Genomic DNA, 57671 nt, shown 5'->3' with positions numbered 1-57671 from the left:
CACCGCCGACGGACCGACAAGGCGGCGCGCCTGATGCGACGGCATCGCCGACCGGGCACCGAAGGCGCGGGCCTCATACGAGGCACCTGCCACGACGCCGCGGCCGCCGGTACCGCCGACCAGCACCGGCCGACCCCGAAGGGTCGGCCGGGTGAGCTGCTCACAGGACGCGAAGAACGCATCCATGTCCACGTGCAGGACCCACCGGTCCTGCCCCTCACCCACGAGGGAGTCCGATCAGACCCGAGACAGCGTCATCCTGACGCCCTCGGCGAGCTCGATCGGATCCCCGTCGGCCGAATCCAGGGCGTCGACCACCGCGAAGTCGGTGGCCAGCACCTCGCCCGCGATGAGCTGCGCGTGGCGGTCGGCCCACTCGCGTCGCTCTGCCGGGACCGCCATGCGCACCCGGATACGGTCGGAGATGTCGAGGCCCGCCGCACGGCGCGCCTCCTGCAGTTCGCGGATGCGGTCCTTGGCCCACCCCTCTGCCTCCAGCTCCTCCGTCACCGTGAGGTCCAGGACCACCAGGCCCGCGCCCCCGGGGAGCGCGGCGGTGGACTCGGGGTCGGCGGCCACGAGGCGGTGCTCGAACTCGCCCTCCTCCAGCGGGACACCGCCGGCCGTCACCACGCCGTCGACCTCCGTCCAGTCGCCGGTCTTGGCGGCCTTGATACAGGCCTGGACCTGCTTGCCCAGGCGGGGGCCGGCGGCGCGCGCGTTGACCGCGAGCTCCATCCGACCATGTGCGGCGACATCGCTGGTGAGGACGACGTTCTTGACGTTGACCTCATCAGCGATGATCCCGGTGAACGGCTGCAACCGCTCGGCGTCCGGCATGGCCACGGTGAGAGTGTCGAGCGGCAGTCGCACGCGCAGCTGCTTGGCCTTGCGCACCGAGGACACGGTCGAACACACCGCCCGCACGGCCTCCATCGCCTCGACCAGACCCGGGTCGCGGGGCAGCGAGTCCGCGGCCGGCCAGTCCACCAGGTGTACGGACTCCTCGCCCGTCAGCCCGGTCCAGATCACCTCGGACATCAGCGGCAGCAGCGGGGCCGCCAGACGCATGGTGGTCTCGAGCACCGTGTAGAGCGTGTCGAACGCGTCGCGCGAATCCTGACCGCTGGACTCGCCCGCCCAGAAGCGCGAGCGAGAGCGTCGCACGTACCAGTTGGTCAGGGCGTCGGCGAAGAGGCGCAGCTCGTCGCAGGCCGCCGCGATGTCGGTGATGTCCAGGGCCTCGGTCATGGCGTCGCGCGTCGACGCCAGCCGGGACAGGATGTACCGGTCCAACACATGCTGGGAATCGGTCCGCCAGGTCGCGCGCTCGGAGGCGTACAGCTGGAAGAAGCTGTACGAGTTCCACAGCGGCAGCATCGCCTGGCGCACGCCCTCACGGATGCCCTGCTCGGTCACCACCAGATTGCCACCGCGCAGGATCGGCGAGCTCATGAGGAACCAGCGCATGGCGTCGGAGCCGTCCCGCGAGAACACCTCGTTGACGTCCGGGTAGTTGCCCTTGGACTTGCTCATCTTGAGCCCGTCGTTGCCCAGGACGATGCCGTGGGCGGCGACGTGGGTGAACGCGGGGCGGTCGAACAGCGCCGTGGCCAGGACGTGCATGGTGTAGAACCAGCCGCGGGTCTGGCCGTTGTACTCGACGATGAAGTCGCCCGGGAAGTGGGTCTCGAACCACTCCTTGTTCTCGAACGGGTAGTGGACCTGCGCGAACGGCATGGAGCCGGACTCGAACCAGCAGTCGAATACGTCCGCCACGCGGCGCATCGTGGACCTGCCGGTCGGGTCGTCCGGGTTCGGCCGGGTCAGGTTGTCGATGTACGGGCGGTGCAGGTCGGTCGGTCGCACGCCGAAGTCCCGCTCGAGCTCGTCGAGGGAGCCGTAGACGTCCACGCGCGGGTACGCCGGGTCGTCGGACTCCCACACCGGGATGGGCGCGCCCCAGTAGCGGTTGCGGTTGATGTTCCAGTCTCGGGCGCCCTCGAGCCACTTGCCGAACTGCCCGTCGCGCACGTGCTCGGGCATCCAGGTGATCTGCTCGCGGTTGAGCTCGACCATGCGGTCGCGGAACGCGGTCACCCGGACGAACCACGCGGGCAGCGCCATGTAGATGAGCGGTTGTCCGGAGCGCCACGAGTGCGGGTAGGAGTGCTCGATTGTCTCGTGGCGGATCAGACGGCCGGCGGCCCGCAGGTCGCGCGAGATGGGCGCGTTGGCGTCGAAGACCAGCTGCCCCGCGTACGGCGGCACCTCGGAGGTGAACTTGCCGTCCGGGCCGACGGGGATCACCAGTTCGATCCCGGCGGCACTACAGGTCTCCATGTCCTCCTCACCGAACGCGGGGGCCTGGTGGACGATGCCGGTGCCGGACTCGGTGGTCACGTAATCGGCGGCCAGGACCACGTGGGAGTTCGGGTGCCCGGCGAAGAAGTCGAACGGCGGGGTGTACCGCAGGCCCACGAGTTCGGAGCCCTTGACGGTGGCCACGACCTCGGCGTCCTCACCGAACTCGGCCGCGTAGACAGCACGCCGGGCCTCCGCCAGGACGAAGGTGCGGCCGGCGAACTCACCGGTGGCCACGCGGACCACCGAATAGTCGATGTCCGGGTGCACGGCGGCCGCGAGGTTCGACGGCAGGGTCCACGGGGTGGTGGTCCACACCAGCGCCTCGGCGCCGTGGAACGGGCTGTCCTGCGGGGCCTCGAGCGGCAGACCGACGGTGACGGCCGGGTCCTGGCGCATCTTGTAGGCGTCGTCCAGACGGGTCTCCTGGTTGGACAGCGGCGTCTGCTCGTACCAGGAGTACGGCAGCACGCGGAAGCCCTTGTAGATCAGCCCCTTGTCGTACAGCTGCTTGAACGCCCACAGCACGGACTCGGTGAAGTCGATGTCGAGGGTCTTGTAGTCGTTCTCGAAGTCCACCCAACGGGCCTGACGGTGGACGTACTCCTCCCATTCGTCGGTGTACTGCAGCACCGACTTCTTGCACGCGGCGTTGAACTCGGCCAGACCCATGTCGAGGATCTGCGACTTCTCCGTGATGCCCAGCTGCTTCTCCGCCTCGAGCTCTGCGGGCAGGCCGTGGCAGTCCCAACCGAAGCGGCGGTCGACCTTGTAGCCACGCATGGTGCGGTAGCGCGGGACGACGTCCTTGACGTACCCGGTGAGCAGGTGGCCGTAATGGGGCAGGCCGTTGGCGAACGGGGGCCCGTCGTAGAAGACGTACTCCTCGGCGTCCGCACGGTTGCGGATGGACTCGCGGAAGGTGTCCCGGTCGTCCCAGCGGGCAAGGACCGTCTCTTCGAGCGCGGGGAACGACGGCGACTTCGCCATGCCGCCGCCGGTCAGGTCAAGGATCGGGTACGCGCTACCGGTGACGGCGGTTCCGGGGCTCTCGGCATCCGGGGTCGCGGATTCGGTACTCATCTGGGCGGGACTCCTCGCGTACGGGGCCCGCACGAGTTCGCATCCGTGGGGCCGTCAGACCTGCGCTCGGGGACGATCCGGGTGCGACCAGCGCACCCGTCCGCGGTACCACCCCGTTTGACGACGACGACGCGACGCCCACTCGTGGGTCAGGCTGTGACGGGCCTTCCCGTTCGGTTCTACTGAGCCGTCCCGGAACAGGATCGGCCGTTCTTCCGAGCGCTCCCCGGTGATGGCCGGATCAGTGCGCGTCCGGATCGAGGCCGGATAGTTCCAGATCCTACCCGTCGGCGTTGGTGTCCGCCTCTTCCGCGTCAGCGGTCGGCGCTTCATCACGACCGCCGCGGCCACGGATCAGGTCGACCAGCAGGAGGAGCAGACCGATCCCACCGACCGCGATGCATGCCCACGCCCACCCGATGTTGCCGGTGGCGACCGCCGCGACGAGGAATGCGAACCCGAGGATCGTCAGTCCGAGTGCGGCGACGAGCATCGTTCCTCCTGGTGCATTGTGGAGCGGGTGTCGGTGGCGGGGACGACGACACCTACCGGCGGTCGTCCACTGCCCTCGAATATACGTCGACCCCCGCACCCTGGGCAGGGGCGGGGGCCGAGGCCTCAGATCACCGGCCTATCAGCGCGGTGCCCGGATTCCTACTTGCTGTCCTTGTCGGACGCGGAGCTGACGTCACCGGGCGTTGCCGGGGCGGCGGAACCGCTCTTACCCAGCTCATTGAGCTGGTTCTCGAGGTAGCTGGTGAGCCGGCTGCGGTAGTCCTTCTCGAAGGTGCGGAGCTGGTCGATCCGACCCTCGAGCACGCCGCGCTGCTGGTTGATCGTGGCCATGATCTCGGTGTGCTTGCGCTCGGCGTCGGCCTGCAGGGCGTCGGCCTTGGCCTGCGCCTCCTTGACCTGCTGCTCGGAGCGGGCCTGGGCGTCCTTGACGATCCCGTCGGACTTGTTCTTGGCCTCGCCGAGGATGCGGTCGGCCTCCTTGCGGGCGTCACGGACCATCTTCTCGGAGTCGGACTTGGCGCTGCCGACCAGCCGATCCGACTCGCCGCGGGCCTTGGACATGAGCCCGTCGGACTCCTTCTTGGCCTCGCCGGTGAGACGATCGGCCATCTCCTGCGCCATGGCCAGCACGCGGGCGGCACGCAGGTGGGTGTCGGAGTTGGCCGCGCCCTCGTCTTCCGATCTGCCGAGCGACGGGGTGGCCGCGGCCGGCGTCGCAGCAGGCGTGGGCGCGGGGGCAGCCGGCGCGGCCGGGGCCGCAGCCTGCGGGGCGCTCGGGGCGCCGGAGTCAGCGGAACCCTTGTCGCTCTTGTCGCCGGACTTGCGGGCCTTCTCGAGGTCCTTGCTCAGCTCGTCGACCCGATGACGGAGATCCTCATTCTCCCCCACGAGTTCCGCGAGCTCCTTCTCGACCAGGTCGAGGAACTGGTCGACCTCGTCCTCGTTATAGCCGCGCTTACCGATCGGCGGCTTGGAGAACGCGACGTTGTGCACATCGGCTGGAGTCAACGGCATGGGATACCCCTCGTGGTCGTCTCGGGTGCCGGTCCGGCGTTTTCGCACCGGACCCACGACATCATTACTACCTTAACGCGTGCCAATCTAGTCACAATCAGCCCGCGCGTCACCATGACCCCGCAGAGACTCAGGCGACGCTGAACATCAGGTACCGCAGGATCACCTGGATCACGATGATGATCACGAACAGTACGAGCACGGAGAGATCCAGCGAGATCTGCCCCAGCCGGACCGGCTTGATCACCTTCCGCAACGCCTTGACCGGCGGATCCGTGAGGGTGAACAGCCACTCCAACATCACGGCGACGAACCCCTTCGGACTCCAGCTACGGGAGAACGAGGCGATCATCTCGACGACGATCCGGGCCAGCAGCAGATACCAGAAGACCTGGGTGGCGATATAGAGGACCAGCAGGATTTCACGCACGACTCAACCCTACTGTCACCTCGTGGGAACGCGTCGGCCGGCGTCGGTCAGCGACGGAATGCACCGTTGACGGCGTCACGGACCTCGGCCTCGGTGAGGTCCATGCCGGCCGGCTGCAGCAGGAAGGTGCGCTCGCGATCGGCGACCTTCTCCATGCGGCCGTCCAGACCGAAGACGAGCCCGGCGGCGAAGTCGACCATGCGGCGCGCGTCACCGGAGGCCATCGTGGACAGGTCCAGGACCACGGCGCGACCGGCGCGGAAGTGATCACCCAGGCTCTTCCCGTCACCGAAGCCACGGGGACGCTCGACCACGGTCTCGGGCACGGTGACCAGCCCGTCCTCGATGAAGTCCTCCTCGGGGGCGAGGGCGACCGCTCCGCGGGTGGCGGGCACACCGCGCATCGAGGCGCGGGCGCCGGCCTCGGCGGCGTGGTAGCGCCGGGGCCGCGGCGCGACCTCGTCTGCCATGGCCCTGCGGGGGGCGGCGGCCCGATCGTCGATCGGGTCCAACTCCTCGAGGCGGGCACGCGGTGCAGGCTCCTCGGCGTACCGATCCGCGGCGTAGCCGTAATCGTCCCGGCGATCGCGTCCGATCGCGTCCAGGTCATCCATCTCGTGCATCGCGCGAGAGGCCCGGGGGTCGTGGTGCACGGGGCGGTCGTAGTCGTCCAGGTACTCGTCCTCGTACGCCGCGACGGGCGCCATTCCGAAGTACTCCTTGAACCGGGCGATTGCGCTCATCTTCCGGGACCTTCCTGGTAACGGGGTCGTCGCGGGCTAGGCGTCGTGGGAGACGCCTCCCACGAGGTTGGATCTCAAACTACTGGGCGGGGGCCGAGGATCGCCGTTCCGACACGCACGCAGGTCGATCCCGCGGCTATCGCGGCCTCGATGTCTCCGGACATGCCGGCCGAGAACCCGATCGCCCCGGGGTGCGCACGTCGCAGGCCTTCCGCGACCTCCGCGGCATCGGCGAAGTGCGCGGCCGCATCCCCCTCGAGTGGGGGCACCACCATCAGTCCGGAGAGGGTGAGGTGCGCGAGTCCGGCCACGTGGTCGGCGAGCGCGGGCAGGTCCTCTCGCGAGACCCCGCCGCGCGAGGTGTCGCCGTCGAGGCTGAGCTGGAGGAGGACGGGCAGCGGGAGCACGTCGTCACGCTCGTCGGCCAGTCGGGCCCGGCCGCGGTCGAGGCCGCCTGCGACCTTCGCCGAGTGCACGGAGTGGACCCGGTCGGCCCACCCGGCGACCGCGGTCGCCTTGTTGGACTGGATGTTGCCCACCATGTTCCACCGCACCGAGGAAGCGAGCCCGGCGTCGGCCGCCGCGAGGTCGGCGACCTTGGCGGCCGCCTCCTGGACCCGGTTCTCCCCCACGTCGCGCACGCCGAGCCGCGCGAGACGGATCACGTCGTCGACGGGATGGAACTTGGTGACGACGACGAGGTCGACCTCGTCCGTCCGGCCGGCAGCCGCCAGGGCGGCGTCGAGTCGTTCGCGGGTGGCGGCCAGTCGGCTCGCCAGTTCTTCTGTCCGGGGGTCAGTCACGACCACCTACCGATACGCCGACGCAGTGCTGCATGGCCCGTAACCTATCGGAATTACCGTCGGCCCGGCCAGACACGGCGGCCCGGCCAGACACCGCTGCCCGAAGCGGTCGCGATCCTGCAGGCGTCGTCGACACCTAGTCGCGCCAGATGACGGAGGCCTGTCGTCCGGTCCGGCCCTGCCGGCGATAGGAGAACAGGGACTCGTCGGCGATCGTGCACCGCGGATCGGAGTCGACCCTGCTCACGCCGAGTCCGGCGAGCTGCCGGGTGATACCCGCCCGGAGGTCGACCCCGGCGGTGCCGCCGACGGTACGGGTCCGACTGCCGGGCAACGCCGCCTCGACCTCGTCGGCGAGTTCGTCCGGGAGTTCGTAGTGCTCCCCCGCCGCGGCGGGGCCGAGCAGGACAGTGATTCGCTCGGCGCGGGCACCGAGGGAGGTCATGGCCCCGATGAGCGCGGGCACGATCCCACCGACGGCACCGACCCGTCCGGCGTGGACCGCACCGATCACACCGGCCTCGGAGTCCGCGGCCAGCACGGGCACGCAGTCCGCGGTGAGCACGGCCAGGGCCAGACCCGGCTTGTCGGTCACCAGACCGTCGGTGGCGGGGACGGGCCCGCCGGTCGCCCGGGTGACGCGGGCGATGCGGGTGCCGTGGACCTGATCCATCCACACGACATCGGAGGCGGGCAGACCGAGGCGGCGTGCGAGCCGCGCCCGGTTCGCCGCGACCGCCGCGGGGGCGTCGCCGACGTGGTCGCCCAGATTGAACGAGTCGAAATCACCGGTGGACGCGCCGCCACGACGGTCGGTGACCACCCGGCGGACGCGTCCGGTGCTGTGAGATGCCACTATCGGCCTCAGTGCCGCATGAACGGCGGGACGTCGATGTCGTCGTCCTCGTCACGGCGGCGGGACGACGGTGCGGGCGAGGACGAGGCCCCGGCCGAGCCGGCGGACGCCGGGTACGACGGCTCCTCGCGACGGCCGCCACCGAGGGGCGTCGAGCCGAGCTCGGAGGCTCCGCCGATGTCCCCGGAGGCCCCGGGTACCGCATCCTCGTCGTCGAGATGGTGACGTCCGCGGCGCGGCTGGGCACCGCCCGCGGTGATCGGACGCGATCCGCCCTCGAACCCGGCGGCGATGACGGTCACGCGGACCTCGTCTCCCAGCGAGTCGTCCACGACGGTGCCGAAGATGATGTTGGCGTCCGGGTGTGCCTCCTCCTGCACGAGCGAGGCGGCCTCGTTGATCTCGAACAGTCCCAGGTCACTGCCGCCAGCGATGGACATGAGCACGCCCTTGGCGCCCTCCATCGTGGTCTCGAGAAGCGGCGAGTTGATCGCGGCCTCCGCGGCCTTGAACGCGCGACCCTCCCCCCGTGACGAGCCGATTCCCATGAGGGCACTGCCGGCGCCGGACATGACGCCCTTGACGTCGGCGAAGTCGACGTTGATCACGCCCGGGGTGGTGATGAGGTCGGTGATGCCCTGGACACCGTTGAGCAGGACCTCGTCGGCGGTCTTGAACGCCTCCATCATCGACACCCCCGCATCGCCCAGCTGGAGGAGACGGTCGTTCGGGATCACGATGAGCGTGTCGCAGGCCTCGCGCAGCTGATCGATGCCGGAGTCGGCCTGGCCGCCGCGACGCTTGCCCTCGAAGGAGAACGGGCGGGTGACCACACCCACGGTGAGCGCGCCGAGCTTGCGCGCGATCGCCGCCACCACGGGCGCGCCACCCGTGCCGGTGCCGCCACCCTCGCCGGCGGTGACGAAGACCATGTCGGCCCCCTTGAGGACCTCTTCGATCTCGTCCTTGTGGTCCTCTGCGGCCTTACGGCCGACCTCCGGGTCGGCGCCGGCACCGAGCCCGCGGGTGAGCTCACGGCCCACGTCGAGCTTGACGTCGGCGTCCGACATGAGCAGGGCCTGCGCATCGGTGTTCACCGCGATGAACTCGACGCCCTTGAGCCCCTCGTCGATCATGCGGTTGACCGCGTTGACGCCACCGCCGCCGATTCCGACGACCTTGATGACTGCGAGGTAGTTATGCGGTGAGCTCATCGAGGCCCGGCCTTCCTTTGGGGGTGTCGTGCTCGGTTGCGTGCTGTCTCGACGAAAGTTCTGTGAACCTGAAGTCTCACCCTCTAGTTGAGGGTTAAACTTGCTGGTCAGAGGCCTTTTCCGCCGTCGGATCACACGGTAGGGGCAGCAGCCCCGTGCGTCCACGAAGCGCGCGGGCGTGTCGTGTCGACCGGTACGTGAAGGGGTCGTCCGGCCGGCTAGCGGGAGGTCGGCAGCGCCGGATTGGAGACGTTCCAGGTCTCGCCGGGCTGCTCGAGCACCATCTGCAGGGCGATCGCCTTCTCCTGGTCGCGGCCCGCCGCGCCCCATTCGACGATCCGGCCGTCCCCGAGCGTCAGGACGATCGAGGCCGGGGTGTCCACCTCGACCGCGGTGATCTCCTGTCCGGCCGTGCCCCGGACCGCGTCGAACACGGTCGCCAGGTCACGCACGATCCCCGGCAGGTTGCTCTGCGCCTCCTCGCCCACGGTCAGCAGCGGCGTTCCCGGCGGCGCCTCCCCCTCACCGAAGTCGATGCCCTGGGCGTCCACCAGATGCTGTGCGCCGTCGACGTCCACCACCACCAGGGCGGTCCGCTCGACCAGTTCGATCCGTAGGGCCGACGGGTAGTCGCGCGTCACCGTCACCTGGTCGACCCGGGGGATCCCCGCGACCCGGCGGGCCACCGCGTGGGTGTCCACCTGTAGCAGCGGGGTCCCGGGGGCCACCGCGGCACGCTCCACGACGACCTCCCCGGGGATGGTCTGCGGTCCGTTGACGTTGACCTCGCGCACCGCGAACACCGGGAGGAAGTACATGGCGATGTACGCGATGAGAATGACGACCAGGGCCACACCGAGCCCGATGTAGATGCGGTTGGTCCGGCGACGTCGACGCCGCAGCCTGGCGCGGACGGCCGGATCGGAGTGCCGGACACGCTCGTCGGACTCGCGAACGGCGGCCGCGTCCCGGTGGCGGTCGGGGTCGTCGGTCAGCGGGCCCTCCCGTCCGGGATCAGGCCGGTCGACGGGGTCGTCGGTCACCGTCCGGTCCCCCTCACGACCCCTGCCCGGCGCCGGCGACGATGCGCGGGCCGAGCGTGGTGATGTCGCCGGCGCCGAGTGTGAACACCACATCGTCCGGGGCCAGCAGGCCGGTGACGGTGGACAGGGCCTCGTCGAGGTCGGCGGCCCTGTGCACGGGCGCGGTGACGTGACGGGTGATGAGCCCCGCGTCGACGCCGGGCTCGGGCTGCTCCCGGGCGCCGTAGACCTCGAGCACGACCACCTCGTCCGCCAGCGACAGCGCCCGGCCGAACTCCTCCGCGAAGATCCGCGTCCGCGAGTACAGGTGGGGCTGGAACACGGCCACGAGGCGTCCGCCGTCTGTCTCGACGATCTCGCGTGCCGCGCCGAGAACCGCGGTCACCTCGGTGGGATGGTGCGCGTAGTCGTCGAAGACGCGCGCCCGGCCGCCGTCCACCCGCGCCTCGCCCTTGGGCTCGAACCGGCGCCCCACTCCCCCGAATCCGGACAGCCCCGCCAGGAAGCCCTCGAGGTCGAATCGGTCGTGACCCGTCACCTCACGTGCGGCCAGCAGTGCGGCGAGTGCGTTGAGCGCCATGTGCTCGCCCGGCGTACCCACGTGCAGTTCGCCCCGGACCTCACCGTCGAGGGTGAGCCCGGCGCGGGCGCCGGTCGAGTCGACCGTGACCGTGTCGAGCGCGGCGGCGACGGGGAGGCCGGTGGCCGGGCCGGTGGTGGTGCGGTATCCCAGTACGCGCACGCCGGCCGCGGCGGCGCGGCGGGCGCGCTCGGCCGCGCCCTCGTCGTCGAGGCACACCACGAGCGCACCTGACGCGGGGATGCGGGCGAGGAAGGTGTCGAACACCTCGAAGTAGGCCTCGGCGGTCCCGAAGTGGTCGAGGTGGTCGGGTTCGGCGTTGGTGAGGATCACCACGTCGGGGTCGTAATGCACCAACGAACCGTCGGACTCGTCGGCCTCGGCGACGAACACCGGGTCCGCGCCGCCCCGGGCGTTGGTACCGAACTGCAGGACCGTTCCGCCCACGGCGAAGGACGGATCCGATCCGGCCGCGGCCATCCCCGCGATGAGCATCGAGGTGGTCGAGGTCTTACCGTGGGTCCCGCACACCATGATCGACCGGCCCGAGCGCGCCAGCTGCCCGAGCACCTGGGAGCGGGTCACCACGGGGATGCCGGCCGCACGGGCCGCGACGAGTTCGGGGTTGTCCGCGGGGATCGCGGCCTTGGAGACCACCACGATCTCGGGGGCCTGCCCCAGCGCGCCGAGCGCGTCACGGTGGTGGCCGACGCGGACCACCGCGCCCCGATCCCCGAGCGAGCGCAGCTCGACCGAGTCGCGCGCATCGCTGCCCGACACCGCCACTCCGTGGTCGAGCAGGATGCGGGCGACGGCGGACATGCCGGCGCCGCCGATCCCGATCATGTGCACGCGGTTCAGGACCGCGGGGACCGCGGCGTGGGCGGCGGGGATGTCGGTCACCGGGCGGCCTTTCCGGCGGCGTCGAGCGCGGCCCGGGCCACGACCTCCGCCGCGTTTCGGGAGCCGCCGCTGACGGCGGCCACGGACATCGCGTCGAGCCGGTCGCGGTCGAGTACGAGCGGCAACACCGTCGCCCGCAGGTAGTCGGGGCTCAGGTCGGTGTCGTCGACCATCAGGGAGCCACCGCCGGCGACGAGGTCCCGCGCGTTCAGCGCCTGCTCGCCGTTGCCGTGGGGCAGCGGGACGAACACGGCGGGCAGCCCGACGGCCGAGACCTCGGCCACGGTGATCGCGCCGGAGCGGCACAGGATGAGGTCGGCGGCGGCGTACGCGAGGTCCATGCGGTCCAGGTACGGCACCGTCACGTACGGCGCGCCGGCTCCGGTCACGGTCGGTGCGTCGTCGACGTTCTTCGGGCCCACCGCGTGGAGCACGCCGACGCCGGCGGCGGAGAACTCCTCCGCGACCGCGGACATCGCCGTGTTGAGCGAGCGGGCGCCCTGGGAACCGCCGACCACCAGCAGGGTCGGTGCGTCCGGGTCGAGGCCGAAGGCCTGACGCGCCTCGGCGCGCAGCTCCCGACGGGCGAGATTCGCGACCGACTGTCTGACGGGGTTACCGACCACCCGGGCATCGAGCCCCGAGTCGGTCACGGCCGCGAGCGTCGCCTCGGCGTACCGGGCGCCGAGCTTGTTGGCGATCCCGGCGCGGGCGTTGGCCTCGTGCACGACGATCGGCACCCGCCGGCCGCGACCGGCGAGCGGCCCGGCGGCGAGGTAGACCGGCACGCAGGCGTAGCCGCCGAATCCCACTACGACGTCGGCCTCGGTCCGGCGCAGCATCGCGCGCGCGCCGCGGACGGCCCTGAAGAGCCGCCCGGGCAGCCGGAACAGGTCGCCGTTGACGCGCCGCGGGAGCGGGACCGGGTCCACGAGTTCGAGGGGCACGCCGCGCTGGGGGACGATCTCGGTCTCCAGCCCGCGAGGGGTGCCGACCGCGGTGACACGGGCGGCGGGGTCCAGGACGGTGACGGCCTCGCCCACCGCGAGGGCGGGTTCGATGTGGCCGGCGGTCCCGCCGCCGACCACCAGGACCGAGGGCCCGCGTGTCGTACTCGTATTCATCGCTCCCTACCGCGGTGGATCGGACTTGGTCTGGGGGTCCCCGGGGTCGGCCGGGCGCCGGGGTCGGTGGCACGTCGCGGCTGGCGACGCTCCTCGTCGCGACCGCGCACGGGGCGCGCGTTGCGGCCGGTCATGGCGGTAGCGCCGCGCCGACGGTCGCGGGCGGCGTCGCCGGGGATCGGCATCGTCTCGTACGCCGGCGCCCGCGGCGCGCCGCGGGGTGGCCTGGGCACCGGGGCCGGCTCCGCCACGCGACGGCCGCCCCCGCTCCTGCGCGGCGCCGGGCCGCCGGGCCCGGAGGCCGGCCGGCGGGTCACCGGCTCGCCGTAGCGGCGGGCGCCCTCGCTGGAACGACCGGGGGCCGCCGAGGCGGGTACCGGACGCTCCGGGGTGTAGGGCTGCGGGTCTGGAAGAGAGAATCGACGACGACGGCGACGCTGCGGCGACGAGAGGATCGCGGAGATCGCCTCCGGCTCGTGCCGTGCACAGTTGGCCAGCAGACCGAGTGAGGTCAGGGTGACGACCGCCGAGGTGCCGCCGTTGGAGATGAGCGGCAGCTGCAGGCCGGTCACGGGCAGCAGGCCCACCACGTAGCCGATGTTGATGAACGCCTGCAGGACGATCGTCGCCGTGATGGTGCCTGCGAGCAGCCGACGGAACGGGTCGACCGACCGCATCGCGATCCGCATTCCGGCCCAGCCGAGCGTGAGGTACAGGGAGACCACGACCGCCGCGCCGAACCAGCCGAGCTCCTCGCCGATGATCGCGAAGATGAAGTCGTTCGTCGCCTCGGGCAGGTAGAACCACTTCGCACTGGACTGCCCCAACCCCACGCCGAACAGTCCGCCGTCGGCGAGGGAGAGCATGCCCTGATACGACTGGTAGGCCGCGCCCTGGGGGTTGGAGAAGTCGCCCCGGAGGGTGTCGATGTAGGTGCGGATCCGCTCGAAGCGGTAGGCGAACGTCACTGCGGACACCGCGAACAGGACGACGCCCAGTGCGATGACCAACAAGAAGTGTCGCGACGGGTACCCGGAGAACCACAGGACGCACAGGAACGCGACGGTCACCGCGGTCGCCATGCCCAGGTCTGGAGCCGCCAGCACCAGACCGGCCACCACCACGAAGCCGACCACCGCCGGGAACAGCAGGTCCAGCCAGTACCCCGTCCGGATGCGCTTGGCGACCACCGAGGACGCCCAGATGATGAACGCGAACTTGGCGATCTCGGCGGGCTGGATGGAGAAGAACCCCAGGTTGATCCAACCGCGCGAGCCGTTGATCTCGGACCCGATGCCCGGGATGAGTACCGCCACGAGCAGGCCGATCGAGACCAGCAGCATCGGCGTCCCCAACCTGCGTAACAGGTCGAAGCGCATCCGCAGCGCCGCCGCGAACCCGACCGAGCCGATGACCACAAACATCGCCTGCCGCAGGAAGATGTCGAACGGGGTGCCGCCGCCGGAGAAGGCGAGCACGTTCGAGCTGGACAGCACCATGCCGAGCCCGATCACGGTGAGCAGTGCCGTGACCACCATGACCACGTGGTACGAGGTCAGCGGAGCACGGTTGATCGCCACCAGCGGCGCGGCGATGCGGCCGAGCAGGTCAGGACGGGCCTCACGGTCATCGACGTCGCCGGTGGGCCTGTCGGCGGCGCGGTCGGCGTCGGTGCCGGGGCGTCGCCCACGGCGAGCGGGGTTCTCCAGTGCCATGCCCTACCTCCCGGCCACGCGGCCCACGGCGAGGACGAAGCTGCGCCCGCGGTGGCCGTAGTCGGTGAACATGTCCATCGACGCGGCTGCGGGGGCGAGCAACACCGTGTCGCCACCTGTGGCCATCCGTGCGGCCTCCGCGACCGCGCGGTCCATCGTCTGCTGCGGCTCGTCGGGAACCGCGACGACGCCATCGTCCCCTGATTCCAGCTGCACGACGGGCACGTCGGGCGCGTGTCGGGCCAATGCCTCCGCGATCCGGCCGCGATCACGGCCGATCAGCACGACACCGCGCAGCACATGCGCGACCTCGGCCACGAGCGGATCGACGTCGGCGCCCTTGAGCAGGCCACCGGCGATCCACACCCGCCGCCCGCCCGCGAGCAGCGACGTGCGCGCCGCGTGGGGGTTGGTGGCCTTCGAGTCGTCCACGTAGTGCACGCCGTCGATCGTCTCGACCGGCGCCGCGCGGTGGGCGCCCACCTCGAACGCACGCAGGGCCGCGGCGACATGCTCCGGACGCGCCCCCACGGACAGCGCCACCGCCGAGGCGGCGAGCGCGTCGAGTACGCCCGCGGGGCCCGCCGGGGACACGTCGGCGGCCGGTAGGAGCGGGACGGGGTCGACGGTCTCGTCGTCGTCACCCCGGTGTGTCCCGAGACATGCGGTGAGGATCCCGTCCGTCACGCCCAGTTCGCCCGGCGCCGGTGCGCCCAGGCGCACCCCGATGTGCGTTGCCGCGGGCGCGTCGGCGAGCAGACGCGCGGCGATCTCGTCGTCGGCGCCGGCGATCGCCACGCGACCGGTGAGGACCTGCGCCTTGGCCGCGGCGTAGGCCGCCATCGACCCGTGCCAGTCCAGATGGTCCTCGGCCACGTTGAGCACCACGCCCACGTCCGGGCGGCAACTCGGCGCCCAGTGGAGTTGGAAGCTCGACAGCTCGGCGGCGAGCACGGCCACACGCGGTTCGGCGAGCAGCACGTCGGTCACCGGCAGGCCGATGTTCCCGCACGCGCGGGCGGCCATCCCTGCCTCGAGGCAGATCGCCTCGAGCATCGCGGTGGTGGTGGTCTTGCCGTTGGTTCCGGTCACGGCGAGCCACGTGCGGCGCGGGCCGAACAGCTCCGCGGCGTCGGCACGCCACGCCAGCTCCACGTCTCCCCACACCGGCACCCCCGACTCGGCGGCGGCGACCAACAACGGGGAATCCGGACGCCACCCGGGGCTGGTCACGACCAGCTCCACGGGGCTCCGCCCGTCGCCGACGGCGAGCAGCTCGGCGGCGCGGTCGAGGTCGACCCCCGCGCACGTCACGCCCTCGGGCAGCGCCGCGCGAAGGCGCTCGATCGCCTCGGGCCGTGAATCGGCGACCACCGGGTCGGCACCCAGGGCGTCGAGGATCCGCACCGCACCGGGTCCGGACACACCGGCGCCCAGCACCAGCACCCGGGCGCCGGTCAGCGCGCGCACATCGATCTCGGCCACGGCCGTCATCTCCCCGACACCCCTCACACCGACGCCGCGAGCCAGTCGCCGTAGAACAGTGCGATCGCCAGGCCGCACGAGATCGCGACCAGGAGCCAGAACCGGATGGTCACCGTGGTCTCGGCCCATCCCCCGTTCTCGAAGTGGTGGTGGATGGGGGTCATGCGGAACGGTCGGCGCCCCGTGGTCCGGAACGCGATCACCTGGATGAGGACGGAGACGAACTCGATGACGAACACCGCGCCCACCACGACCATGAGCAGCTCGGTGCGCGAGACCACCGAGACGCCGGCGACGATGCCACCGAGGAACATCGACCCGGTGTCGCCCATGAAGATCTTGGCCGGGGCCGCGTTCCACCACAGGAAGCCGAGGCAGGCGCCGAGCGCCGCCGAACACACCACGGCGATGTCGAGGGGGTCACGGACCTGGTAACAGCCCGACAGGTCCACGCCCTCCGCGGTGGAGAAGCAGGAGTATCGGAATTGCCAGAAACTGAACACGACGTAGGTGCCCATGACCATGGCCATCGAGCCCGCCGCCAGACCGTCCAGGCCGTCGGTGAAGTTGACCGCGTTGGACCAGCCGTAGACGAGGACGACGATGAAGACCAGGAACACGACGAACGGGAAAGTGACCGCGACGAAGTCCCGCACATAGCTCAGGGACTGGCTGGCCGGGGTGAGCCCGTCGGCGTTCCGGAACTGCAGCACGAGGATGCCGAACGCGACCGCGGCCAGGACCTGACCCGCCGTCTTGGACAGGATGCCCAGGCCCTTGTTCTGGCGCTTGAACACCTTGAGGCCGTCGTCGATCATCCCGACGACGGCCAGTGCGGTGGCGAGTCCGAGGATCAGCAGGCCGGAGGCGGTGAAGCCGCCGCCACCCACCGTCACCTGGCCGACGATGCCGGCCACGATGTACCCGAGCCACACCGCGGTCAGGATCGCTAGACCGCCCATGTTCGGCGTCCCGCGCTTGCTCATGTGGGACTTCGGGCCCTCGAGCCGGATCTCCTGGCCGTACCCGTGGCGGCGGAAGTAGATGATGAGCAGCGGAGTGAGGAAGATACTCACGACGAACGCCATGACGCCGGCGACCATGATCTGTGTCACTGCTGGTTCTCCTCACCACGCGCCGCGAGCACATGCTCGGCGACACCCCACAAACCGACGGCCGACGAGGCCTTGACCAACACGATGTCCCCCGGGGCCAGGCGTTCGTCCAGGATCGCCGATGCCTCCTCGGCGGTGGCGACGTGGTCCGCCTCCGAACCCCACGAGCCCTCCTGCACCGCGCCCTGGAACATTGCCCGCTGCGGGCGGCCATGGCCGACGACGACGAGCTGGGACACATCGAGCCGGACCAGGAACCGGCCCACCAGATCGTGCTCGATCACCGAGTCGTCGCCGAGTTCCGCCATCTCACCCAGAACGGCCCAGGTACGGCGGTGGCCGCCGCCCGAGCGGGCCATCACGGCCAGGGACTTCAGCGCGGCCCGCATCGAGTCGGGGTTGGCGTTGTACGAATCGTTGATGACCGTGACGCCGTCAGCGGTCACCCGGACGTCCATCCGGCGTTCCGAGGCGGCCTCGGCGGTCCCGAGTGCGGCGGCGACCCGGTCGACACCCATCCCGCAGGCCAGGCCGACGGCGGCCGCGGACAGCGCGTTGCCGACCTGGTGTTCGCCGTGCACCCGGAGTGCGACGTCGGCCTCACCCTGCGGGGTGATCAGCCGGAAGGACGCGCGGGCCTCGTCGTCGAGGGACACCCGCTCGGCGCGCACGTCCGCCGACGACCCGAGGCCCACCCGGACGACGTCCGCGGACGTGCGGGACGCCATCGCGGAGACACGCTCGTCGTCGTCGTTCAGTACGGCGACACCACCGTCGGCGGCGGACGGGAGCGCCTCGACGAGCTCCCCCTTGGTCGCCGCGATGACGTCGCGCGAGCCGAACTCCCCCAGGTGGGCCGTTCCCACGTTGAGCACGACCCCCACCCGCGGCGGGGCGATGGCCGCGAGCTCGGTGATGTTGCCCGGGGCCCGGGCGCTGAGCTCGAGGACCAGGAAGTCGGTCGACTCGTCCGCACGCAGCGCGGTCCACGGGTGGCCGATCTCGTTGTTGAACGAGCCGGGCGGGGCGACCACGGTGCCCGCCGCCGTGAGCACGGCCCCGATGAGGTCCTTGGTGCTGGTCTTGCCGGACGAGCCGGTCACCCCGACCACGGTGAGACCGTGCTCGGCGACCAGCCGCTCGACGCTGGCGCGGGCCAGCGAACCGAGCGCCGCCAGCACCGCCGCCCCGGAGCCGTCGGTGTCGGCGGCCAGCGCCATGGCGTTGGTCTCACGCCGATTGACCTGCGGCACCACGATCTGTGGTCCCCCCGCACCGTCGACCTCTCTGGCCACCAGCGCCGCGGCCGCCCCCGATCGCAGGGCGCGCGCGACGAAATCGTGGCCGTCGACCCGCTCGCCGGGAAGGGCCAGGAACAGCCCGCCCTCTGCGACGCGCCTGGAGTCGAACTCGACGGTTCCGGTGACGGCAGTGGACGGGGCACCTCCGACCAATCGACCACCGACGATCTCGGTGATCTCACCGAGGGTGAGGTCGATCATGACGTGCTGTCCTCCGTCTCGCCCTCATGGGCGGTGTATCCAAGGCGTCTGACGAGTTCCTCCGCCGCCCGGGCGCGGTCGTCGAACGGGTACACGGTCCCGTTGATCTCCTGGCCCGTCTCGTGGCCCTTGCCGGCGATCACCACGATGTCTCCCGTGCGGGCCCAGTCGATCGCCGTCCCGATGGCGGCGCCGCGGTCGCCGATCTCCCGCACCAGCGTGTGTTCCCCGGCGGCGGATTCGGCGCCCGCCCGGACGGCGGCCCGGATCGACGCCGGGTCCTCGGTGCGCGGATTGTCATCGGTGACCACCACCAGGTCGGCGATGTCCGCTGCCGCCGCGCCCATCAGCTCGCGCTTTCCGGCGTCGCGGTCGCCTCCCGCACCGAGCACCACAGCGATCCGCCCCGTGGTCTGGGCGCGGACGGATTTGAGGACGGCGGCCACCGCCCCGGGCTTGTGGGCGTAGTCCACGAGGACGCGGAAGTCCTGCCCGCGGACCACCGGCTCGAGGCGGCCGGGGACCCGGACCTGCGTCAGCCCGACCGCCGCGGTCCGCACATCGACACCGAGCGCGTCGACGATCGCGAGCGCGACCAGTGCGTTGGCCACGTTGAAGCGCCCGAGGATCGGGAGCTCCACCTCCGTGGTGAACCCGCCCGGTCCGTGGACGGTGAACGTCTGGGTGCCGTACTCGGTGGTGACGGACTCCCCGGCCGTCCAGTCCGCGTCCGCCCCCGGCTCGGCCGAGACCGTCACGGCATCCGGGCGCATCTCCTTGAGACGGCGCCCCCAGTCGTCGTCGATCACCACGACCGCCTTCACGGCCGGCTTGACGGCGGAGCCGGGGTCCGCGGCTGCGTCGAAAAGCCGGCACTTGGCCCGGAAGTAGTCCTCCATATCCGGATGGAAATCGAGGTGGTCCTGCGAGAGGTTGAGGAACGCGCCGACCTCGAATCGGGTCCCGTCGACGCGGCCGAGACGCAGTGCGTGGCTCGAGACCTCGGCAGCCACCGCGCGGGCCCCCTCGGCGCGCATCCGGGAGAGCAGTGCCTGGAACTCAGGCGCCTCCGGGGTGGTAAGGCGGCTCGGGAGCACCCGATCGGCCACCCGGCTGCCGGTGGTCCCGATGAGTCCGGCGACGGCCCCGCTGCCCAGCAGCGCGGCCTCCACGAGATAGGAGGTCGTGGTCTTGCCGGAGGTGCCGGTGATCCCCACGACGTCGAGCTCGGCCGACGGGTCTCCGGCCACCAGTGCGGAGGCGGCGCCCAGCACCGAGCGGGGCTCGGGGTGGACGAGCACCGGCAGCTGCCCCGCGACGGCCGACAGGATCGCGATGCCCTCCGGGTCGGTCAGGATCGCGGAGGCCCCCGCTTCGATGGCGGTGGCACCGAACGAGGCGCCATGGACCCGGGCGCCGGGCAGTGCCGCGAACAGGACCCCGGGCCCCGCATCCTGGGCCCGGATGGCGGCGCCGACCAGGTCGACGTCGGCACCGTCCCTGTCGCCGAGTACCGCGGCATCCACCGCGTCGGCCAACTGTGCGGCTGTGATCATCGCCTGTTCTCGCCTTGCCTTCCTTGCTCGCGCCCTCCCGTGAACTCGCTACACGCTACCCTGCCGCGCTGCGGTCACTGCGCCTGCAGGATCAGTTCGCGGGCAGGCGCGGACGGCGGGATATTGTCCCTGTTGACCAGCCACGAGGCGATGTCGTGGAACAACGGTGCGGCGGAGGCGCCGAGTGCCCCACGCTGCGGCGCGTCGAGCATGATCGCGATCACATACTCGGGGTCGTCGGCCGGCAGGATCCCCGCGAAGGTGATCCAGTACCGCGAGTTGGAGTAGCAGGAGCAACCGGGATCGATCTGCTGGGCGGTTCCGGTCTTGCCACTGATCTGATAGCCGGCGAGAGCGGCCTGCGGGCCCGTGCCGGCCTGAGCACCCGGACCCGACTGGACGACCGCGCGGAACATGTCCCGCACGGTGCGGGCCGTCTCCTCGCTCACCACCCGCACCCCCTCGGGGCGCTCGGTCTGCACAGCGGCACCGTCGGGGCCGACCTGCTCTGCCACGATCCGGGGCGGGACCCGCACGCCGTCGTTGGCGATGGCCTGGTAGATTCCCGCCATCTGCAGGGTGGTCATGGACAGGCCCTGGCCGATCGGGAGGTTGGCGAACGTGCCGCCCTGCCAGTTCTGCAGGTCCGGCACGAGCCCCTCTGACTCTCCGGCGAGCGCGATCCCCGTCCGCTGGCCGAGCCCGAACTTCTCCAGGTACTCGGAGAACGGCTGCTTGCCCACCCGCTGGGCGAGCATCAGCGTACCGACGTTGGAGGACTTACCGAAGATCCCGGTGGTTGTATATGGGGTCGGGCCGTGCTCCCACGCGTCGGCGACCGTGACGCCCTCCATGCTGATGCTGCCGTCGACGGAGTGGACCTCGTCGGGGTCGGTCAGGCCGGCCTCGATCGCCGCGGCGGCGGTGATGATCTTCTGGACCGAGCCGGGTTCGAACGGCGAGGTGATCGCCGGGTTGCCGAGGTCGGCCCCGCGCTCGAGTTCGGTCCCGATCCCCACGGCCGGGTTGAAGGTGTTGTCGTTGGCCATCGCCCGGACCTCACCGGTGTGGGCGTCCAGGACGACGGCGGAGGCGTTCTCGGCGCCGGACGAGTCCTTGGCGGACTGGATGGCCTTCTGCACGTGCCACTGGAGGTCAGCATCGAGGGTGAGTCGGACGGTGTCGCCGTCCCGGGGTTCGGAGACGTTGCGCAGCGTGCCCGGGATGACCGTGTTGTCCTGGGCCCGGTCGAACGTCTGGCGCCCGTCCTCGCCGTCGAGGGCGTCGTTGAAATACGCCTCGATCCCCTGCAGTCCGATGAGCTTGCCCTCGTCGCTCTTCGTCGTGGCCCCCACGACGTTGGCACCGAGCGAGCCGCCCGGGTACTCACGGATGTCCACGCGCTCGGCGCCGATCATCGGGAACTTCTTGGTGATCTCGTTGGCCTGCGTGACGTCCACATTGCGGACCAGGTAGGTGAAGCCGCCGCCCGAATCGAGCTTGGCCTCGATCTCGTCCCGGTCGACGGAGTCACCGAGGACCTTCTCGAACTCGTCGGCGATGTCGTCGACCAGCTCGTCCCAGCCGGGCTTGGTGCTGTCGAGCTTGCGCCGCTCCTCGGCGTTGGCCTCCTCCACCTTCGGCTGGATGGACAGATCGCGTGCCTCGCGGGTGAAGGCGATCGGGTCGCCGCTGACATCCACGATCGAGCCGCGGGTGGCAGGCAGCACCTGGTGCACCTGCCGCTGGCTCTCCGCGCGGGCGGCCAGTTCCGTGCCGCCGATCGTCTGCACCCACAGCAACTTGACCAGGGCGACCACCATGATGATGGCGAACAGCGTCCGCATGAACGTGAACCGCCCATCGGTGGAGGCGGTGGTGCGGATCCGTCCGGACCGGTTCGGTGGCCGCCCGGTTCCCGGCGGCACGCCGCGCGGGGCGCCTGAGGGGCCCCCTCGGCCCGTTCCCGGGGTGCGTCGGTCGGTCATCGAGAGGCCTTTCGGGTTCTGTCGGTCAGAAGGGCTGTCCGGGCACGGGGGCCAGGGTGGCGACGTCGCCGGTGGTCGGCGCGGGCGCGGGGGCATCCGGTTGTGGCGCGGGCTCCGCCGGTGCGGCGGGGGCCTGCGGGACGGGGTCGGCCACGGGTGCCGGAGCCGGTGCCGCGAGCGGCGCCGGCGGGCCGGACATCGGCGGGTACGGGACGGGCGAGACCCCTCGGGGTGCACGGTCCTGGGGGGCCTGGGCGGGTGGTGCGTCGAAGCCGTCGCGTTCCGACGTCTTCGGCGGCTCGGACGCTACCGGAGCAGGTTGGAGGGGCTTGATCGGCGCGCCGAGCTTCGCCTCGGGCTCACCGACGATCTGGATGACCCCGTCCGACCCCCTGGTGAGGATCGGCGCGCTCGCGACCCCGACCATGCCGAGCTTCTCTGCACGTTGCGCCAGAACCTCCGCCGACCGGGCACGCTCGTTGGAGGCCTGGAGCGACTCCATCCGTTCGACCAGTTCGACGTTGGCGTCACGGGCGTTCTTGAGGTCGTAGGTGTCCTGGGTGGTCTGCGCGGACAGGAGGAGGGTGCCTCCGACGCCGGCGCCGATGACGAGGAGGAGTACGACGACGAAGGGCACTCTCGCGGCGAGTTCAGCTGCGCTGAGCCGTTCAGCGGGGACGACGACGGTGCGTCGACCGCGGACCGAGCGGGTGACCGGCTTGCGCCGCAGACCGACTGCGCGCCTCGCCGGTGCCGGTCCGTCGAGCTCAGGTCCAGCGGGTGCCGGGGCCGCGGTCCGGGTATCGGCTCCGGCCGTGTCGATGGTGCTCGTCATGGGATTCTCCCGTCGATTCGCCGGACGCATCGCACTCGGACCGAGGCCGAACGCGGGTTGTGATCGATTTCCGTCGGTGACGCCTTCTCCGCTCCACGGGTGACGGCTGCGAACTCCGGGCCGTGGCCCGGCAGCTCGACCGGAAGCCCTGCCGGGGTCCGGGACGCGGTCCGCGTGGACAGTTCGCGCTTGACGATCTTGTCCTCCAGCGAGTGGTAGGCCATGAACACGGCACGGCCTCCCCCGCGGAGGAGGTCGAGATACCCGGGTACGGCGTTCTCCACCGCCTCCAGCTCGGCGTTGACCTCGATCCGCAGCGCCTGGAAGACGCGCTTGCCCGGGTGTCCGCCGGTCCGACGCGCCCCCTGCGGGATGGTGTCGTAGAGCAACTCCACGAGCTCGGAACTGGTGCGTAGAGGGTCGGTGTCGCGACGGCGGACGATCGCGGCGGCGATCTGACGTGCGAAGCGCTCTTCGCCGTAGACGCGGAAGATCCGCGCCAGGTCGTCACGCGGATAGTCGGCCAGGATGTCGGCCGCGGTGGGCCCCGTCGTGGGATCCATCCTCATGTCGAGCGGCGCATCGACGGAGTATGCGAAGCCGCGGTCCGCCACGTCGAGCTGCATCGATGAGACCCCGAAGTCCAGCAGGATGCCGTCGATCACCGGACCGGCGTCATCCCTGGAATCTGCCGGGAGTGCGGCCAGCACCGCGTCGAAGTCGTCGAAACGAGCGTGCACCGGTGTGAACCGGTCACGGAAGGCGGTGAGCCGGCGGGTGGCCATGTCGAGCGCGGCCGGGTCGCGGTCGACCCCGAGCACCCGAAGGGTCTCGAACTCCGCGAGGAGATGGGAGGTGTGTCCGCCGAGCCCGAGCGTGCCGTCCACGATCACGGGGCGGCGCTCCTCGGTGGTGGCGGCGTCGACGACGGGACGGAAGAGCTCGATGGTCCGCGCGAGGAAGACGGGAACGTGCCCTGAGCGCGCGTCGTCGCGGTCGGCATCGGGCTCTGTTGCCATCTCGCCTCCTCGCATCCGGAATGGGTGTGCGCTCCGGTTGTGGTGGAGCCCCCTGGTCCCCGTCCGGTACCCACCTGGCGTTGGGGAAGTACGTCAGGGTGGTGCCGGGCAGGGGCCGGGGGGCTCCGTCCGTCGTGCGGTCGTTCCTCTTCTCGTGCCCTCTCCCCCGGATCAGAATTCGATCCCGAGGGAGGTGCCCTCCATCTCGGAGAACACGGGCAGGTTCTCTTCGCTGTAGCGGTCCCACGCGTCAGCGTCCCAGACCTCGAGACGCTCCCCGAGACCGTTGACGACGCAGTCTTTTCCGAGACCCGCGTACTTCCGCTGACTCGCCGGGATGGAGATCCGCCCCTGCGAGTCCAACTGCTGAACTTCCGCGCCGCTCACCAGGAGCCGGAAGAACGCCATGTGCCTCTCACTGAGGTTGGCGGTCGGCCGGACCTTTCTGACCAGTGCGTCGAACTCGTCTTCCGGGAAAACCGACAGCGTGTTGGTGAACCACCCACACACGACCACCCCGTCCGCCAGACCAGGCCTGAATCTGGCAGGGATCGTCAGTCGCCCCTTGTCGTCGAGCTTGGGACGGTGGGTCCCGTACCCGACAAAGGCTCGTTCGCGTCCGGAGTCGACGGGATCGGTGTCGGTCACCCGCCACCTCCTGGGGTTCAGGCCCTTCGATCTCCTTGCGTGCCCCACTGTACCCCACAATGCCCCACAAACAAGGCCTGAGCCCCACTTCGCCCCACTGGCGTGCGTAACCGCAGTTCACAACGCTAATTTTCTCGAAGCCCGTCTGCGGCGCCCGGCTGCGATCACGGCGACCGCAGCCAGAATCACGCTCCAGGAGTGACGAATGGGACTGGAGCGACAATAAGGGCCTGTCGGGACATCAAGCGTGGGAGGAAGTGGGGAGGCGGGGCGGGCGCCCCGGAACCCCAGGTCAGGGCCCTTTCCTGGACTCTCGGTACCCGGGCCCCCGGTTGACACAAAATGGCGTGCATCGCCGCACGCCGGGGTGATGTCATCCGACCCGGCCGGCGACTGCTAGGGCCCACTCCGCCAGCTCACCCCGCCTGCTTGGTGCGGCCACAACTGCGGGGCCACTCCTCCCGGCACCGCGGTGACCTGCGGAATCAGCAGGAGAACACGCGCGCGTGATGCGCTACTTCTGTGCCCTCTCAACACGTACGCCGGGATGCGAGATGAAGCGGGTATCCGCCAGGTGGGGCTCGGTGGGGGGCGGCCACGACCCGGGGCAGACTCCGCCTGGTGGGGATGAGTGGGGCAATCGTCGGCCGAGTGGGGACGCATGGGGCGTTCCCCGGCCGAGTGGGGATGAGTGGGGCGACCCCGGCCGAGTGGGGACGCGTGGGGCGCAACCTCCGCTGCGGGCCGGGATCGGCATCCTCCTGCGCCGCCGCAACGGTCAGTAGCGGGGTTCGGCAACAGAAAGGAGGGGCGAGCGCGACTGCGCTCACCCCTCCCTGGAAGGTATTCCGGCGGCTATGGGCCCTGCTCGAAGCGACGGCGGAAACGGTCCTCCATGCGAGTGGAGTACGACCGGCCGTCTCCCCCGCCGGAGGACGAAGCCCGGCCGCCACCCGGCATGCGGGGGCCGCCGGCCTTCTTCGGACCGGCGGCAGTCGGCCCCGGCCTGGAACGAAGCGCGAGAACCCCCGCGGCGAACATCACGAGAAAACCGACGAGGCTGAGGACCGGGAAGCCTCCGGGCTTGAAATCGAGTGCCAGACCGCCGACGAGGAGGGCCACACCGAGGATGCCGAGTCCCACGACGAGTCCGGTGGGACGACGAACGCCGGTCGCGCCGGTCTTGCGAACGGACGACGCGAACTTCGGGTCGTCGGCGTAGAGCGCGCTCTCAATCTCTTTGAGCATGCGCTGCTCGTGCTCGGACAGGGGCACTTCGACCTCCTTCATGTGCTCGCGTAGACGAGCGCGGCCGGCTAAGTCGGTACGTACCGACCGGTTCGGGAATCAGCCGGTCAAGGCTCTCCCCATCATACGAGGGCAACGCCGTGCTGACCACTGGGATTCCCGGGAAGCACCGGAATCCCCCCGGCCAGCGCACTCGACCGATCAGGCAGCAGGACCGAGAACCCCCAGCCGCTGGTCCACCAGATCAAGAAAGCGGCCGACCGCCCACAGGAAATCATCGGCCATCCGGGGCTGCACAGTCCGAGGTAGTCCGTCCTCGACGGCGGCCGCCAGCGACGAGTATCCCCCGAACGCGGCCGCCCACTCACTCATCTCGGGCACTTCGACGGCGAGCCTGTGCCAGACGTCGGACGGGCCACGCTTCCTCGCGCCGGGGATGAGTAGCGCACCTGCGGCGGAGCGCGCGGCGCGGTACGCCTCCAGAAACCGGTCCTCGGGCGTGACGGCGGATATCGCCCGGCCACGATGCGACTCGGCTCGTTCGGCCCTCCCCAGAGACACCCGGGTGCAGCCTGCGCCGGCGACCCTCAATCCGGTGACCTTCTCCATGCCCACTGCACCACCCATCTCTGCCGTCTCTCCGCTTATGTCCGCACGCTATCGCCGGGGTACGACACAACCCGGGGCGCGCGACGCACGCTCGTGGTGAGATGGAGCGGATGGATACGGTGATCACCCGGCTCGACGCGGCCGACTTCAGAGATCGACTTCCCGAGGCGCTCGGGGTCTACGTCGACGCGATGGGCTACCCACCCCAGGTGATCCGCTCGCGGGCTGCGGCGTGGTTGGAGCACAGTCGCCGCGACGGCTGGTCCGGCGTGGCCGCGTTCGAAACCCCCAGGCGGCGGCTGCTCGGGCCGTCGCGGGGGCCGCTGATCGCCATCTGTTACGGCTACCGTGGCGCCCCCGGCCAATGGTGGTACGAGCAGGTCTCACGGGGTCTCCGGGGGCGGGACGGCTCACTGCCGGAGGACTACGTGGAACTGACCGAGCTTCACGTCGCACCCTCCCACCAGGGCAGAGGAATCGGCACGGCCCTTCTACGGGAGTTCCTCTCCGACCGCCCCGAGAGCACGGTCCTGCTGTCGACCCCCGAGGTCGAGGATGAGAGCAACGGGGCATGGAGGCTGTACCGCTCACTGGGGTTCGGTGACGTGCTGAGGTCATACCGCTTCGACGGCGACGCCCGGCCGTTCGCGGTGCTCTCCCGTCCCCTCCCTCTGCCCGAGCAGGAGGACTGAGTTGTCCACCGGTCATGACGTGGTGGTGATCGGTTCCGGCCACAACGGACTGGTCTGCGCCGCCTACCTCGCCGCTGCCGGTCTCGATGTCCACGTGGTGGAGAAGGACACGGTGATCGGTGGCGCGACGTCGACCGTCGAGCGCTACCCGGGTCATCTCACCGATCGCGGCTCGTCGGCGCATCTGATGATCCGCCACACGAGCATCCCCGAGGAGCTCGATCTCGCCTCGCACGGCCTGCACTACGTCGACTGCGATCCCTGGGGCTTCGCGCCGGCGCCGCCCGGGACGGACGAACCGCCGATCGTCTTCCACCGCGACCTCGACGCGACCTGCGCGAGCATCACCGAAGCCTGCGGAACGGCTGACGCACAGGCGTACCGCGCGTTCGTCAGTCGGTGGGAGGTGCTGGCCGGGCGGATGATGAAGGGCTTCGCGGTGCGACCGAGTGCTGCGGGCCTGGGTTCGGCGTTCCTCGGAGTGGAGGACTTCCGGGATCCCTTCGGGGCTGTCCAGACATTCCTGTCGTCGGGGGACGCGCTCCTCGACGCCACTTTCACCTCGGAGCGGCTGAAGGCCGCTCTCTCGTGGTTCGGGGCGCAGTCCGGTCCCCCGATGTCGCATCCGGCCACGGCCCCGATGATCGGGTTCGCCGCACTGATGCACACGATCCCACCGGGCCGGGCGATTGGTGGCTCCGGAGCCCTGGCCGATGCCCTCGCCTCGGTGATCCGCACGAATGGCGGCGCCATCACCGCCGGCGCCGGCGCAGCCGCGATCCGCCGGTCCGGACGCGGATGGCGCGTGGAGACCGAGGGGGGCCTCACGCTCTCCTGCTCCACCGTCGTGTCGGCCTGCCACGTCCACACCACGCTCGACCTCCTCACTGACGTGCTCCCGGCCTCGACGCTGGACGCCTGGCGGAGGCGGATCCGCCCCGGGTTCGGGCTGGGCATGGTCGTCAGGCTCGGCACCACCGACCTGCCGCGGTACCCCGGTGTCCCCGTCGAATCGAGCGCTCGCGGCCTCCAGTTCCTGGTGACGGATCGTCGCCACCTGGACCGTCGCCACGGTGTCGCCGCGGCCGGCGGGCTGGACGCGGACCCCGCGGTCCTCGCGATGAGTTTCAGCTCGCTCGATCCGTCACTCGCCCCCGAGGGCCGACACGAACTGACGTTGTGGTCGCAGTGGCACCCCCGCCACCTCGCGGACGGCCGGTCCTGGGCGGCGGCCGGCCCGGACGAAGCCGACCGGATCATCGCGGCTGCGGACCGGTTCGCGCCCGGGCTGGCCGACTCGGTCGTCCACCGCCACGTCCAGACCCCCGAGGATCTCGAACGCGAACTGGGCTTGATCGGCGGAAACGTGATGCACGTCGAGATGTCGCTGGATCAGATGTTGCCCATGCGTCCCCATCCGGACCTGCGCGGCTACGCGGTACCGGGGGCTGACGGCGTCTTCCTGGCGGGTGCATCGACCCATCCCGGTGGCGGTGTCATCGGGACCAGCGGCCGGACGGTCGCTCGGCTTGTCGGTCGGCGACTCGGCACGTCGACACGCCGCCGCCGCGGGGCACGGGCAGAATGACGGACGTGACCGAACCTCATCCGACCGCTACCGCACACGCCGCCGGTGGACGTAGCTCCCTGGCCCGGCGGCTGGCCGGTGTCACGGCACTGGTCACGATGCTGTTCGTCCTCACCGGATGCCTCCAGCTCAACGCGCAGATGAGCGTCCGGAAGGATGACACGGTCTCCGGCCGGATACTCATCGCCGCCGATCAGCCCGCGCAGGCCGCCGCACTGGAGCGACTGGGCACGCCGTCCGGTCTCGAGCAGAAGGTCCGGATCACCCCGTACTCGGCGGACGGATTCACCGGCAGGGAGATCTACTTCACCCAGTTGACCTTCGCCGAGATGGACACCCTCTCGCTCGCGGTGGACATCGAAGGGGCGCGCCCCTATTCCATGAGCTTCCGCCGCAGCGGTGACACCGTATCGTTCAGCGGCTCCGTGGACCTGTCGGGGCTCCCCGCCGATCGTGCGGAGTCCGCCACCACACGGGTCGATCTGACCTTCCCCAACCGCATCAGCGAGACGAACGGGACGATCGGGACCGGGAACTCCGTCAGCTGGACGCCGGCGCCGGGGTCCATCACACGGATGCAGGCGTCATCCTCCTACCCGGACCCCGCCGCGCGCGGATTCGCCGTGTGGATGATCGTCGGCATCGGCGCGGCGCTTCTGGTGTCGATCGGCACGGTGCTCGCCGCCCGCACCTCGAGGGCTCGCACGGACCGGCTGTCGCGCTGACCACTGCCTACGGGACGACAACAGCGCCGCGCCGGTCCGACCGGCGCGGCGCTCCTGTGGATGCGGGTGTCGGGGGTCAGGCGGTGCCGATCGAGGCGCCCACCGCGGGCACCATCGACAGGTTGGCCAGGACCTCGTGCGTGGCCCGCGAGAAGTTCAGGGTGTTGAAGTGCAGGCAGGGCACGCCTTCGGCGATCAGGCGCTCGCAGAGCTGCGTCGCGAACCCGATCCCCACCTCACGCACGGCGGCCCGGTTCTCCTCGGGGCCGTCACCGGCCGCGAGCCGGAGCTGCTCCGCCAATCCGGTCGGCAGTTCGCAGCCGGACAACTCCACCATGCGGCGCACCACCCGGAGACTCGTGACCGGCATCAGCCCCGGGATGATCGGCTTGGCACCCTGCTCCGGGTCGGCCTCGACGACTCGATCACGCAGCCGCAGGTAGTCGTCGACATCCCAGAACATCTGGGTGATCGAATACTCGGCCCCGGCACGCAACTTGCCGACCAGCACCTCCGTGTCGTGGTCCAGGTCGCGGGCGCGGTAATGCCCTTCCGGGAACGACGCCACGCCCACATGGAAATCGCCCACCTCGTGGATGAGACGGACCAGTTCCTCCGCGTAATGCAGACCCTCGGGGTGCGCTGCCCACTCCCCCAGCGGGTCCCCGGGCGGGTCCCCCCGGAGGGCCAGGATGTTGGAGACCCCGACCTCGCCGTACACGCGGATCATCTCGCGCAACTCGTCGACGGTGTGTCCGACGGCGGTGAGGTGCGCGATGGGCACGATGTCGGTCTCGCGGACGATGCGCTCAACCACTCGAACCGTGCGATCGCGCGTCGAGCCGCCGGCGCCATAGGTGACGGAGGCGAACGCCGCCCCGAGCTCGGAGAACACTGAGGCGGCACGCCAGAGCCGCTCCTCCGCCGCTTCATCGCGAGGCGGGTAGAACTCCACGGAGAACGGAACCCTGGGGGTGGTGGAAGCGGCGATGCGCTCCACGATGCACGGGTGCCGGCCGCCGTCCGTCGGGTCGAAGTCGGAGAGCTGGGTCACCGGACCAGCGTAGCCCGACACGTGCCCGGGACTGTTTCCGCCCGGAGACTAGGATTGACGACGACGAGGGCGACCGGACCGGACGCCCGGAAGGGATGGTGCCCGTTGGCCCCGACGACTCGCCCCGACGACGGAGAACGCGTCCTCACAGCGCTCCGCCGGCATCTCGACGGGCGGCGCGAGGTCGTGGCCGGTGTGGATGACCGGGTGGACCGTCTGGCCGGCCTCCTGTCGGACTTCGTGACCGACGGCGGCAAGCGGATGCGTCCGCGGTTCGCGCTGGCCGGATGGACCGCGGCCGCCGCCGACGGAGCAGCGGTCCCCGATGAGGTCGTGACCGCGTGCGCCGCCCTCGAACTCATCCAGGCATGCGCGCTGGTGCACGACGACATCGTCGACGCCTCCGACACCCGCCGCGGTCGGCCCACCATCCACCGCACCGCCGAGGCGCTGCACCGCGATTCCGGATGGGACGGCGATGCCGAGCGTTACGGGATCTCCCAGGCGATCCTCATCGGCGATCTGGCTCTGGCCTGGGCCGACGAGATGTTCGTGACCTCGGGCGTCAACCCCGGTGCGCTGTCCCGTGCGCTCGGTCCCTGGTACGCGATGAAGACCGAGGTCCTGTCCGGGCAGATGCTCGACATCCTCGCCGAGGCCTCCGGCGCGACCGACGAGGTCACCCCCGCTCGCGTCAATCGGTTCAAGACCGCCGCGTACACCGTTGAACGCCCGCTACACATCGGAGCCGAGCTGGCCGGCGCCGGGCCGGAGACGATCGCGGCGCTCCGCGAGTTCGGCGTGGCCGTGGGCCAGGCGTTCCAACTCCGCGATGACATGCTCGGCGTCTTCGGCGACCCGGAGATCACCGGTAAGCCGTCGGGCGATGACCTCCGTGAGGGCAAGCGCACCCTCCTCTTGGCCCGTGCCACAACCCTCTCCGCCAAAGACGACGCGGACTTCCTCCTCGGTGTGCTCGGGACCGAGATCGACGCAGCCCGGCTGGACCGGGCCCGCCGCATCCTCGTGGATTCCGGTGCGGTGGCCTCCGTCGAGGCCGAGATCGACACACTGACCACCCGTGCGCTGCACGCCATCGACACCGCCGCGATCACCAACCGGGGCCGGGAGAACCTGCGCGACCTGGCCGCGGCCGCCACCCGTCGGCAGGCGTGATCGTGCCCTCGGCCAACGAGCCCGACCCGGTGAACGGGACCTGGGCGCAGGCGTTGTCGTCGTCGTCATCCGAGTCGTCGGGCACGACATCGTCGGGAGCGGCACCGTCGGGAGCGGCGCCGTCGGCCACGAGGTCGGGATCCCGCCTCGCCGGACTCGCGGGCGCGACCTCCCGCTCGGCGCGTGCGGCGTTCTCCGGCCCCTCGGGGCCCGCCCTGTGGCGCGGCATCGTGGGATCGGTCGTCCTCACCATCGCCGGCTTCGGCGTGGGCGCCGTCCCCGTCGACGGCGGGCCCGCCGTCGCTCTGGGACTGCCCGGCCTGACCTTCGGCCACGGCGCGACCCTCGCGATGATCCTCTGCTGGCTGGGCGTGGCGCTGCTGGTCACCTCCTGGCTCGCGCTCGGACCCCGCGCGGTGGCGGGGCGTCTACCCGTCCGGGACGCCGCGTGGGCCACGGCGCTGTGGTCTCTGCCCATGCTCCCCGCGATCCCGCTGTTCAGCCGCGACGCCTGGTCCTACCTCGCGCAGGGCGCCATGACCGGCGCCGGCGTGGACCCCTACGAGTTCGGCCCCGAAGCCAACCCCGGCCCTTTCACCACCGAGGTCAGTCCCGACTGGCAGTCCACCCCCACGCCCTACGGCCCTCTACATCTGTCGTTGATGCGCATCGTCGTGGCGATGTCCGGCGGGCACCCGGCTGTCGGCATCCTGATCCTCCGGGTACTCGTCCTGGTCTTCGTCGCCGCAATGCTCGTGCTCATCGTGGCAGCCGCCCGCCGCATCGGCGTCAACGCCGGTGCGGCCGTATGGATGGCGGGCGCCTCGCCGCTGACCGTGATCCACCTGTCCGGCGGGCTCCACAACGAGGTCTTCCCGCTCGTCGCGTGCCTCGGCGCGGTGGTCCTCACCCTCGATCGACGTTATGCCTGGGCCGGGGTGGCGGTCGGATTGGCGGTCGCGTTCAAGGCCACCGCGGTGATCGTCGCCCCGTTCCTGCTGTGGATCGCCCTCGACGGTCGCCGCACCTCCCCCGCGCCGGGGAGGCCGGGCCGGCCGGGCATGCGCCCGCTCGTTGGCGCGATCACCGACACGGCGCTCGCGGCGGCGGTGGCCGCCATCGTCTTCGTACTGGCGACCATCGCCTCCGGCACCGGGTTCGGATGGGTGAACGCGATCTCGGTCTCCGACCGCGTCATCAACTACCTCAGTGCCCCCACCGCGGTGGCGCACCTCGTCCACGCGCTACCCGGCACCCCCGGCTTCGCCGACATCCTCGCGGTCTCCCGCGATGCCGGGCGGGTCGTCCTGGCCCTGACCCTGATCGCGATCTGGTGGTTCAGCCGCCGCGACACCCGCTCGGCGCTACGCGGCATCCTCGTGGGATTGCTGGCGTTCGTGGTCCTGAACTCGCTGGCCTGGCCGTGGTACCACGTCTGGGTGACGGCGTTCTGGTTCCTCGGCCGTCCCGGGCCGCGGACGACCACAGCAGCCGTGGGCGCCACGGTATTCCTCCTCATGGCGATCGGCCCCAACGGCTCGACGAGTCTCTACAGCCCCGCCATCGCCGGGGCTGCGATCGCCGCTTCTCTCGCCGCCTGCTGGTGGTGGTGGCGCGCAACCGCAGACAGTAGAAGTCCCGACGTCAGAACGCCATCGCCTGAGCGCGCCTCATGACCTCACGCGCCGCGTGACCATGCAGGGCGTCAGCCGGCCGGCCCGGAAGTGACTCGTCCTCCTCGAACAGCCACTGCAGGATCTCGGTATCGCCGAATCCCCCGTCTCTGAGGACCGCCACGAGACCAGGGAGGAAGCGCACCACCTGGTCGTCGTCGAAAAAGACCTCCGGCACCACCACGACGCCCGCGCGACGGACGGCGATCAGCGCCCCCTCGCGAAGCAGGTCGTGCACCCGGGTGACCGGGATTCCCAACCTCTCGGACACGTCGGGCAGGTTGACGGTCTCGACGTCGGCGGACAAGACGTCGTCACAGTGCGGAACTTTACTCACGCTCACCAGGTTAGTCGTCCGCCGCTCGTCGGGCACCACCGCGGCCGACTCCCCGCCGGACATACCGCTCGGGAGGCTGGAGGGGCAGAATGGACTGTATGAGCACTCTTGACGGGCAGATTCCACGGCCGGGCGCCCTGCTCGACGGGCGATACCGGCTGGATGCCGTGATCGCCCGCGGCGGCATGTCGACCGTCCATCTGGCCACGGATGAGCGGCTCGACCGTCACGTGGCCGTCAAGCTACTCGACCCGACCCTCGCGGGCGATCGCGCGTTCGTCGACCGCTTCACCCTCGAGGCGCGGTCCGCCGCCCGGCTGTCCGACCCGGGCATCGTTCAGGTCTTCGACCAGGGCGTCGAGGGCGATACCGCGTTCCTCGTCATGGAGCTCGTGCCCGGCGGCACCCTGCGCGAACTGCTCGACGAGCGCGGTCCCATGCCGCCGTACGCCGCCGCAGCGGTGCTGCGCCCGCTGCTCGGAGCGCTCCGCGAGGCCCACGAGGCCGGCCTGGTCCACCGCGACATCAAGCCGGAGAACGTCCTGATCTCCACCAACGGCTCCGTCAAACTCGCCGACTTCGGGTTGGTCCGCGCGGTCGCCGAGTCGCGGGCCACCTCGAGCAGCGTGGTCATGGGCACCGCCGCCTACCTCTCGCCCGAACAGATCTCCGGTGCCGACACCGACGGCCGCTCCGACCTCTACTCCCTGGGCGTGCTGGCCTACGAGATGCTCACCGGTGAGCCGCCGTTCAGCGGGGACAACAACATCGCCGTGGCCTACCGGCGCCTCGACACGGACGTCCCCTCCCCCTCCGACCAGGCTGACAGCGTGGCGGAGGATCTCGACCACCTGATCCTGCGCGCCACCCGGCGCAGCCCCCAGGATCGGTACGCCGACGCCGGCGAGATGATCAGCGACCTCGACCGGGCCGCGCGCGAGGGCCGGTTCCCGGAATACGTGGTCCCGGCGCCGCGGCAGTCGTCGTGGTCGCGGGCCCGGGCCAACGCCGCGCGGTCGGCTCCCGGTAGCGAGTCCGAGTTCGACGCCGCGGACCGCGAGAGCGGCGAGGCCCTCCGGCGGGCCGGCGGGCCCGTTCCCACACGCGTGGAGACCAGGGCGGTCCCGGCGCCCGAGGGACAGCCTCACGGCGATCAGCCCAGGGACGGCCCGCCGCCCGTGGCACCCGCCCCCGGGCAACCCCAGCACTGGCACGGCGCGGGCGCGGGCCCCTACCCCCCGGGCGAACTCGAGGTCGCACCGGGGCGGGATGAGATCCGGCCCCGGCGGTCACGGGGACTGTTATGGCTCATCGTGGTGCTGGCCGCCGCCATCGGTGTCGCCGTGGCGGGGTGGTGGCTCGGGTCGGGACGCTTCGTCGAGGTCCCGTCCGTGCAGGGCATGTCCGTGGGGCAGGCCACGGAGGCGGTCACCGCGGTCGGGTTGACGGCGGCGACCCGCGACGCGTTCAGCAACGACATACCGCCGGACGCGCTCGTGGGCACCGACCCCGGTACCGGAGAACGCGTCGTGCGCGGCGACACCGTCGACCTGCTGGTGTCCGTGGGGCGACCGGTGGTGCCCGACGTGGGGGCCGATCGGACCGTCGAGGCGGTGTCGGCGATGTTGCGCGAGCATTCTCTGGAACCCATGGCCGGGCAGACCACCCATTCCAATTCGGTGCCGATCGGCCAGGTGGTGTCGCTGGAGCCGGGCTCGGGTACGACCGTCGACGTGGGGACCCGGGTCGAGATGCTCACGAGCGCCGGGCCGGCGCCGGTGACCGTGCCGGACGTGGTCGGGCTCGAGGAGGATCAGGCGCGGGCCGCTCTCGAGGGGGCGGGCCTCACCGTGTCGAACGTGAAGAGGATCTACGACGGTGAGGTGGACAGCGGCCTGGCCGTGGGCACCGACCCGGACGCCGGCGAGGACGTGGCACGAGGTGACGGCGTCACGCTGTTGGTGTCCAATGCCCTGACCGTGCCCGACATCCGGGACGTGCCCGTCGACGAGGCGGCCGAGGTTCTCACCGAGGCCGGCTTCACGGTCGTGCGCGAAGCGCCCGTCACCGATCGCCGGATCGGCGACGGCAGGGTCGTCCGCACCGACCCGCCCTCCGGCACTCGCCTCGATCCGGAGAACGCCGTCCTAAGGATCGTGCCCTCGAATGCCGTCACCGTGCCCGTCGTGCTGGGTTCCCGCGCCTCGGATGCGCGCCGCACGCTAGAGGACGCGGGGTTGCGTGTGTCGATCGATACCGGCACCTCGAGCGGGATCGTCTACGGGCAGAGCCCCCTCCCCGGCCGTGTCGTGGCCCGGGGAACCGAGATCGAGATCGACGCGCTGGGCTGAGACACAGCCCAGCGCCGGCGGTCGATCCCTCAGCTGCGGAGCATCTCCGCGACCAGGTAGGCCAGCTCCAGCGACTGCTGGGTGTTCAGTCTGGGGTCGCACGCGGTCTCGTAGCGGCCCGCCAGGTCCAGGTCCGAGATGTCCTGGGCGCCGCCCAGACACTCGGTCACGTCCTCACCGGTCAGCTCGATGTGGATGCCGCCCGGGTGCGAACCGATCGCGTGATGGACCTCGAAGAACCCCTGGACCTCGTCGATGATGCGATCGAAGTGGCGGGTCTTGTAACCGTTCGACGTGGAGTGCGTGTTGCCGTGCATAGGGTCGCACTGCCAGATGACCTTGTGCCCGGTCGCCTCGACGGCCTTGACGATCGGCGGCAGCGCCTCGCGGACCTTGTCGTTGCCCATCCGGGAGACCAGCGTCAGGCGGCCCGGGCGGTTGTCCGGGTCGAGCTTCTCGACGTACTCGACGGCGAGCTCGGGGCTCGTGGTGGGACCGATCTTCAGCCCGATGGGGTTCTGGATCATCGACGCGAACGCCACATGCGCGTCGTCGATTCCACGGGTCCGCTCCCCGATCCACAGGAAGTGGGCCGACAGGTCGTACAGGCCCGGCTCGGCGTCTCCGGACAATCCGGTGCCGTCGTCGGCGAGACGCAGCATGGCGCGTTCGTAGTCCAGGACCAGAGCCTCGTGGGACGAGAAGATGTCCGCCGACCGGAGGTTCTCATCGGAGACGCCGCAGGCGTCCATGAAGCGCAGACCACGGTCGACCTCGGCCGCCAGCGCCTCATAGCGGGCGCCGGCCGGCGAGCCGGCGACGAACTCCATGTTCCACTCGTGGACACGGTGCAGGTCGGCGGTGCCTGACGCGGTCAGCGCCCGGACGAGGTTCATGGCCGCCGCCGCGTTGGCGTAGGCACGGACCAGACGCGAGGGATCGTGCTCCCGGGCGGCCTCGTCGGCCTCCAGCGCGTTGACCATGTCACCGCGGTAGGACAGCAGACCCGTACCGTCGCGGTCCGCGGAACGGGGCTTGGCGTACTGGCCGGCGATACGTCCGACCTTGACCACGGGCAGCGACGCGCCGTAGGTCAGGACGACAGACATCTGCAGCAGTGTGCGGATGACCCCCTTGATGTGGGGCTCGGTGTTGGCCTCGAAGGTCTCGGCGCAGTCGCCGCCCTGGAGCAGGAATGCCCGCCCGTGCGCCACCTCGGCCAGCCGGTCCGAGAGGTGCTCGACCTCGGAGGCGACACAGATCGGCGGGACGCTCTCGAGGACCTTGCGCATCGCCGCAGCGTGCTGGGGGTCCCACGACGGCTGCTGGAGCGCCGGCCGGGAGAGTGCGTCCGCCAACTTCCTGTCGAGCTCAGAAGAGAGCGGGGGCAGATCGGGAAGCTGTGCGATGTCGACGTCGACTGTCCAGTTGCTCACCTCGGCGAGAATACGCGACAGCGGCGACCGCCGGTCTCAGAGGCCCAGGTGGGGCGCTTTCGCGGCGATGGCGCGGAAGCGCATCAGGGCGTGCCGGGCGTCGGCCAGCGCGTCGTGCTCCCCGCCCGGATGAGAGGGCAGGTCCGGCTTGCCCGCCATCTCCCACAGCTGCCGGACGTCGCGGGTGAACCGCGGCATCGCCGCCGGGAGCGCCGTCATATCGCCCCACAGCTGGCACACCGCCACGTGGTCGTAGGCGCCGATCCAGGCCCACATCTCGACGCCACCGGTGGGCGGGGCGGTGACGAACTCGTACAGCTCGTCGCGGATCCGCGACCTGGACTTCCAGGCCGACGAGGACGGGTTGGGCAGCTTGGGCAGCACGTTGCGGCGCACCCACGGGCCCGCGGCACCGGCGTCGAACTCGGTCGACACGGCGTAGAACTCGCGCCCGTCCTCGGCGACGACACCCACCGACACCAGTTCGATGGTGGTGCCGTCCTCGATGAACTCGCAGTCGTAGAAGTAACGCACCGGGTCAGCTCTGCCCGTCGACCGGCTGGTCGAGCAGGTTGTGTCCGGAATCGCGGACGGCATCGAACTGCTTCTTCATGTCCGCGCCATAGACGCCACTGACATACTCCTGGCCGGTCAATGCCTGGATCCTGCGCATCAACTCGTCGGTGATCTCACGCTCGGCGGCGCGCTCCCCCTCACGACCGGCCCACGGGGTGATGTCGAGGGGCTCCCCGACCATGACCCGGACCTCGGCGCGACGGCCCGGCCGCAGCCTGCAGATCGCGCGGATGTAGTCGCCGGTCCCGGTGACACCGATCGGGATGACCGGAACCCCGGCTTTCATGGCGAGGCGAGCCGGGCCGGTCTTGCCGCGGTAGAGCCGCCCGTCCGGCGAGCGGGTCCCCTCCGGGTAGATGCACAGTATCTCGCCCTTGTTGAGCACCTCGAGTCCCGCGTTCAACGCGGCCTGCGCGGCGTCCGCGTTGGTGCGGTCGATCGGATGCTGCCCCGACCCGGCGAAGAACAGACGACTCAGCATGCCCTTGATGCCGGTCCCGGTGAAGTAGTCGCTCTTGGCCAGGAACGTCACCCGGCGCGGCATGAGCAGCGGCATGAACAGCCAGTCGCCGACGGACAGGTGGTTGCCGACCAGCAGCGCCGAACCCTCGCGCGGGAAATTCTCCTTCCCGGTGACGACATGCCGGCTGGTCAATCGGAGGAAGGGTCCGATGAGTACGAACTTGAACAGCCAGTACAGCAACCTGGTCACCGTTCCTCGTGTCGATTGATCGTGTTGATCGCGGATATTACCCGGCCCGGCCGACGAAGCCGGACGGTACGAGGTTCGGGGGCCACAGATCCGGATCGGGCTCGAAACGCACCACCACGCGGCCGGTCGCGTCGTCATATCCCGAGCCGATCAGCACACACCGCGACAACAGTGCCGGTAGCGGCAGGACCGCCCGGAACCCGTCGTGGTCCAGCGTGAGCATGTCGCCGTCGACCGCGGCCGGGCCGGACGGCATGGTCGGGGACGGATAGGCGACGACGTAGGACCCGTCGGTGTCGGCCTCGATCTGCGGACGCACCCCGCCCCGTGCCAGCTCCGCCATCGCCACGGTCCGCTCGGGCGCCCGCCCCGCCACTGTCACCTCGACGGGTCCGGCGAGGAAGCTCGCCACGTCGGCGGCGAGCTGCGCCAGGCGGTGGGCCTCCCGCACGCGCACGTCGGCGAGATCCCCGGCGGCCATGGACGCGAACCGCACGTGCGCCGGCCACCTGGATTCGACGAACGACGCCAGTTCGCCCGCGGACGCGAGCCGCCGGACCGCGGCGAGATCGCCGTCGAGTTCCACCACCACCACGTCCCAGTAGCCGGCCGCCGTCGCCCGACGGGCGTACTCCCACCCCAGCACCGCGGAGAGCGGGGAGTCGCCCCCGGCCGCCAGCGCCGCCAGCAGGTCGTCGTGGGGATCCGCGGCACCGGACGTGTAGGCCTCGAGCCGCGCCATGGGGTCGTCGACGCGCACCTCAACGGTGCCGCCCTCGGTGCTGTCGAGTCGCGAATCCACCGCGTCCGGGTGTCCGGTGAGCACTAGCGCCGTCCCCCCGGTCCGCGAGATGACGTCGGCGGTCCGCTCCGCGCGGTCGGTGGGGTCGCCACCCATGACGACGACAACACGCGTGTCCTTCACCCGGCCTCGACTCTCCGCTTGAGTTCACTCAGAGCGCCCACCAGGATCCGGCGTTCCGCGCGCGTGCGCAGACTACCGATGACCGGGACCGCCAGCTCGATCTCGAGCTCGTAGTCCACCCGCGTCCCGCCCTCCACCGGCTCGAGCCGGTAGCTACCGTGCTGCGACCTCTGCAGTGCCGAGCTCACGAGGCGCCACTCGAGAGCCCTGCCGTCCTCCGACCACGAATAGGCGAGCACGTACTCGTCGATGATGGCGCCCGCCTCGAGTTCGAAACGGACGCGGTCCGGGTGGCCGTCCGGCCCGATCGACTGCACCTCGGCCAGCTGGATGAACGTGGACCATTCGGGATACGCGGGGAAGTCGGAGATCACGGCCATGACGTCCTCGGGCGTCGCCGCGACCACCGTGGAGTCCCGGGTCGGCCAGACCTCGGGCACGCCGTTGTCGTCGCTCATACGCTCTAGCTTCACACATCGGGCCCCGCGATGCGTCGTCACCGAGGTCTGACGGAGTTGCCCGGGCCCGGATCGATGCCGGGTGCCCGAGACGGCATGGACAGGCGGGGATAGTGTGAGGTGACAGACACACAGCGAACGTCTCCACCGGGAGGACCCTTGCGCGAATACGTCGCCGCACCCGCCAACTTCACCGTCGCCGAGGACTGGTCGTGCGTCCAGTCGGCATACGATCGCGCCGAGAAGACCCCGGACAACGTGGCATTCCAGCGGCCCGTGGGCGGCGAGTGGACCGACGTCACCAACCGGGAGTTCGCCGATACCGTCCGTGCCGTCGCCCGCGGCCTGGTGGTGCGAGGAATCCAGGCCGGTGACCGGGTCGCACTGCTCTGCTCGACCCGGTACGAGTGGAATGTCATCGATTTCGCGATCTGGGCGGTCGGGGCTGTCACCGTCCCCGTGTACGACTCCTCGAGTTCCGAGCAGATCCGCTGGATCATGGAGGATTCCGCAGCGCGACTGATCATCGTCGAGAAGGACGAGTACGCGGTCACCGCGCGAAATGGCGTCACCGGACTCGAGAGCACTCCCGAGGTGCTGGTGATCGACGGGAACACCCCGGTGATCGACATGCTCACGTCCGAGGGCGAATCGGTCGACGGGTCCGTGCTGGACGAACGACGCGCCTCGGTGCGGGCCGACTCCCCCGCGACGCTCATCTACACGTCCGGAACGACCGGCCGGCCCAAGGGCTGCATGCTCACCCACCGGAACTTCATGTCCGAGACCCTGGCCGTCCTCGAGACCCCGTTCCACCAGTACCTCCGCGACGACGCGACGACGGTCATGTTCCTCCCGCTGGCCCACGTGCTCGCCCGGGCCATCACCTACGCCGGCTTCCACGCCGGCGTGACCATCGCGCACTCGTCCGATATCGCCAACCTCGTCGACACGTTCGCGGAGATGCGTCCCCACTACATCCTCGCGGTGCCCCGGGTCTTCCAGAAGGTCTTCAACAAGGCCCAGGCGACCGCCCAGGACGGCGGCGCGTTCAAGGCCTGGATGTTCGACAAGGCCACCGACACGGCCGTCGCGTACTCCCGAGCACGACAGGACGGCCGTGTGGGCCCGATCCTCCGGCTCCGCCATGCCGTGTTCTCGAGGCTGGTCTACGCCAAGCTCATCGCCGCGCTCGGTGGCCGCTGCGAGATCGCGATCTCGGGCGGTGCGGCGCTCGGCGAGCGCCTCACGCATTTCTTCGACGGCATCGGGGTCAACATCTTCGAGGGCTACGGCCTGACCGAGACGTGCGCGGCCATCACGGTGAACACGCCCGGACGCATGCGGATCGGCAGCGTCGGGCAGCCGCTACCGGGCTGCGCGGTGCGCATCGCCGCTGACGGCGAGGTGGAGGTCAGCGGTCCCGTCGTAGCCTCCGGGTACTGGCAGAACGAGAAGGCGACGGCCGAATCATTCGCCGGCGACTGGTTCCGTACCGGCGATCTCGGCACGCTCGACGAGAACGGATTCCTGACGATCACCGGCCGCAAGAAGGAGATCATCGTCACCGCCGGAGGCAAGAACGTCGCCCCCAACCAGCTCGAGGACGCGCTCCGAGCCGATCCGTTGATCTCCGAGGCGGTGTGCGTAGGCGACGGGCAGCCGTTCATCTCCGTGCTGCTCACGCTCGACCCCGAGGCGCTCGAGCGGTGGAAGCACCATCACGGCAAGACCGGTTCGCTCTACGACCTGCTCAAGGACGCAGGCCTGATCGAGCACCTCGAGCAGACCGTGGCGCGGGCCAACCGTTCGGTCTCGCACACCGAGTCGATCAAGAAGTACCACGTGCTGCCGGACCAGTTCACGGAGGAGACCGGTGAACTGACGGCCTCGCTCAAGGTCAAGCGGAACGTGGTGCACCAGAAGTACGCCCGGCAGATCGAGGCCCTCTACGCCTGATACGGCGCCCGCACGGAACGCGTGCTCCCGGGTCAGTCCCCCGAGAGCACGCGTTCCATGTCTCTGGCCAAGTCCTGCCAGCGCCAGCGATCCAGCGCCCAGTTGCGCCCCCGCATCCCCATCGCGGACGCCCGGGGCCTGTCCTCGAGGATCCCGGCCACCGAATCGACGATCTCGGCGACGGAGGTACCGTCCACGACCGACCCGGTACGGCCGTTCTGGACGGTTTCCGGCGCTCCCCCGCTCCGGCCAGCCACCACGGGCACGCCGCACGCGGAGGCCTCCAGATAGACGATCCCCAGGCCCTCCACGTCCAGCCCGCCACCGCGCGTGCGGCAGGGCATGGCGAAGACGTCCGCCATGCGGTGGTGGTCGACGATCTCCTCGGCGGGGATGCGACCGGTGAAGATCACGCGGTCGGTGACGCCGTGACGCCGCGCCAGGCCTTCGAGTGTTCGCCGGTACGGGCCTCCCCCGACTACGACGAGCACCGCCCCCGGCACCCGTCGGGCGATCTCCGGCAGGGCCCTGATCAGCATGTCCTGGCCTTTTCGCGGCACGAGACGGGACAAGCACACAATTACGTCACGATCGGCCACCCCATAGCGCTGACGGATCGCCTTCCGGGCCGACGGGCCCGGACGGAACCGGTCCGTGTCGACCCCTCCGGGCTGGTGCACCAACCTGGCCCTCGGCCCGAATGCGGACGCGAACCGGCGGCGGGTGTAGTCGCTGACGTAGGTCACGGCGTCCGTGGAGTCGCCGATCACCCGGAGTACCTGCCGAGAGCCGGGCAGCATCGACCATCCCACCTCGTGCCCGTGGGTGCTGGCCACGATGCGGTTCACCGGCCCGGCCCTCAGTACCGGGGCCATCGCGGCCAGTGGGGCGGCCGCGCCGAACCAGATGGTGCTGGCGCCGAAGTCCTCGGCCAGGCGGCGGGCCCGACCGGCCAGATCCGGCGTCGGCAGCAGCATCTCCGTCGGCACCCGCTCCACCAGATACGGCTTCGACTCGTCGTATCGGGTGGATTCGTCACCGCGGAAGGTCGACGCCAACACCGCGACGTCGTCAGGGTCGAGGTGTTCCAGATACGTCTCGAGGTACGACTGGATGCCCCCGGGCCTCGGCGGGTAGTCGTTGGTGATCAGCAGGGTCTTCGTCATCGACTCCGAGCCTGCCACACGGGAGGCCGGACACCCGCCCGACCTGCCGTTCTCTCAGTACCGGCGGATGCCGCTGATCGGCATCGCGTCGACCTTCTCGAGCTTGACGGGGACCCCGTAGGTCGGTGCGTGGAGAACCAGTCCGTCACCGGCGTACATTCCGACGTGCGTGGCGCCCGGGTAGTAGATCACCAGGTCACCCGGCTGCATGTCCGCCGGTGCGACCGGCGCCCCGGCTGCGGCCTGCGCCTGACTCGAGCGAGGCAGCGTCTTGCCCTCCCGGGCGTACGACCACACCATGAGCCCGGAACAGTCGAACTCCGACGGCCCGGTGGCGCCCCAGGAGTACGGAGACCCCAGCCGGGTCAGAGCGGTCCGGAGTGCAGCGGAGTTGATCCCGTCGACCGGAGGGGCGACGTAACCGTCCGGGACCATCGGCCCGCCGATCCACAGCGCGCGCTGGGAATCAGACAGGGCGTCGACCCGCCGCCGGACCTCGTCCATCCGGGCCCGCATCTCATCCGAGCGCCGGTCGAGCTCTTCCATCCTCTTCCGCGTGTCCTCTGCGACCGCCCTCGCCGCATCAGCAGCCCCCGTCGCCTCCTCCCGGAGCCTCGCGGCATCGACAGAGGCGGCCCTGGACGCGTCCAGGGCCGTGGTGGTGGCGCCGGAGAGACGGCTGAGCGCATCGAGTCGGTGGACCAGGTCCCGCGGGCTCTCGGCGAGAACGGCAGCACGGGTCGCGCCGGTGTCGCCGCCGCGATATCTCATCGCCGCCAGGTGGTCGACGAGTGACTGGTCCCGGCGAGCGGTCCCGTCCGCGGCCGCCGCGGCTGCCGCCGCGACACCCGCCGCACGTTCCAGGCGGTCCCGATCGGCGACCGAGCGCTCCAGTTCCGCGCGGGCCAGGTGGAGTTCCTCGCCCAGCGCTCCGGCCTCTTCCGACAAGCGCGACAGCTCCGCGAGGTCCTCCCCGGCGTCCGCGAGGCCTCGGCTCCCTCCTGCCATCGGAGAATCGTCGGTCTCGGCCTCGCCGGCCAGTTGATCGTCCCCACCCCCCGGCTCGTCGGAGGGAACGGCATCAGCAGGAACCCGCGGGGCGGGAAGCGCCGGCTGCGCGGACGCGACAGCCCCGAAGGTGAGCGAAAGTGCCACGGTCGCCGCGCCGACGGCCGCGATGAGACTGCGTGTCATCTGATGTGGGTCGAACTCTCGAATCGGTGGGATGCCGGATCCGTCCGCGATCACGGACGTCAAGGGTGGCATCGGGTGTCCGGAAACGAATGTTACAGACGACAAGACCCCGCTGGTCCTGGTTCCTCACCAGGATCAGCGGGGTCTGCGAAGTGCGGGGGACCCGATCAGTAGTAGCGGGTCGCGCCGTAGAACGGCATGGAGTCCAGCGGGGCGTAGCTGACCGAGGTGCCGGAGTACGGTGCGTGAACGACCTGGCCGTTACCGGCGTAGATGCCCACGTGGCTGGCGCCACTGTAGAAGGCGACGATGTCACCCGGCTGCAGATCGGCCTTGGAGACCTGGGTGCCGCCACCGACCTGGGCCTGGCTGGTGCGCGGAATGGAGATCCCGGCCTGTTGGTACGCCCACGAGGTCAGGCCCGAGCAGTCGAAGGAATCCGGCCCGGTCGCGCCCCAGACGTAGGGGGAACCGACGCGGGTCGAGGCCGCGTCGAGGATCTTCTGGCCGGTGCTGACCTGCGGCGCGGGAGCTGCGAACTCCTCCACGGGCGCGGCGGCCTGCTGAAGACCGGCGGGGAGGGCGATCCCCTCGGGCAGATCAACGGTGACCTGAGAAGGCACACCCGGCAGACGAAGCTCGACGGGAACGTCGACTGTCACGGGTGCGGCGGCGGCGGTACCGGATCCGGCGACGGCCGCTCCGGCGGCGAGCAGTCCGGCTGCGGCCACACGACGGCCGGTCGAACTGGTCTTGATGCTGTGGGCTCCCACGAGAGTCTTTCCTCTTTCTTCCTGCGACACCGACCGGGTTAGCTGACGGGTTCGGACACGGAAGTCTGTCCTACACTCTCGGACCTTCGAGGCCCTCGGGCGATTCACCCCAGTAGTTCTTGGTTCCCCGGCGCACCGTGACGGTGCTTAGGTGTTGACCTCGGCCCCCCACCGGTGGGCGGGTGATGACTTCCGAGGTCTCGAAAAGGTTACGAAAACGTCTCGCCGAAGTCCAGCCCATCGCCTATGCGGCGGGAAATGCAGCCAGGATCTCGACGGAAGAGACCATTCCGACATCCCGCAGCACCTCGATCGCAGACCGGACATCAGGGGCGAGAACATACCCGCAGGACTCCGCAGAAAGGGCGTCTACCTGGGGGCTTTCCGACCACAGGAACTCCACGATACATCCGGAGCAACCGCGATCCGCCGCAGGGCATCGTCCACAGTCCAATGAAAACATGATCTATCTCACACTCCGTCCCGGGCGCGTTGCCCGTCCGTTACCGACCCGCGATCCGCGTGTCGTGATGACCGACAGGCCGGACCATAGACAGCAGGTACGACATCCCCTCGACGAGCGGCCGGGGCGCCAGCAGTGTCGGACCGGAACGCTACGGTCTGCGGCATGTCCCGACCGATCTCTCCACCGACGGCATCGGCGCCGTCGACCACCTCGCCGGGGGTGCAGACGTCGTTCGATGAGCTCGAACCACTGCTGTCGGAGATCACCTTCGTCGTCGTCGACCTGGAGACGACGGGCACGCGAGCCGGTACCGATGAGATCACCGAGGTCGGCGCGGTACGGGTACGCGGCGGCGAAGTACAGGCGGAGCTGTCCACCTTCGTCGCGATCGACAGCCCCCTCCCCACGCATATCAGCCGACTCACCGGGATCCTGCCCGGCGATCTCGTGGACGCGCCACGGCTCGGCGAGGTCATGGCGACGTTCCTCGAGTTTTCCCGGGGAGCTGTCCTGGTGGCACACAACGCCAGGTTCGATCTCGGGTTCCTTCGCGCAGCGGCATCCGCCACAGGAAACGAGTGGCCCGAGCCCTTGTCTCTGTGCACCCTCACGCTCGCCCGCCGCATCCTGCACAGCGGGGAGACGCGGGGGCACCGGTTGGGGACACTCGCAGCGCACCTCGGATCGGCCGTCGAGCCGAACCACCGCGCCCTTCAGGACGCCAGGGCGACCGTGGACGTCCTCCACGCGCTCATCTCCAGGGTGGGCGACTGCGGGGTCTCCACGCTGTCGGAGCTCCGTTCCTACGACGGGCGATTGTCCCCCGAGGTCCGTCGTCGGGCCTCGCTCACCGACTCACTGCCCACCGGCTCCGGCGCCTACGTCTTCCGCGACGGTGAGGGCGTCCCCCTCTACGTGGGCTCGTCCGTCGATGTCCGGCGGCGAGCGCGTTCCTACTTCTCCGGCGGTGACACTCGGGGGCGGATGCGAACGATGGTCGGACTCGCGGAATCCGTCGAGGCTGTGGAGTGCTCCCACCTGCTCGAGGCATGGAGCGTCGAAGAGCAGTTGATCGACTCGCTCCAACCGCCCTTCAACCGCCGGTCCCGCGCTCCCCGGCGCGGCTGGTGGCTCGCCCCACCACGCGGGCGGGGCACGAAGGGACGGGTGAGCCGAATCCCGGAGGACCATCTGGCGTTGGGGCCGTTCCGGCGAGCCGAGGACGCGCGATCAGCATGGGAAGACCTCGTCATGGGCTTCGGGGCCGAACCGACACCGCAGAACTGGATCGCACTGGTGACCGGAGAGGATTCCGGGCCCCTGCGGACGTTGACGGCGAGAGTGGACGACATCGCCGCGGAAGGCGGCTTCGAACGCGCGGCCCGGCTACGGGACCGGACCGCCATGCTCATCCGTGTCCTCACCCGGCTCCAGGAACTCGCTGCCACCGCGGGCCTGACCGAGCTGGTCCTGGCCCAGAGAGCGGGCCGCGGGAGGTGGGAGGTGGCGGTGATCCGTCACGGCCGTCTCGCGGGCTCGGGAGCGGTACCCACCGGCGCCTCGCCGATGCCGGTCATCGACGCGCTACGCACGGCGGCGACGTCAGTGCGGCCCGGGCCCGGGCCGCTGGGTGGTGCGACCCTGGACCAGGTGCGGAATGTCCACCGATGGATAGATTCCGCACCCACACGCATCGTGTCCGTCGCCGGCTCGTGGCAACTCCCCGTGAACGGCGCGCACACCGTGAGCGACTGGGCCTCGCGCGCCGAACGCGCGGCGTCGGAACACGCGGAGACGAACGGCGGGCGTTAGCACACCCGAGGGACGGGCCAGCCGCGGGTCCCCCACCCAGGAGAGCGGCGTCAGCGAACCCTACTGACCCGGGCCCACGTGTCGAGTAGCCGAGCCGCCGAGCCGTCGTCGATCGCCGCCGCCGCCCGATCCACTGCAGAACGCATGGCGCTCACCAGGTCCGCGTCCCTGTCCAGCCCGTCGAAGGCCACCAGGGCTGCCGCGGAGTTCAGGAGCACGGCATCACGGACCGGGCCTCTCACGCCCGCGAGCAGATCGCGGGCAACACCCGCATTGTGCTCGCCGTCGCCGCCCCGCAACTCCTCGATCGAGCAGGTCTGCATGCCGAAATCCCCGGGTTCGATTGAATCCTCGTCGACATGCCCGCCCGCGACACGCAACACGCGTGTCGCCCCGGTCATGGTGATCTCGTCGAGCCCGTCGGATCCGCGGACGACCAGGGCCGACTTTTCCCGACGCGCGAACACCTCGGCCATAACCGGCATGAGATTCTCGAACGCGCACCCGATGAGATTCGCGATCGGGGACGCCGGGTTCGTGAGCGGCCCGAGGATGTTGAACACCGTCGGTATGCCGATCTCCTTGCGCGGCGCGGCCGCGAAGCGCAGGGCGGGATGGAAGACGGGGGCGAAGCAGAAGGCGATCCCCACCTCATCCAGGCACCGGGCGACCTCGTCGGGCCCCAGGTCGATCGCCACCCCCAGCGCCTCCAGCACGTCGGCCCCGCCGCTCTTCGACGACGCGGCCCGGTTGCCGTGCTTGACCACCGGTACCCCGCAGGCGCTCACCACGAGCGACGACATGGTGGAGATGTTGACCGTCCCCTGACGGTCCCCGCCGGTGCCCACGATGTCGACACACGGGCGGGAGGTGGGTACCCGGCGGGAGTAATCGAGCATCGTCGCGGACAGCGCGTCGAGTTCCGGGCCCGTCACGCCCTTCATCTTGAGCGCGACCCCGAATGCCCCGATCTGCGCGTCGGAGGCGACGCCCTCCATGATCCGGGCCATCGCCCAGCCGGCGGCGGCAGGATCGAGGTCCTCACCGCTGGTCAGGGTGCCGAGCACCGCGGACCACGAGTGCCCCCCGTCGAACGTCGCCGAACTGCCCACGTGTACCGACCTCCTCCGAATACCGGATCGCACGACGCCTTCGACAACGCCGACCATTCGCCGTCAATCGTGCCACCGCACAGCCCGACGGGGCCGACCGCCCACCCTGGATGAGACCGGAACGCAGGTTCCGGAGGCACGCCTGAGAGTGCCCTGATAGCCCCTGCAAGGGGGACGATTTCCGGGGTGCTTCCAGTAAGTTTCGAAAACGACCTGCGGAAACACTGAGCGGACACGCCGATTTCGGGGGTCCATGCAGACTCCACCCACCTCAGGGGTCATACTTGGCCACGTGACGAGCGCAGTAGATAACTCAGGATCGGCCATGGCCCAGCGTGTTCATTCGCTGAATCGGCCGAACATGGTCAGTGTGGGCACCATCATCTGGCTGTCCCAGGAGCTGATGTTCTTCGCGGGCCTGTTCGCGATGTACTTCGTCTCCAAGGCGAACTCGGGAGGTGACTGGCCCTCCTATCCGGTGCACCTCAACGTGCCCTTCGCCGTGACGATCACCGTCATCCTCGTGGCGTCGTCGTTCACCTGTCAGATGGGTGTCTTCGCGGCAGAGCAGGGCGACGTCTTCGGCCTACGCCGGTGGTACGTGATCTCGGCGGTCATGGGGACGGTCTTCCTGCTGGGCCAGTCCTACGAATACCTGTACCTGTACCTCGAGGGCGTCACCATCTCCTCGAGTGTCTACGGGTCGGTCTTCTTCATCACCACCGGATTCCACGGACTCCACGTGGCGGCCGGCGTGGTCGCCTTCGTCGTACTCGTGATGCGTACGACGATGTCGCGCTTCACCCCGGCGCAGGCCACCGCGGCGATCGTCGTGTCGTACTACTGGCACTTCGTCGACGTCGTCTGGATCGGCCTCTTCGTCACCATCTACTTCATTCAGTAGTCAGCTGGCCGCAGGACGCTGTGTCCAGCAGGTCCCAACACCAAAGGGAACTCACAATGAACTCACCTCACCCATCCGCTGCGGACTCGCCGGCGCCTGAACCGGCGCCGGCCACCACGCGGACTGCTTCCACCAAGCGGCGCCGCAAGGCGACCGGCGCGCTCGTCATCGCCGCCGGTCTGCTCGGCGCGGGAGCCATCGCGACCGCCGTGGTCCCGGAGCCGCAGGTGGCCACCGCGCAGCAGGATCAGGCCGCGCTCATCGCCGAGGGTAAGTCGATCTACGACGTCGCCTGCATCACCTGCCACGGGCAGAACCTGCAGGGCGTGGAGGACCGTGGCCCCTCGCTCGTAGGCGTCGGCGCGGGTTCGGTCTACTTCCAGGTGCACTCCGGTCGCATGCCGGCAGCGGACAACGAGGCCCAGGCCGAGCGCAAGAAGCCGCGCTACAGCGAGCACCAGATCGTCGCCCTGGCCGCCTACGTCGACCAGTACGGCGGCGGACCGGGCATCATCACCAACCCCGACGGCACCATCGCCCAGGAGAGCCTGCGCGGCGTCTCCGGGGAGAGCCGCGCCGAGGAGCTGGCCCGCGGTGGCGAGCTGTTCCGCCTGAACTGCGCGTCCTGCCACAACTTCACCGGTCGCGGTGGTGCCCTGTCCGCGGGCAAGTACGCCCCGATTCTCGATCCTGCCAACGAGCAGGAGATCTACCAGGCCATGCTCACCGGCCCGCAGAACATGCCCAAGTTCTCGGATCGCCAGCTGACGCCGGACGAGAAGCAGGACATCATCGCCTACATCAAGAACGCTGACTCCAAGGTCTCCCCCGGCGGCTATGGCCTGGGTGGCCTCGGCCCCGTCACCGAAGGTGTGGCCATGTGGCTTGTCGGCATCGTCGCCCTCATCGGTGCGACCCTGTGGATCGGATCCCGTTCATGAGTGAGACCCCCAAGAACCCGTCCCCCGCGGACCTGGACCGGATGAGCGATGAGGAGCTCGTCCGGCTCGGTACCGAGCTCGACGAGGTCGACGTCAAGTTCCGCGAGGCCCGCTGGCCCGAGGGTGTCGAGACCCGCGCCGAGAAGCGCGCCGCACGGACCGTCACTATCTGGTTCGCCCTGTCCGCCCTCTTCGGCCTGGCCTTCGCCGCCGTGTACATTTTCTGGCCCTGGGAGCACAAGGGTGAAGGAGAGGCCGGCCACGCGCTGTACATGGCGTACACGCCGCTTCTCGGCCTCACGATCGGTCTGTCGATCCTGTTCCTGGGCTTCGGCGCGGTGCAGTTCACCAAGAAGTTCGTTCCCGAGGAGATCTCGGTCCAGACGCGCCACGACGGCCCGTCGTCCGATGTCGACCGGCGGACGATCGTCGCCGAGCTCAATGACTCGTGGAAGTCCTCCACCCTGGGTCGCCGCAAGGTCATGGGCGGGTTCCTCGGTGCGAGCGTCGGTCTCATCGGCCTCTCCGCGATCCTGCCGCTCGGCGGCATGATCAAGAACCCGTGGAAGCGCGGCCCGATGACTGTCGCCGGCGACGGCACGCTCCACACCACGGGCTGGACGCTCGCCTCGGACACCCGTCCCGACGGTCTGCCTCCGGAGAAGGTCTACCTCGGTCGTGACACCGCCAAGGTCTTCCCGGACGGCCACCCGCCCGCCGGACAGGGCCGGCTCGAGCGGATCCACATCGACGATCTCTCGACCGGAGCCCTCGAGTCCGTGTTCCCGCTCCCCGCGAGCGCGATCGGCAACTTCACCGAGGACATGCACTCGATCCACGGCACCCGCAACGCGGTCATGCTGATCCGCTTCCGCCCGGAGGACGCCGCTCGCGTGATCAAGCGCAAGGGCCAGGAGAACTTCAACTACGGCGACCTGTACGCCTTCTCGAAGATCTGTACCCACCTCGGGTGCCCCACCTCGCTGTACGAGCAGCAGACCCACCGTTTTCTCTGCCCGTGTCACCAGTCGCAGTTCGATGCGCTCGAGTACGCCAAGCCGGTCTTCGGCCCCGCCGCGCGTGCGCTTCCGCAGCTGCCCATCGCCGTGGACAACGAGGGCTACCTCGTCGCCAACGGTGACTTCATCGAGCCGGTCGGACCTGCCTTCTGGGAGCGTCGTTCATGAGCAACAACACCAAACTCGCCACAGTCGGAGACAATCTCGACTCGCGGTACACCATGGCCCAGGGCATGCGCCGGCAGATCAACAAGGTCTTCCCGACGCACTGGTCCTTCCTCCTGGGCGAGATCGCCCTGTACAGCTTCATCATCCTGCTGATCTCGGGTGTCTATCTCACCCTGTTCTTCGATCCGTCCATGTCGAAGGTGATCTACCAGGGTGCCTACGCGCCGCTGAACGGCATCGAGATGTCCCGGGCGTACGAGACCGCACTGAACATCTCGTTCGAGGTGCGCGGCGGTCTCTTCGTGCGGCAGATCCACCACTGGGCGGCGCTGCTGTTCGTCGCCTCGATGGTCGTCCACATGATCCGAATCTTCTTCACCGGTGCGTTCCGCCGCCCGCGTGAGGCCAACTGGATCATCGGTTGTGTGCTGCTGCTCCTGGGCATCGTCGAGGGCTTCCTCGGCTACGGTCTGCCGGACGAGCTCCTCTCCGGCACCGGCCTCCGGATCACCTCCGCCATCATCGTCGGCCTGCCGGTGATCGGCACCTGGATGCACTGGATGATCTTCGGCGGGGACTTCCCCGGCGAGCTCATGATCCCGCGCTTCTATGTCCTGCACGTGTTGATCATCCCGGCCATCATCCTGGCCCTGATCGCCGCGCACCTCGCGCTGGTCTGGTACCAGAAGCACACGCAGTTCCCCGGGCCGGGCCGCACCGAGAACAACGTCGTCGGCGTGCGTATCCTCCCGGTCTTCGCGGTGAAGTCGATCGCGTTCGGTGCGATCACGCTCGGTGTGATCATGCTCTTCTCGGGCTTGTTCACCATCAACGCGATATGGAACCTCGGGCCATACAATCCGGCGCACATCTCGGCGGGCTCCCAACCTGACTGGTACATGCTCTGGACAGAGGGCGGTGCACGTGTGATGCCGGCCTGGGAGCTCTACCTCGGCCCGTACACGGTCACCGCCACCACCTGGGTGGCCGTGATGCTCGGCGCCATGGTCGCCCTGATGTTCGTCTACCCGTGGATCGAGTCCAAGTTCTCGGGCGACACGGCTCACCACAACCTGCTGCAGCGTCCGCGCGACGTCCCGGTCCGCACCGCCGCCGGCATGATGGCCATCACGTTTTACGTGATCCTCGTGCTGATGGGCGCGAACGACCTCATCGCGTACCACTTCAACATCTCGTTGAACGCCACCACGTGGGCCGGTCGTATCGGGCTGATCCTGCTGCCGCCCTTGGTGTACTTCGCCACCTACCGCCTGTGCCTGGGTCTGCAGCGTGCGGACCGTGAGGTGCTCGAGCACGGCATCGAGACCGGCATCATCATGCGGATGCCGCAGGGTGAGTTCATCGAGGTCCACCAGCCGCTCGGCGAGGTCGACGAGCACGGGCACGCGATCCCGCTCGAGTACGCGGGTGCCAAGGTGCCCTCCAAGATGAACCAGCTGGGAGTCGCCGGGCGTCCCCCGTTCGGTGGCCTGTCCGCCGACCCGGCCGACGAGGCCGAGCTGCTCGAGGGTTCGTCGCATGACAAGCACGAGCGTGAGTACCGGATGCTCAACACGCTCCAGGAGGAGAACCGTGCCCGTCGCAATGACGAGCACTGATCCCCTGTAGTACCCGACCGCGGGCCGGATCTCCACACGGAGATCCGGCCCGCGGTCTTTGAGCAACCGATCCCCGCGCACAGGAGAACAATGACGTCGCACGAGCGAGACCGCGCCCGGGTCGGGGCCGAGGCCGGGGCCGGGGCCGGGGCCGGGATCATCCTCACCGACGGAATCCGCCATGCCCTCCAGCTCCTCCACGGCGGCCACGACCTCTTCCTCACCGGCAAGGCCGGGACCGGAAAGTCGACGCTCATCCGGCACTTCCTCGCCGAAACCGACCACCCCACCCTGGTCGCGGCACCCACCGGTATCGCCGCACTCAACGTCGGCGGCTATACGATCCATCGGCTCTTCGGCTTCCATCCGAGCCACACCGTGGAACACGTCCGCGGTCCCGCGTACCGGCCCGGCCGCTTCGCCACAGCCCTGTCCCGCATGCGCACGCTCGTCCTCGACGAGGCGTCCATGATCCGCGCTGACGTGTTCGACATGATCTCCGTGGCCCTCGAACGGTTCGGCCCCGATCCGACGCTGCCGTTCGGCGGCGTCCAGGTGGTCCTGGTGGGAGACCTCTTCCAACTCCCGCCCGTGGTCCCGGACAACGAGAAGTCGACCTTCACGACCGTCTACGAGACCCCGTACTTCTTCTCCGCCGCGCACTTCAGCCGCGACCACTTCCCCACCGTCGACCTCACCCACGTCTTCCGACAGTCCGGGGACCCCACACTCGCCACCATCCTCAACTCGATACGTGAGGGAAGCCTCGTCGGCCACGCCCGGGCGAGGTTGAATGCGCGCACGGACCCGGACTTCGAACCTCCGGATGACGAGTTCTGGCTGACGTTGACCACCACCAACCGGATGGCCACGGCGCGCAACCGCCGACGACTGGAGCGCCTACCGGGTGCCGAGCTGGCGATGGAGGCCACCAGCACCGGCGATATGTCCGACTTCGAACCCCCGACGGCCAGGACGCTCAGCTTCAAGATCGGCGCACAGATCATGATGTTGACCAACGACCCGGCCGACCGGTGGGTCAACGGTTCGATCGGCCGCGTTCTCGACGTGACGTTCGGTCGACGTGGTGATCGGGACGAGCGCGGTCCCGTCGTCGTCGTCCGGTTCACCGGCGGGGACGTCGCCGAGGTCGCGCTGCACACCTGGGACGTCACCCGCCCCGTCGCCTCCGGCGCCGCCATGCGACACGAGGTGGTCGGCACCTACACCCAGTACCCGTTCGCGCTCGCGTGGGCGATCACCATCCACAAGAGTCAGGGGCAGACGCTCGACAAACTGGTCGTGGACCTCAGCGGGGGTACCTTCGCCGCCGGCCAGCTCTACGTGGCCCTGAGCCGGTGCCGCACGCTCGACGGTCTGGTCCTCACCCGTCCGGTGCAGGCGCGGGACCTCAAGACCGACCGGCGGATCACCCGCTTCCTGCGCTCCCCCGACACCGACGCCCCGCCGCGCCGATACTGCGCGATCGCCACCCTCACCGTCGGCGACGAAAGTCCCTGGGCGCGCCCACGGCCGGTCGAGCTGGCGGTCGCGTTCCCGGACGGCACCGCGGTCACCACCCTCCTCAACCCGCAGCGGGATATGGCCCGGGCACGCACGGAGTACGGCATCACCGTCTCGGACGTATTGCTCGCACCCACGCTCCTCGAGGCGTGGACGGTGCTCGCCCCGCTGCTCGACGGCCACACGCCGGTCGCGGTGGGCGCCGACCGGACGCTCGGCGAGGTGGAGTTCGAGCTCCGGCGGCTCGGCAGCGCGTCCCCGACGCCCCTGGGGGTCGACGTGCCCCCGCACCTGCTGACGCCGGCCGAGCAGACTCGGACACGTGCGGCGTCGGCCCTCACCCGCGCGCGGGCGACGCTCGCGGCACATGGCCGTCTGTGGCCTGACGACGGCACCTCCGGGACGTTCGACGCCGATCTCGTGGAAGAGACGGAGCTCGGGTACCTGCTCAGCCGCGATGTCGGGATCACCACGCCGACCTCGGAGGTGCTCCCCCAACTGTCGGCGATGTTGACGGTCAGCGCCGACGTGGGCGCGTCCCTGTTGGACCTGTCAGGACGAGGATGGGCGGCAGGCGGTGCGGGGGCCGGCGGGCCCCGCACCGAAAGCGTGCGCGGGGGCGACCACGATGAGGACGACGACGACAACCACGGCGCTGTGGGCCTCACGGCCGGAGACCGCGAGCTCCGTAAAGGCGCCCGGACTCTGGTGGCAGAGCAGATTCGCCACGCGGCGGAGCGGGTGACCGTCACCGCCGAACTGTGGTCACGACTGCAGACCGTTGCCGGGGTGCTCGGCGCCGACGTGACGAGCGGGCTGAGCGCGGCGGCGGAGGCCGAGGCGGAGTCGGTGCTCAGCCCGGGGACGCGGGTGTGCTTCACCGGCAGCGCGCTCGACCACGACGGCGTTCTCCTCTCTCGCGAGGAGATGGAGAGTTTGGCGACCCGGGGAGGTCTCGAGCCGGTCGCGAACGTCACCAGGGCCCGCTGCGACGTCCTGGTCGTGGCGGAGCCCGGGACCCAGTCGACGAAGGCCCGCAATGCACAGAAATGGGAGAAACCCATCCTGTCGGCAGCGGAGTTCCTGACCTGGGCCCGCGGGCCGGGGTCGGCTAGAGAGTGACGGGGAGCGGCTCACCCACCATGTCCGCGACCGCGCGGAACGCCATCGCCATGCCCGACCCGAGCGGCACGCCGGGCCCGGGGTAGGCCTCGCCGGAGACGGACGCGGAGGAGTTACCGGCCGCGTACAGGCCCGCGATGGGCTGACCCTCGGTGTCGAGGACCGCGCCGTTGACGTCGATCACCGCGCCGCCCTTCGTTCCCAGGTCGCCCAGCACCAGCCGGACCGCGTGCAGGCGCTCGCCGCCCACCGGGCGCAGGCACTCCTGCGCGGTCGAGGCGCCCACGAAGAAGCGACCATAGGGGTCCTCGCCACGGCGGAAGTCCGCGTCCTCCCCCCGCTCGGCGAACTCGTTGAAGCGGTCGACGCTCGCGCGCAGGGCTGCAGGATCAAGACCCGTGGCCCGGGCGAGCTCCTCCACGCTCCCGGCGGTGTGCCAGAGACCGGCCGCGCGAAGATCGTCCGCGCCCGGTGCCGGGATACAGATCGCCGGGAAGCCTCCGGCTTCCGCGTCGTCGAAGACGAACCAGAAGTCGTCGCCCGCCCCGTCTGCCATCCGGGCGCGCATCTGACGTCCCATCTGGTCGTACGGCAGCAGTTCGTTGGCGAACCGACGACCGGTGCCGTCGACGATGAGTCCGGAACGGAATCCCAGGGTGAAGGCCGCGTGCCCGTTGGGGAACAGGGTCGCCGGGCACCACCACGACTGGTCGAGCAGGTCGAGCCGTGCGCCGACAGCCTCGAACATGCGGACCGCGTCCCCGGATCCGGTGTCGGGGTGCGACGAGGACCAGTCCGCGGTGGGCATCTGCTGCAGCCGCTCACGGAGCTCGGCGGATCGCTCGAAGCCGCCGGCCGCGACGAGCACCCCGCGCCGGGCTCCCAGCGCCCGACGCTCTCCGTTCTCGTCCACCGCCACCCCGATCACGCGTCCGTCGGCGTCGCGGATCAGTTCGCGGGCGGCGCTCGAGAGCCGCAACTCGGCGTTGTCCATCGCATCCATTGCCAGCACGAGGCGGGCCGCCCACGCACGGCCGCCCTCGAGACGGGTGGTGTCCTCGTCGGCGGCGAACTGGTCCACGGGCACCGCCGATCGGACATCCGAGACCCTGGCCCCGACCTCGACCCCCTTGATCGGCTTCGGGTAGATGCTCCGGCCCGCCTCCTGGCGGCCCGGGGCGTCGAAGTAGTCCGGGAACGCCTGGAACCGCATCGGGATCCCGAGCTCGTCCTGCAGGAACTCCACGACCGCCGGGCCGGTGCTCAGGAAGGCGTCCTGCACCTGCTGATCCGTGCGATCGCCCACCACGGCCCTGAAGTACGTCCGCCCACGCTCGACGGAGTCCTCGAGTCCGTCGCGGGCCAGGACCGGGTTGCCGGGAAGCCACACGGCCCCGCCCGAGTACGCCGACGTCCCACCGAACCGGTCGGTCTTCTCGACGAGGCACGTGGACAATCCGCGGGAGGCCGCGGCCGCGGCGCCGAACAACGCCGCCACACCCGACCCCACGACCACCACGTCGTATTCCGCGTCGAATGTTCCGTCCTGAACTGTCACGGTATGTTCCTCGTCTTCCGTCCGCCGTTTGTAGAACACGTTTCAGTGCCCCATCGCGACGATAGCACCGGCCCGGCCCGGCCCCGCGGGAAAGCTGATCGACACCGCGCTGCGACGCGCACAGGCATGATCGACGGGATGACCGATGATCAGCCCGGCCGGGACAGCAGAGTGGAACACACCGATGACGGGCGCTACATCGTGATGCGTGGAAGGCGGTGGCGCGCCACCGATCCGT

Annotated in this window: 49 protein-coding genes and 1 riboswitch (2 of these 50 cut by a window edge); of the genes, 14 read left to right on the top strand and 35 right to left on the bottom strand. The window is 70.0% G+C overall.

The window, feature by feature from the left end; translation table 11 throughout:
• The 23 genes from ACWGLC_RS08690 to ACWGLC_RS08580 all read right to left on the bottom strand — a co-directional run.
• On the bottom strand, nucleotides 1–225 hold the beginning of the coding sequence (locus ACWGLC_RS08690; protein ID WP_452099499.1) for a DNA polymerase IV. Its footprint begins 1302 nt before the window's first position; 225 of the gene's 1527 nt are visible here — the first part of the coding sequence; it begins with the start codon at nucleotides 223–225; its stop codon lies beyond the left edge, outside the window.
• A 12-nt stretch (nucleotides 226–237) separates the two neighbouring features.
• Complete coding sequence (gene ileS / locus ACWGLC_RS08685) at nucleotides 238–3447, bottom strand: isoleucine--tRNA ligase (RefSeq protein WP_452099498.1); 3210 nt, start codon at nucleotides 3445–3447, stop codon at nucleotides 238–240.
• A 280-nt stretch (nucleotides 3448–3727) separates the two neighbouring features.
• The gene (locus ACWGLC_RS08680) at nucleotides 3728–3940 is read right to left on the bottom strand and encodes a hypothetical protein (RefSeq protein ID WP_230929438.1); all 213 of its coding nucleotides are present in this window, start codon (nucleotides 3938–3940) and stop codon (nucleotides 3728–3730) included.
• Between the two features lie 161 nt (nucleotides 3941–4101).
• Nucleotides 4102–4977 (bottom strand): DivIVA-like cell division protein Wag31, encoded by an 876-nt coding sequence (wag31, locus tag ACWGLC_RS08675; RefSeq protein ID WP_452099497.1) that lies wholly within the window; start codon nucleotides 4975–4977, stop codon nucleotides 4102–4104.
• 130 nt (nucleotides 4978–5107) lie between these two features.
• On the bottom strand, nucleotides 5108–5407 hold the full coding sequence (locus ACWGLC_RS08670) for a YggT family protein (RefSeq protein ID WP_230929440.1): 300 nt from the start codon (nucleotides 5405–5407) through the stop codon (nucleotides 5108–5110).
• 47 nt (nucleotides 5408–5454) lie between these two features.
• Entirely contained in the window at nucleotides 5455–6150 is a 696-nt protein-coding gene (locus ACWGLC_RS08665) for a cell division protein SepF (protein ID WP_295651402.1), read from the bottom strand.
• A gap of 74 nt (nucleotides 6151–6224) precedes the next feature.
• Nucleotides 6225–6953: a YggS family pyridoxal phosphate-dependent enzyme gene (locus tag ACWGLC_RS08660; protein WP_452099496.1), complete on the bottom strand. Its 729-nt coding sequence runs from the start codon at nucleotides 6951–6953 to the stop codon at nucleotides 6225–6227.
• 136 nt (nucleotides 6954–7089) lie between these two features.
• Nucleotides 7090–7809 carry a peptidoglycan editing factor PgeF gene (pgeF, locus tag ACWGLC_RS08655; RefSeq protein WP_452099495.1) on the bottom strand — a complete coding sequence of 240 codons (720 nt, stop codon included), beginning with the start codon at nucleotides 7807–7809 and terminating at the stop codon, nucleotides 7090–7092.
• A gap of 8 nt (nucleotides 7810–7817) precedes the next feature.
• The gene (ftsZ, locus tag ACWGLC_RS08650; RefSeq protein ID WP_452099494.1) at nucleotides 7818–9023 is read right to left on the bottom strand and encodes a cell division protein FtsZ; all 1206 of its coding nucleotides are present in this window, start codon (nucleotides 9021–9023) and stop codon (nucleotides 7818–7820) included.
• A gap of 218 nt (nucleotides 9024–9241) precedes the next feature.
• Nucleotides 9242–10066: a cell division protein FtsQ/DivIB gene (locus ACWGLC_RS08645; protein ID WP_452099493.1), complete on the bottom strand. Its 825-nt coding sequence runs from the start codon at nucleotides 10064–10066 to the stop codon at nucleotides 9242–9244.
• Nucleotides 10067–10079: 13 nt separating this feature from the next.
• Nucleotides 10080–11492: a UDP-N-acetylmuramate--L-alanine ligase gene (murC, locus tag ACWGLC_RS08640; protein ID WP_452099511.1), complete on the bottom strand. Its 1413-nt coding sequence runs from the start codon at nucleotides 11490–11492 to the stop codon at nucleotides 10080–10082.
• Nucleotides 11493–11545: 53 nt separating this feature from the next.
• The gene (gene murG / locus ACWGLC_RS08635; protein WP_452099492.1) at nucleotides 11546–12673 is read right to left on the bottom strand and encodes an undecaprenyldiphospho-muramoylpentapeptide beta-N-acetylglucosaminyltransferase; all 1128 of its coding nucleotides are present in this window, start codon (nucleotides 12671–12673) and stop codon (nucleotides 11546–11548) included.
• Entirely contained in the window at nucleotides 12670–14388 is a 1719-nt protein-coding gene (gene ftsW, locus ACWGLC_RS08630) for a putative lipid II flippase FtsW (protein ID WP_452099491.1), read from the bottom strand. Before ftsW ends, murG begins: the two co-directional genes overlap by 4 nt.
• A 3-nt stretch (nucleotides 14389–14391) precedes the next feature.
• On the bottom strand, nucleotides 14392–15882 hold the full coding sequence (gene murD, locus ACWGLC_RS08625) for a UDP-N-acetylmuramoyl-L-alanine--D-glutamate ligase (protein WP_452099490.1): 1491 nt from the start codon (nucleotides 15880–15882) through the stop codon (nucleotides 14392–14394).
• 14 nt (nucleotides 15883–15896) lie between these two features.
• The gene (gene mraY, locus ACWGLC_RS08620) at nucleotides 15897–16988 is read right to left on the bottom strand and encodes a phospho-N-acetylmuramoyl-pentapeptide-transferase (protein WP_452099489.1); all 1092 of its coding nucleotides are present in this window, start codon (nucleotides 16986–16988) and stop codon (nucleotides 15897–15899) included.
• Nucleotides 16985–18490 carry a UDP-N-acetylmuramoyl-tripeptide--D-alanyl-D-alanine ligase gene (locus tag ACWGLC_RS08615; protein ID WP_452099488.1) on the bottom strand — a complete coding sequence of 502 codons (1506 nt, stop codon included), beginning with the start codon at nucleotides 18488–18490 and terminating at the stop codon, nucleotides 16985–16987. The genes mraY and ACWGLC_RS08615 overlap by 4 nt, the downstream gene beginning before the upstream one ends.
• Entirely contained in the window at nucleotides 18487–20046 is a 1560-nt protein-coding gene (locus ACWGLC_RS08610; RefSeq protein ID WP_452099486.1) for a UDP-N-acetylmuramoyl-L-alanyl-D-glutamate--2,6-diaminopimelate ligase, read from the bottom strand. The genes ACWGLC_RS08615 and ACWGLC_RS08610 overlap by 4 nt, the downstream gene beginning before the upstream one ends.
• 74 nt (nucleotides 20047–20120) lie before the next feature.
• The gene (locus ACWGLC_RS08605; RefSeq protein ID WP_452099485.1) at nucleotides 20121–22034 is read right to left on the bottom strand and encodes a peptidoglycan D,D-transpeptidase FtsI family protein; all 1914 of its coding nucleotides are present in this window, start codon (nucleotides 22032–22034) and stop codon (nucleotides 20121–20123) included.
• A 25-nt stretch (nucleotides 22035–22059) separates the two neighbouring features.
• Nucleotides 22060–22869: a hypothetical protein gene (locus tag ACWGLC_RS08600; RefSeq protein WP_452099484.1), complete on the bottom strand. Its 810-nt coding sequence runs from the start codon at nucleotides 22867–22869 to the stop codon at nucleotides 22060–22062.
• On the bottom strand, nucleotides 22866–23888 hold the full coding sequence (rsmH, locus tag ACWGLC_RS08595) for a 16S rRNA (cytosine(1402)-N(4))-methyltransferase RsmH (protein ID WP_452099483.1): 1023 nt from the start codon (nucleotides 23886–23888) through the stop codon (nucleotides 22866–22868). Before rsmH ends, ACWGLC_RS08600 begins: the two co-directional genes overlap by 4 nt.
• Before the next feature lie 171 nt (nucleotides 23889–24059).
• Complete coding sequence (locus ACWGLC_RS08590; RefSeq protein WP_452099482.1) at nucleotides 24060–24536, bottom strand: division/cell wall cluster transcriptional repressor MraZ; 477 nt, start codon at nucleotides 24534–24536, stop codon at nucleotides 24060–24062.
• Nucleotides 24537–25391: 855 nt separating this feature from the next.
• Complete coding sequence (locus tag ACWGLC_RS08585) at nucleotides 25392–25811, bottom strand: DUF3040 domain-containing protein (RefSeq protein ID WP_452099481.1); 420 nt, start codon at nucleotides 25809–25811, stop codon at nucleotides 25392–25394.
• 174 nt (nucleotides 25812–25985) lie between these two features.
• Nucleotides 25986–26411, bottom strand: a complete 426-nt coding sequence (locus tag ACWGLC_RS08580; protein WP_452099480.1) for an SAV_6107 family HEPN domain-containing protein — start codon at nucleotides 26409–26411, stop codon at nucleotides 25986–25988.
• 92 nt (nucleotides 26412–26503) lie between these two features.
• On the opposite strand from ACWGLC_RS08580, the gene ACWGLC_RS08575 reads away from it, so the two are divergent.
• The 3 genes from ACWGLC_RS08575 to ACWGLC_RS08565 are packed head-to-tail and all read left to right on the top strand — an operon-like array spanning nucleotide 26504 to nucleotide 29398.
• Nucleotides 26504–27085 (top strand): GNAT family N-acetyltransferase, encoded by a 582-nt coding sequence (locus ACWGLC_RS08575; RefSeq protein ID WP_452099479.1) that lies wholly within the window; start codon nucleotides 26504–26506, stop codon nucleotides 27083–27085.
• Between the two features lies 1 nt (nucleotide 27086).
• A complete protein-coding gene (locus ACWGLC_RS08570; protein ID WP_452099478.1) occupies nucleotides 27087–28673 on the top strand; it encodes a phytoene desaturase family protein in 1587 nt (528 codons plus the stop codon).
• Complete coding sequence (locus ACWGLC_RS08565; protein WP_452099477.1) at nucleotides 28670–29398, top strand: LppM family (lipo)protein; 729 nt, start codon at nucleotides 28670–28672, stop codon at nucleotides 29396–29398. Before ACWGLC_RS08570 ends, ACWGLC_RS08565 begins: the two co-directional genes overlap by 4 nt.
• 76 nt (nucleotides 29399–29474) lie before the next feature.
• On the opposite strand, the gene metF is transcribed toward ACWGLC_RS08565, so the two are convergent.
• Complete coding sequence (gene metF / locus ACWGLC_RS08560) at nucleotides 29475–30452, bottom strand: methylenetetrahydrofolate reductase [NAD(P)H] (RefSeq protein ID WP_452099476.1); 978 nt, start codon at nucleotides 30450–30452, stop codon at nucleotides 29475–29477.
• 105 nt (nucleotides 30453–30557) lie between these two features.
• On the opposite strand from metF, the gene ACWGLC_RS08555 reads away from it, so the two are divergent.
• Entirely contained in the window at nucleotides 30558–31628 is a 1071-nt protein-coding gene (locus ACWGLC_RS08555; protein ID WP_452099475.1) for a polyprenyl synthetase family protein, read from the top strand.
• A 2-nt stretch (nucleotides 31629–31630) separates the two neighbouring features.
• On the top strand, nucleotides 31631–33304 hold the full coding sequence (mptB, locus tag ACWGLC_RS08550; protein ID WP_452099474.1) for a polyprenol phosphomannose-dependent alpha 1,6 mannosyltransferase MptB: 1674 nt from the start codon (nucleotides 31631–31633) through the stop codon (nucleotides 33302–33304).
• Here the strand turns inward: mptB and ACWGLC_RS08545 are convergent.
• On the bottom strand, nucleotides 33273–33638 hold the full coding sequence (locus ACWGLC_RS08545; RefSeq protein ID WP_230929462.1) for an Rv2175c family DNA-binding protein: 366 nt from the start codon (nucleotides 33636–33638) through the stop codon (nucleotides 33273–33275). The genes mptB and ACWGLC_RS08545 overlap by 32 nt on opposite strands.
• 98 nt (nucleotides 33639–33736) lie before the next feature.
• Here ACWGLC_RS08545 and pknB point away from each other — a divergent pair, with 98 nt between their 5' ends.
• Nucleotides 33737–35989, top strand: a complete 2253-nt coding sequence (gene pknB / locus ACWGLC_RS08540) for a Stk1 family PASTA domain-containing Ser/Thr kinase (RefSeq protein WP_452099472.1) — start codon at nucleotides 33737–33739, stop codon at nucleotides 35987–35989.
• A gap of 29 nt (nucleotides 35990–36018) precedes the next feature.
• Here the strand turns inward: pknB and ACWGLC_RS08535 are convergent, their stop codons facing one another.
• The 5 genes from ACWGLC_RS08535 to ACWGLC_RS08515 are packed head-to-tail and all read right to left on the bottom strand — an operon-like array spanning nucleotide 36019 to nucleotide 40096.
• Nucleotides 36019–37425, bottom strand: a complete 1407-nt coding sequence (locus tag ACWGLC_RS08535) for a class II 3-deoxy-7-phosphoheptulonate synthase (protein WP_230929464.1) — start codon at nucleotides 37423–37425, stop codon at nucleotides 36019–36021.
• A gap of 36 nt (nucleotides 37426–37461) precedes the next feature.
• Nucleotides 37462–37959 (bottom strand): polyadenylate-specific 3'-exoribonuclease AS, encoded by a 498-nt coding sequence (locus tag ACWGLC_RS08530; protein ID WP_452099471.1) that lies wholly within the window; start codon nucleotides 37957–37959, stop codon nucleotides 37462–37464.
• Between the two features lie 4 nt (nucleotides 37960–37963).
• Nucleotides 37964–38713: a lysophospholipid acyltransferase family protein gene (locus ACWGLC_RS08525; RefSeq protein WP_452099470.1), complete on the bottom strand. Its 750-nt coding sequence runs from the start codon at nucleotides 38711–38713 to the stop codon at nucleotides 37964–37966.
• Nucleotides 38714–38750: 37 nt separating this feature from the next.
• The gene (locus tag ACWGLC_RS08520) at nucleotides 38751–39638 is read right to left on the bottom strand and encodes a hypothetical protein (RefSeq protein ID WP_452099469.1); all 888 of its coding nucleotides are present in this window, start codon (nucleotides 39636–39638) and stop codon (nucleotides 38751–38753) included.
• Nucleotides 39635–40096, bottom strand: a complete 462-nt coding sequence (locus tag ACWGLC_RS08515; RefSeq protein WP_230929468.1) for an SRPBCC family protein — start codon at nucleotides 40094–40096, stop codon at nucleotides 39635–39637. Before ACWGLC_RS08515 ends, ACWGLC_RS08520 begins: the two co-directional genes overlap by 4 nt.
• Before the next feature lie 159 nt (nucleotides 40097–40255).
• Here ACWGLC_RS08515 and ACWGLC_RS08510 point away from each other — a divergent pair, with 159 nt between their 5' ends.
• The gene (locus tag ACWGLC_RS08510) at nucleotides 40256–42055 is read left to right on the top strand and encodes an AMP-dependent synthetase/ligase (protein ID WP_452099468.1); all 1800 of its coding nucleotides are present in this window, start codon (nucleotides 40256–40258) and stop codon (nucleotides 42053–42055) included.
• 32 nt (nucleotides 42056–42087) lie between these two features.
• Here ACWGLC_RS08510 and ACWGLC_RS08505 read toward each other — a convergent pair whose 3' ends face one another.
• The 3 genes from ACWGLC_RS08505 to ACWGLC_RS08495 all read right to left on the bottom strand — a co-directional run bounded on the left by ACWGLC_RS08505 (nucleotide 42088) and on the right by ACWGLC_RS08495 (nucleotide 45188).
• Nucleotides 42088–43221, bottom strand: a complete 1134-nt coding sequence (locus tag ACWGLC_RS08505) for a glycosyltransferase family 4 protein (protein ID WP_452099467.1) — start codon at nucleotides 43219–43221, stop codon at nucleotides 42088–42090.
• Between the two features lie 54 nt (nucleotides 43222–43275).
• Nucleotides 43276–44415 (bottom strand): NlpC/P60 family protein, encoded by a 1140-nt coding sequence (locus tag ACWGLC_RS08500; RefSeq protein ID WP_452099466.1) that lies wholly within the window; start codon nucleotides 44413–44415, stop codon nucleotides 43276–43278.
• A 167-nt stretch (nucleotides 44416–44582) separates the two neighbouring features.
• Nucleotides 44583–45188 carry a C40 family peptidase gene (locus ACWGLC_RS08495; protein WP_452099465.1) on the bottom strand — a complete coding sequence of 202 codons (606 nt, stop codon included), beginning with the start codon at nucleotides 45186–45188 and terminating at the stop codon, nucleotides 44583–44585.
• A 12-nt stretch (nucleotides 45189–45200) separates the two neighbouring features.
• Nucleotides 45201–45352: riboswitch (cyclic di-AMP (ydaO/yuaA leader) on the bottom strand.
• Between the two features lie 464 nt (nucleotides 45353–45816).
• On the opposite strand from ACWGLC_RS08495, the gene ACWGLC_RS08490 reads away from it, so the two are divergent.
• Nucleotides 45817–47466 (top strand): DEDD exonuclease domain-containing protein, encoded by a 1650-nt coding sequence (locus ACWGLC_RS08490; RefSeq protein WP_452099464.1) that lies wholly within the window; start codon nucleotides 45817–45819, stop codon nucleotides 47464–47466.
• A 50-nt stretch (nucleotides 47467–47516) separates the two neighbouring features.
• Here ACWGLC_RS08490 and trpD read toward each other — a convergent pair whose 3' ends face one another.
• Nucleotides 47517–48578, bottom strand: a complete 1062-nt coding sequence (gene trpD, locus ACWGLC_RS08485; protein ID WP_452099463.1) for an anthranilate phosphoribosyltransferase — start codon at nucleotides 48576–48578, stop codon at nucleotides 47517–47519.
• A 292-nt stretch (nucleotides 48579–48870) separates the two neighbouring features.
• Here trpD and ctaE point away from each other — a divergent pair, with 292 nt between their 5' ends.
• From ctaE to ACWGLC_RS08460, 5 genes are all read left to right on the top strand, one after another.
• Nucleotides 48871–49482, top strand: coding sequence for an aa3-type cytochrome oxidase subunit III (gene ctaE / locus ACWGLC_RS08480; protein ID WP_452099462.1), 612 nt, complete (start codon nucleotides 48871–48873; stop codon nucleotides 49480–49482).
• 56 nt (nucleotides 49483–49538) lie between these two features.
• Nucleotides 49539–50423, top strand: a complete 885-nt coding sequence (gene qcrC / locus ACWGLC_RS08475) for a cytochrome bc1 complex diheme cytochrome c subunit (RefSeq protein WP_230929476.1) — start codon at nucleotides 49539–49541, stop codon at nucleotides 50421–50423.
• Nucleotides 50420–51610 (top strand): cytochrome bc1 complex Rieske iron-sulfur subunit, encoded by a 1191-nt coding sequence (qcrA, locus tag ACWGLC_RS08470; RefSeq protein WP_230929477.1) that lies wholly within the window; start codon nucleotides 50420–50422, stop codon nucleotides 51608–51610. The genes qcrC and qcrA overlap by 4 nt, the downstream gene beginning before the upstream one ends.
• Nucleotides 51607–53229, top strand: a complete 1623-nt coding sequence (gene qcrB / locus ACWGLC_RS08465; protein WP_452099461.1) for a cytochrome bc1 complex cytochrome b subunit — start codon at nucleotides 51607–51609, stop codon at nucleotides 53227–53229. Before qcrA ends, qcrB begins: the two co-directional genes overlap by 4 nt.
• Before the next feature lie 90 nt (nucleotides 53230–53319).
• Nucleotides 53320–55875: an AAA family ATPase gene (locus ACWGLC_RS08460; protein ID WP_452099460.1), complete on the top strand. Its 2556-nt coding sequence runs from the start codon at nucleotides 53320–53322 to the stop codon at nucleotides 55873–55875.
• Here the strand turns inward: ACWGLC_RS08460 and ACWGLC_RS08455 are convergent.
• Nucleotides 55865–57433 carry an FAD-dependent oxidoreductase gene (locus ACWGLC_RS08455; RefSeq protein WP_452099459.1) on the bottom strand — a complete coding sequence of 523 codons (1569 nt, stop codon included), beginning with the start codon at nucleotides 57431–57433 and terminating at the stop codon, nucleotides 55865–55867. The two genes, ACWGLC_RS08460 and ACWGLC_RS08455, sit on opposite strands and share 11 nt — an antisense overlap.
• Before the next feature lie 138 nt (nucleotides 57434–57571).
• Between ACWGLC_RS08455 and ACWGLC_RS08450 the strand changes: the two genes are divergently transcribed.
• On the top strand, nucleotides 57572–57671 hold the beginning of the coding sequence (locus ACWGLC_RS08450) for a DUF3253 domain-containing protein (RefSeq protein ID WP_452099458.1). The gene runs 425 nt beyond the window's last position; only the first 100 of its 525 coding nucleotides appear in the window; it begins with the start codon at nucleotides 57572–57574; the stop codon falls past the right edge of the window.

This window comes from Dietzia sp. NPDC055877 (assembly GCF_053615975.1).
The sequence above is the reverse complement of the archived record's forward strand: the minus strand, read 5'-3'. Positions and strand labels throughout refer to the sequence as shown.

Excerpts from the sequence above, each read along its gene's own strand:
- ileS (WP_452099498.1), bottom strand. The coding sequence starts at position 3,447 with ATGAGTACCGAATCCGCGACCCCGGATGCCGAGAGCCCCGGAACCGCC.
- ACWGLC_RS08680 (WP_230929438.1), bottom strand. The coding sequence starts at position 3,940 with ATGCTCGTCGCCGCACTCGGACTGACGATCCTCGGGTTCGCATTCCTC.
- wag31 (WP_452099497.1), bottom strand. The coding sequence starts at position 4,977 with ATGCCGTTGACTCCAGCCGATGTGCACAACGTCGCGTTCTCCAAGCCG.
- ACWGLC_RS08665 (WP_295651402.1), bottom strand. The coding sequence starts at position 6,150 with ATGAGCGCAATCGCCCGGTTCAAGGAGTACTTCGGAATGGCGCCCGTC.
- ftsZ (WP_452099494.1), bottom strand. The coding sequence starts at position 9,023 with ATGAGCTCACCGCATAACTACCTCGCAGTCATCAAGGTCGTCGGAATC.
- murC (WP_452099511.1), bottom strand. The coding sequence starts at position 11,492 with ATGATCGGGATCGGCGGCGCCGGCATGTCCGCCGTCGCCCGCATCCTG.
- murG (WP_452099492.1), bottom strand. The coding sequence starts at position 12,673 with ATGAATACGAGTACGACACGCGGGCCCTCGGTCCTGGTGGTCGGCGGC.
- ftsW (WP_452099491.1), bottom strand. The coding sequence starts at position 14,388 with ATGGCACTGGAGAACCCCGCTCGCCGTGGGCGACGCCCCGGCACCGAC.
- murD (WP_452099490.1), bottom strand. The coding sequence starts at position 15,882 with ATGACGGCCGTGGCCGAGATCGATGTGCGCGCGCTGACCGGCGCCCGG.
- ACWGLC_RS08615 (WP_452099488.1), bottom strand. The coding sequence starts at position 18,490 with ATGATCGACCTCACCCTCGGTGAGATCACCGAGATCGTCGGTGGTCGA.
- ACWGLC_RS08610 (WP_452099486.1), bottom strand. The coding sequence starts at position 20,046 with ATGATCACAGCCGCACAGTTGGCCGACGCGGTGGATGCCGCGGTACTC.
- ACWGLC_RS08605 (WP_452099485.1), bottom strand. The coding sequence starts at position 22,034 with ATGACCGACCGACGCACCCCGGGAACGGGCCGAGGGGGCCCCTCAGGC.
- ACWGLC_RS08600 (WP_452099484.1), bottom strand. The coding sequence starts at position 22,869 with ATGACGAGCACCATCGACACGGCCGGAGCCGATACCCGGACCGCGGCC.
- rsmH (WP_452099483.1), bottom strand. The coding sequence starts at position 23,888 with ATGGCAACAGAGCCCGATGCCGACCGCGACGACGCGCGCTCAGGGCAC.
- ACWGLC_RS08580 (WP_452099480.1), bottom strand. The coding sequence starts at position 26,411 with ATGGGTGGTGCAGTGGGCATGGAGAAGGTCACCGGATTGAGGGTCGCC.
- ACWGLC_RS08575 (WP_452099479.1), top strand. The coding sequence starts at position 26,504 with ATGGATACGGTGATCACCCGGCTCGACGCGGCCGACTTCAGAGATCGA.
- ACWGLC_RS08565 (WP_452099477.1), top strand. The coding sequence starts at position 28,670 with ATGACGGACGTGACCGAACCTCATCCGACCGCTACCGCACACGCCGCC.
- pknB (WP_452099472.1), top strand. The coding sequence starts at position 33,737 with ATGAGCACTCTTGACGGGCAGATTCCACGGCCGGGCGCCCTGCTCGAC.
- ACWGLC_RS08515 (WP_230929468.1), bottom strand. The coding sequence starts at position 40,096 with ATGAGCGACGACAACGGCGTGCCCGAGGTCTGGCCGACCCGGGACTCC.
- ACWGLC_RS08505 (WP_452099467.1), bottom strand. The coding sequence starts at position 43,221 with ATGACGAAGACCCTGCTGATCACCAACGACTACCCGCCGAGGCCCGGG.
- ACWGLC_RS08500 (WP_452099466.1), bottom strand. The coding sequence starts at position 44,415 with ATGACACGCAGTCTCATCGCGGCCGTCGGCGCGGCGACCGTGGCACTT.
- ACWGLC_RS08490 (WP_452099464.1), top strand. The coding sequence starts at position 45,817 with ATGTCCCGACCGATCTCTCCACCGACGGCATCGGCGCCGTCGACCACC.
- qcrC (WP_230929476.1), top strand. The coding sequence starts at position 49,539 with ATGAACTCACCTCACCCATCCGCTGCGGACTCGCCGGCGCCTGAACCG.
- qcrA (WP_230929477.1), top strand. The coding sequence starts at position 50,420 with ATGAGTGAGACCCCCAAGAACCCGTCCCCCGCGGACCTGGACCGGATG.
- qcrB (WP_452099461.1), top strand. The coding sequence starts at position 51,607 with ATGAGCAACAACACCAAACTCGCCACAGTCGGAGACAATCTCGACTCG.
- ACWGLC_RS08460 (WP_452099460.1), top strand. The coding sequence starts at position 53,320 with ATGACGTCGCACGAGCGAGACCGCGCCCGGGTCGGGGCCGAGGCCGGG.